The sequence below is a fragment of the Pseudomonas sp. CAM1A genome, assembly GCF_047501685.1.
Classification (GTDB): domain Bacteria; phylum Pseudomonadota; class Gammaproteobacteria; order Pseudomonadales; family Pseudomonadaceae; genus Aquipseudomonas.
Window position 1 is genome coordinate 1 of record NZ_JBFNXP010000011.1, and the last position, 55946, is coordinate 55946.

Annotated in this window: 52 protein-coding genes, 2 tRNA genes and 2 pseudogenes (1 of these 56 running past the window's edge); 35 read left to right on the forward strand and 21 right to left on the reverse strand. The window is 63.8% G+C overall.

The window, feature by feature from the left end:
• Positions 1-242: 242 nt before the first annotated feature.
• Entirely contained in the window at positions 243-1307 is a 1065-nt protein-coding gene (queG, locus tag ABZO33_RS21865; RefSeq protein WP_414537756.1) for a tRNA epoxyqueuosine(34) reductase QueG, read from the reverse strand.
• A gap of 64 nt (positions 1308-1371) precedes the next feature.
• Here queG and ABZO33_RS21870 point away from each other — a divergent pair, with 64 nt between their 5' ends.
• From ABZO33_RS21870 to ABZO33_RS21930, 13 genes and pseudogenes are all read left to right on the forward strand, one after another.
• Positions 1372-2223, forward strand: coding sequence for an NAD(P)H-hydrate dehydratase (locus ABZO33_RS21870; RefSeq protein WP_414537757.1), 852 nt, complete (start codon positions 1372-1374; stop codon positions 2221-2223).
• Positions 2211-2684 carry a tRNA (adenosine(37)-N6)-threonylcarbamoyltransferase complex ATPase subunit type 1 TsaE gene (tsaE, locus tag ABZO33_RS21875; protein ID WP_414537758.1) on the forward strand — a complete coding sequence of 158 codons (474 nt, stop codon included), beginning with the start codon at positions 2211-2213 and terminating at the stop codon, positions 2682-2684. The genes ABZO33_RS21870 and tsaE overlap by 13 nt, the downstream gene beginning before the upstream one ends.
• Positions 2685-4127 (forward strand): N-acetylmuramoyl-L-alanine amidase, encoded by a 1443-nt coding sequence (locus ABZO33_RS21880; protein ID WP_414537759.1) that lies wholly within the window; start codon positions 2685-2687, stop codon positions 4125-4127.
• Positions 4124-6022 carry a DNA mismatch repair endonuclease MutL gene (gene mutL / locus ABZO33_RS21885; RefSeq protein WP_414537760.1) on the forward strand — a complete coding sequence of 633 codons (1899 nt, stop codon included), beginning with the start codon at positions 4124-4126 and terminating at the stop codon, positions 6020-6022. Before ABZO33_RS21880 ends, mutL begins: the two co-directional genes overlap by 4 nt.
• Position 6023: 1 nt before the next feature.
• Positions 6024-6995, forward strand: a complete 972-nt coding sequence (gene miaA, locus ABZO33_RS21890; RefSeq protein ID WP_414537761.1) for a tRNA (adenosine(37)-N6)-dimethylallyltransferase MiaA — start codon at positions 6024-6026, stop codon at positions 6993-6995.
• A gap of 94 nt (positions 6996-7089) precedes the next feature.
• Positions 7090-7350: an RNA chaperone Hfq gene (gene hfq, locus ABZO33_RS21895; protein WP_023629894.1), complete on the forward strand. Its 261-nt coding sequence runs from the start codon at positions 7090-7092 to the stop codon at positions 7348-7350.
• Positions 7351-7368: 18 nt separating this feature from the next.
• Positions 7369-8670 (forward strand): ribosome rescue GTPase HflX, encoded by a 1302-nt coding sequence (gene hflX / locus ABZO33_RS21900; protein ID WP_023629895.1) that lies wholly within the window; start codon positions 7369-7371, stop codon positions 8668-8670.
• A gap of 96 nt (positions 8671-8766) precedes the next feature.
• Entirely contained in the window at positions 8767-9951 is a 1185-nt protein-coding gene (hflK, locus tag ABZO33_RS21905) for an FtsH protease activity modulator HflK (protein WP_046853999.1), read from the forward strand.
• Positions 9951-10820 carry a protease modulator HflC gene (gene hflC / locus ABZO33_RS21910; RefSeq protein WP_414537762.1) on the forward strand — a complete coding sequence of 290 codons (870 nt, stop codon included), beginning with the start codon at positions 9951-9953 and terminating at the stop codon, positions 10818-10820. The genes hflK and hflC overlap by 1 nt, the downstream gene beginning before the upstream one ends.
• 293 nt (positions 10821-11113) lie before the next feature.
• A complete protein-coding gene (locus ABZO33_RS21915) occupies positions 11114-12301 on the forward strand; it encodes an ATP phosphoribosyltransferase regulatory subunit (RefSeq protein ID WP_038706891.1) in 1188 nt (395 codons plus the stop codon).
• Positions 12302-12356: 55 nt separating this feature from the next.
• Complete coding sequence (locus tag ABZO33_RS21920; RefSeq protein WP_028688256.1) at positions 12357-13649, forward strand: adenylosuccinate synthase; 1293 nt, start codon at positions 12357-12359, stop codon at positions 13647-13649.
• Between the two features lie 1022 nt (positions 13650-14671).
• Positions 14672-14884: pseudogene (locus ABZO33_RS21925) on the forward strand (methyl-accepting chemotaxis protein); the annotation flags it as partial.
• Positions 14885-15274: 390 nt separating this feature from the next.
• Positions 15275-15790: pseudogene (locus tag ABZO33_RS21930) on the forward strand (methyl-accepting chemotaxis protein); the annotation flags it as partial.
• Positions 15791-15831: 41 nt separating this feature from the next.
• On the opposite strand, the gene ABZO33_RS21935 reads toward ABZO33_RS21930, so the two are convergent.
• The 4 genes from ABZO33_RS21935 to ABZO33_RS21950 all read right to left on the reverse strand — a co-directional run bounded on the left by ABZO33_RS21935 (position 15832) and on the right by ABZO33_RS21950 (position 18841).
• Positions 15832-17397: an ABC transporter permease gene (locus tag ABZO33_RS21935; RefSeq protein ID WP_414537763.1), complete on the reverse strand. Its 1566-nt coding sequence runs from the start codon at positions 17395-17397 to the stop codon at positions 15832-15834.
• Positions 17397-18410, reverse strand: a complete 1014-nt coding sequence (locus tag ABZO33_RS21940) for an extracellular solute-binding protein (RefSeq protein WP_414537764.1) — start codon at positions 18408-18410, stop codon at positions 17397-17399. The genes ABZO33_RS21935 and ABZO33_RS21940 overlap by 1 nt, the downstream gene beginning before the upstream one ends.
• 169 nt (positions 18411-18579) lie before the next feature.
• A tRNA-Leu gene (locus ABZO33_RS21945) sits at positions 18580-18666 on the reverse strand.
• 88 nt (positions 18667-18754) lie between these two features.
• Positions 18755-18841: transfer RNA gene (locus ABZO33_RS21950), tRNA-Leu, on the reverse strand.
• A gap of 271 nt (positions 18842-19112) precedes the next feature.
• Here ABZO33_RS21950 and rnr point away from each other — a divergent pair.
• From rnr to ABZO33_RS21990, 8 genes are all read left to right on the forward strand, one after another.
• Positions 19113-21686 (forward strand): ribonuclease R, encoded by a 2574-nt coding sequence (gene rnr / locus ABZO33_RS21955; protein ID WP_414537765.1) that lies wholly within the window; start codon positions 19113-19115, stop codon positions 21684-21686.
• On the forward strand, positions 21683-22429 hold the full coding sequence (gene rlmB / locus ABZO33_RS21960; RefSeq protein WP_104444841.1) for a 23S rRNA (guanosine(2251)-2'-O)-methyltransferase RlmB: 747 nt from the start codon (positions 21683-21685) through the stop codon (positions 22427-22429). The genes rnr and rlmB overlap by 4 nt, the downstream gene beginning before the upstream one ends.
• Positions 22430-22721: 292 nt before the next feature.
• On the forward strand, positions 22722-23147 hold the full coding sequence (gene rpsF, locus ABZO33_RS21965; protein WP_023629370.1) for a 30S ribosomal protein S6: 426 nt from the start codon (positions 22722-22724) through the stop codon (positions 23145-23147).
• 28 nt (positions 23148-23175) lie between these two features.
• Positions 23176-23406: a 30S ribosomal protein S18 gene (gene rpsR / locus ABZO33_RS21970; protein WP_003249563.1), complete on the forward strand. Its 231-nt coding sequence runs from the start codon at positions 23176-23178 to the stop codon at positions 23404-23406.
• A gap of 34 nt (positions 23407-23440) precedes the next feature.
• On the forward strand, positions 23441-24307 hold the full coding sequence (locus ABZO33_RS21975) for a hypothetical protein (protein ID WP_414537766.1): 867 nt from the start codon (positions 23441-23443) through the stop codon (positions 24305-24307).
• A 20-nt stretch (positions 24308-24327) separates the two neighbouring features.
• Positions 24328-24774 (forward strand): 50S ribosomal protein L9, encoded by a 447-nt coding sequence (gene rplI / locus ABZO33_RS21980; protein ID WP_011535934.1) that lies wholly within the window; start codon positions 24328-24330, stop codon positions 24772-24774.
• Positions 24775-24886: 112 nt separating this feature from the next.
• Positions 24887-26284: a replicative DNA helicase gene (gene dnaB, locus ABZO33_RS21985; RefSeq protein WP_102683944.1), complete on the forward strand. Its 1398-nt coding sequence runs from the start codon at positions 24887-24889 to the stop codon at positions 26282-26284.
• 219 nt (positions 26285-26503) lie between these two features.
• Entirely contained in the window at positions 26504-28807 is a 2304-nt protein-coding gene (locus ABZO33_RS21990) for a YgiQ family radical SAM protein (RefSeq protein ID WP_046854008.1), read from the forward strand.
• Between the two features lie 115 nt (positions 28808-28922).
• On the opposite strand, the gene ABZO33_RS21995 is transcribed toward ABZO33_RS21990, so the two are convergent.
• Positions 28923-29510 (reverse strand): TIGR00730 family Rossman fold protein, encoded by a 588-nt coding sequence (locus tag ABZO33_RS21995; protein ID WP_414537767.1) that lies wholly within the window; start codon positions 29508-29510, stop codon positions 28923-28925.
• Positions 29511-29856: 346 nt separating this feature from the next.
• On the opposite strand from ABZO33_RS21995, the gene azu reads away from it, so the two are divergent.
• A complete protein-coding gene (gene azu, locus ABZO33_RS22000; RefSeq protein WP_414537851.1) occupies positions 29857-30303 on the forward strand; it encodes an azurin in 447 nt (148 codons plus the stop codon).
• A gap of 108 nt (positions 30304-30411) precedes the next feature.
• Here the strand turns inward: azu and nadE are convergent, their stop codons facing one another.
• Positions 30412-31239 (reverse strand): ammonia-dependent NAD(+) synthetase, encoded by an 828-nt coding sequence (gene nadE / locus ABZO33_RS22005; protein WP_031314652.1) that lies wholly within the window; start codon positions 31237-31239, stop codon positions 30412-30414.
• A 3-nt stretch (positions 31240-31242) separates the two neighbouring features.
• The gene (pncB, locus tag ABZO33_RS22010; protein WP_414537768.1) at positions 31243-32448 is read right to left on the reverse strand and encodes a nicotinate phosphoribosyltransferase; all 1206 of its coding nucleotides are present in this window, start codon (positions 32446-32448) and stop codon (positions 31243-31245) included.
• Positions 32449-32889: 441 nt separating this feature from the next.
• Here pncB and ABZO33_RS22015 point away from each other — a divergent pair, with 441 nt between their 5' ends.
• The 5 genes from ABZO33_RS22015 to ABZO33_RS22035 all read left to right on the forward strand — a co-directional run bounded on the left by ABZO33_RS22015 (position 32890) and on the right by ABZO33_RS22035 (position 37987).
• Positions 32890-34026 carry a branched-chain amino acid ABC transporter substrate-binding protein gene (locus ABZO33_RS22015; RefSeq protein WP_414537769.1) on the forward strand — a complete coding sequence of 379 codons (1137 nt, stop codon included), beginning with the start codon at positions 32890-32892 and terminating at the stop codon, positions 34024-34026.
• Between the two features lie 156 nt (positions 34027-34182).
• Positions 34183-35097 carry an ABC transporter permease subunit gene (locus ABZO33_RS22020; protein WP_019098910.1) on the forward strand — a complete coding sequence of 305 codons (915 nt, stop codon included), beginning with the start codon at positions 34183-34185 and terminating at the stop codon, positions 35095-35097.
• A 3-nt stretch (positions 35098-35100) separates the two neighbouring features.
• On the forward strand, positions 35101-36402 hold the full coding sequence (gene livM / locus ABZO33_RS22025) for a high-affinity branched-chain amino acid ABC transporter permease LivM (RefSeq protein ID WP_414537770.1): 1302 nt from the start codon (positions 35101-35103) through the stop codon (positions 36400-36402).
• The gene (locus ABZO33_RS22030; RefSeq protein ID WP_414537771.1) at positions 36399-37274 is read left to right on the forward strand and encodes an ATP-binding cassette domain-containing protein; all 876 of its coding nucleotides are present in this window, start codon (positions 36399-36401) and stop codon (positions 37272-37274) included. Before livM ends, ABZO33_RS22030 begins: the two co-directional genes overlap by 4 nt.
• Complete coding sequence (locus tag ABZO33_RS22035) at positions 37271-37987, forward strand: ABC transporter ATP-binding protein (protein ID WP_028688239.1); 717 nt, start codon at positions 37271-37273, stop codon at positions 37985-37987. The genes ABZO33_RS22030 and ABZO33_RS22035 overlap by 4 nt, the downstream gene beginning before the upstream one ends.
• A gap of 206 nt (positions 37988-38193) precedes the next feature.
• Here ABZO33_RS22035 and ABZO33_RS22040 read toward each other — a convergent pair whose 3' ends face one another.
• Entirely contained in the window at positions 38194-38607 is a 414-nt protein-coding gene (locus ABZO33_RS22040) for a hypothetical protein (protein WP_414537772.1), read from the reverse strand.
• On the opposite strand from ABZO33_RS22040, the gene ABZO33_RS22045 reads away from it, so the two are divergent.
• Positions 38606-39373, forward strand: a complete 768-nt coding sequence (locus ABZO33_RS22045) for an SDR family oxidoreductase (protein WP_414537773.1) — start codon at positions 38606-38608, stop codon at positions 39371-39373. The genes ABZO33_RS22040 and ABZO33_RS22045 overlap by 2 nt on opposite strands.
• A 68-nt stretch (positions 39374-39441) precedes the next feature.
• Here the strand turns inward: ABZO33_RS22045 and ABZO33_RS22050 are convergent, their stop codons facing one another.
• The 3 genes from ABZO33_RS22050 to ABZO33_RS22060 form a co-directional block, all read right to left on the reverse strand.
• A complete protein-coding gene (locus ABZO33_RS22050) occupies positions 39442-40530 on the reverse strand; it encodes an AGE family epimerase/isomerase (protein ID WP_414537774.1) in 1089 nt (362 codons plus the stop codon).
• A 121-nt stretch (positions 40531-40651) separates the two neighbouring features.
• Entirely contained in the window at positions 40652-41284 is a 633-nt protein-coding gene (locus ABZO33_RS22055) for a TetR family transcriptional regulator (RefSeq protein WP_414537775.1), read from the reverse strand.
• Between the two features lie 122 nt (positions 41285-41406).
• Positions 41407-41862, reverse strand: coding sequence for a phage infection protein (locus ABZO33_RS22060; RefSeq protein WP_102683959.1), 456 nt, complete (start codon positions 41860-41862; stop codon positions 41407-41409).
• Positions 41863-42197: 335 nt separating this feature from the next.
• On the opposite strand from ABZO33_RS22060, the gene ABZO33_RS22065 reads away from it, so the two are divergent.
• Positions 42198-44264 (forward strand): AsmA family protein, encoded by a 2067-nt coding sequence (locus ABZO33_RS22065; RefSeq protein WP_414537776.1) that lies wholly within the window; start codon positions 42198-42200, stop codon positions 44262-44264.
• Positions 44265-44342: 78 nt separating this feature from the next.
• Here the strand turns inward: ABZO33_RS22065 and ABZO33_RS22070 are convergent, their stop codons facing one another.
• Entirely contained in the window at positions 44343-44870 is a 528-nt protein-coding gene (locus ABZO33_RS22070) for a ferritin-like domain-containing protein (RefSeq protein ID WP_414537852.1), read from the reverse strand.
• A gap of 36 nt (positions 44871-44906) precedes the next feature.
• Positions 44907-45248: an osmotically-inducible lipoprotein OsmE gene (gene osmE, locus ABZO33_RS22075; RefSeq protein ID WP_414537777.1), complete on the reverse strand. Its 342-nt coding sequence runs from the start codon at positions 45246-45248 to the stop codon at positions 44907-44909.
• 122 nt (positions 45249-45370) lie between these two features.
• Here osmE and ABZO33_RS22080 point away from each other — a divergent pair, with 122 nt between their 5' ends.
• On the forward strand, positions 45371-46261 hold the full coding sequence (locus tag ABZO33_RS22080) for a lipase family alpha/beta hydrolase (RefSeq protein WP_414537778.1): 891 nt from the start codon (positions 45371-45373) through the stop codon (positions 46259-46261).
• Here the strand turns inward: ABZO33_RS22080 and ABZO33_RS22085 are convergent.
• Positions 46242-47135, reverse strand: a complete 894-nt coding sequence (locus ABZO33_RS22085) for a DMT family transporter (protein WP_414537779.1) — start codon at positions 47133-47135, stop codon at positions 46242-46244. The genes ABZO33_RS22080 and ABZO33_RS22085 overlap by 20 nt on opposite strands.
• Positions 47136-47328: 193 nt before the next feature.
• On the opposite strand from ABZO33_RS22085, the gene ABZO33_RS22090 reads away from it, so the two are divergent.
• The 3 genes from ABZO33_RS22090 (at position 47329) to ABZO33_RS22100 (ending at position 49544) form a co-directional block, all read left to right on the forward strand.
• Positions 47329-48117, forward strand: a complete 789-nt coding sequence (locus ABZO33_RS22090; RefSeq protein WP_414537780.1) for an AraC family transcriptional regulator — start codon at positions 47329-47331, stop codon at positions 48115-48117.
• Positions 48118-48181: 64 nt separating this feature from the next.
• Positions 48182-48466 (forward strand): PsiF family protein, encoded by a 285-nt coding sequence (locus ABZO33_RS22095; protein WP_023630090.1) that lies wholly within the window; start codon positions 48182-48184, stop codon positions 48464-48466.
• A 70-nt stretch (positions 48467-48536) separates the two neighbouring features.
• A complete protein-coding gene (locus ABZO33_RS22100; RefSeq protein WP_046854025.1) occupies positions 48537-49544 on the forward strand; it encodes an AI-2E family transporter in 1008 nt (335 codons plus the stop codon).
• 103 nt (positions 49545-49647) lie between these two features.
• Here ABZO33_RS22100 and ABZO33_RS22105 read toward each other — a convergent pair whose 3' ends face one another.
• Complete coding sequence (locus tag ABZO33_RS22105) at positions 49648-50919, reverse strand: Hsp70 family protein (RefSeq protein WP_414537781.1); 1272 nt, start codon at positions 50917-50919, stop codon at positions 49648-49650.
• 162 nt (positions 50920-51081) lie between these two features.
• Here ABZO33_RS22105 and cbpA point away from each other — a divergent pair, with 162 nt between their 5' ends.
• The gene (gene cbpA / locus ABZO33_RS22110) at positions 51082-52047 is read left to right on the forward strand and encodes a curved DNA-binding protein (protein WP_414537782.1); all 966 of its coding nucleotides are present in this window, start codon (positions 51082-51084) and stop codon (positions 52045-52047) included.
• A gap of 2 nt (positions 52048-52049) precedes the next feature.
• Entirely contained in the window at positions 52050-52355 is a 306-nt protein-coding gene (locus ABZO33_RS22115; RefSeq protein ID WP_414537783.1) for a chaperone modulator CbpM, read from the forward strand.
• A 33-nt stretch (positions 52356-52388) separates the two neighbouring features.
• On the opposite strand, the gene ABZO33_RS22120 is transcribed toward ABZO33_RS22115, so the two are convergent.
• The 5 genes in view from ABZO33_RS22120 to urtB are tightly spaced (at most 45 nt apart) and all read right to left on the reverse strand, a layout consistent with a single transcriptional unit that may run on beyond the window.
• A complete protein-coding gene (locus tag ABZO33_RS22120; RefSeq protein WP_414537784.1) occupies positions 52389-52901 on the reverse strand; it encodes an N-acetyltransferase family protein in 513 nt (170 codons plus the stop codon).
• Between the two features lie 31 nt (positions 52902-52932).
• Complete coding sequence (urtE, locus tag ABZO33_RS22125; protein ID WP_414537785.1) at positions 52933-53631, reverse strand: urea ABC transporter ATP-binding subunit UrtE; 699 nt, start codon at positions 53629-53631, stop codon at positions 52933-52935.
• Between the two features lie 45 nt (positions 53632-53676).
• Complete coding sequence (gene urtD, locus ABZO33_RS22130; RefSeq protein ID WP_414537786.1) at positions 53677-54534, reverse strand: urea ABC transporter ATP-binding protein UrtD; 858 nt, start codon at positions 54532-54534, stop codon at positions 53677-53679.
• The gene (gene urtC, locus ABZO33_RS22135; RefSeq protein ID WP_414537787.1) at positions 54531-55610 is read right to left on the reverse strand and encodes an urea ABC transporter permease subunit UrtC; all 1080 of its coding nucleotides are present in this window, start codon (positions 55608-55610) and stop codon (positions 54531-54533) included. The genes urtD and urtC overlap by 4 nt, the downstream gene beginning before the upstream one ends.
• Positions 55610-55946: the 3' portion of an urea ABC transporter permease subunit UrtB gene (gene urtB / locus ABZO33_RS22140; RefSeq protein ID WP_414537788.1), read on the reverse strand. It continues 1184 nt past the right edge of the window; the window shows 337 of its 1521 coding nt (coding positions 1185-1521); its start codon lies beyond the right edge, outside the window; it ends in the stop codon at positions 55610-55612. The genes urtC and urtB overlap by 1 nt, the downstream gene beginning before the upstream one ends.

The following is a 55946-nucleotide window of genomic DNA, read 5'->3' on the forward strand; positions in this document are numbered from 1 at the left end:
CCTCACTCCGGCCTTGCTCCCGGGAGGACCGCGCTGAACGCCCCATCCTGGGGCGCAGCGCTTGACGGGCATCCATGCCCGTCACCTCCCTCCGCAAGACCTGCGTTCGGCCTCCTGAAGTCGCGAAGTTACGGGCGGCGCCTGGACTGGCGCAGCTGTCGCTAGCGGGCTTCGGGGGTAGACTTTGATCGGCAACGGCAACGGCAACGGCAACGGCAACGGCAACGGCAGAGCAGCGAGCGTCAAAGGGCGTTGTGGCGAGCCAGGGCCCACTCCACGTGTTCGCGTACCAGCTCCGAAGGATCATCCCGCCGGGCATTGAGTGCCTCCAGCACGGGGATGGTCGACGGCGCGTTGCCAAGCCCCACCGCGAGGTTGCGCAGGAACCGTTCATACCCCGCCCGGCGTAATGGCGAGCCTTCGGTGCAGCCGAGAAAACGCTTTTCATCCCACAGGAACAACTCGGCCAACTCGATATTGTCCAGCCCCCGGCGGGGCATGAAGTCGTCTTCGGTAGTGGTCTTGGCGAAACGGTTCCACGGACAGACGATCTGGCAATCGTCGCAACCGAACACCCGATTACCGATCAATGGGCGCAGCTCCAGTGGAATGGCACCGCGCAATTCGATGGTCAGGTACGAGATGCAGCGCCGGGCATCGAGCTGATAGGGCCCGACGAACGCCTGGGTCGGGCAGATATCCAGGCAGGCCTGGCAGCGCCCGCAATGATCGCTGCCCTGCACGCCGTCGATCGGCAGCGGCAAGTCGACGAACAGCTCGGCGAGGAAGAAGTAGCTGCCGGCCTTGCGGTTGAGCAGCAGGGTGTTCTTGCCGATCCAGCCAAGGCCAGCTTCCTGGGCCAGGGCTTTCTCCAGCACCGGGGCGCTGTCGACGAAGGCGCGGTAGCCGAACGGGCCGATGGCTTCCTGGATGCGGTCGGCGAAGTGCTGCACACGCTTGCGCACCAGCTTGTGGTAGTCGCGGCCCAGGGCGTAGCGCGAGATATAGGCCTTTTCCGGCTCTGCCAGGCGCTTGGCCATCTGCGTGTCGCCGGGCAGGTAGTCCATGCGCAACGAGATCACCCGCAGCGTACCCGGGATCAGCTCGGCTGGGCGTGAGCGTTTGTTGCCATGCTCACCCATGTACTCCATCTCACCGTTGTGGCCGGCGGCCAGCCAACGCTGCAGGTGCTGTTCGTGCTCGCCAAGGTCGACACCGGCGATGCCGACATGGGCAAAACCGAGTTCGCGGCCCCAATCCTTGATCGATTGGGCCAGTGTGGCGATGTCTGGTAGGTCGGCGGACATGGATGAACAAGCATTACAAGCGGAGGTGCGTATAATTCTGCCAGACATCGGAGCCTTTGACCCCATGCCTCAGACCAAACACCCCCCATTACCGCTCAGCAGCCTGACCTTGGCCAGGTTGCCGCCACGTGCCGCTGATGCCCACAAGGGCGATTTCGGCCATGTGCTGGTGGTCGGTGGTGACCTGGGCACAGGCGGCGCGGTCATGCTCAGTGGCGAGGCGGCGTTGCGTTGCGGCGCCGGCCTGGTCAGCGTGGCCACCCGTCCCGAGCACGTAGCTGCGGGGCTGACACGCCTGCCCGAGACCATGTGGCTGGGCGTGAGCTCGGCCAACCAACTGATGGCGCTGCTCGAACGTGCCACGGTGTTGGTGGTCGGCCCTGGCCTCGGCCAGGCCGGCTGGGGGCGCAGCCTGTTGTCGGCGGTGGCCAATGCCCACAGGCCACAGGTGTGGGACGCCGATGCGCTCAACTTGCTGGCACGCACGCCACTGGCACTGCCCAGCGGCAGCATCCTCACCCCGCACCCCGGCGAGGCCGCGCGCCTGCTGGGGATCTCCACCGAGGCGGTGCAGGCCGATCGGCCGGGTGCGGCGCGCAAGCTGGCGCGTCGCTACGCCAGCGTCTGCGTGCTCAAGGGGGCCGGCACATTGGTGGCCGACCCAGGCGGGCAATTGGCGTTTTGCGGCCGTGGGCACCCAGCCATGGCCGGTGCCGGATTGGGCGATGTGTTGACCGGCGTGCTCGCAGCCTTGCTGGCCCAGGGGCTGGATGCCTGGCAGGCCGCGTGTCTGGGGGTGTGGCTGCATGCGTGCGCCGGCGAGCGGTTGGGTATCAAAGGTAGAGGGCTGGCGGCCAGTGATCTGGTGCCGGTCATTAGAGCGTTATTGGAGGAGCATTCAGCGTGTCAGGCATAACCCTGTTTCTGGGCGACGAGGACGCTACCGTCGCCTTTGGCGCGAAATTGGCCGAAGTGACCAAAGGTCATGGTGTGATTTTTCTCGAGGGCGACCTGGGGGCCGGCAAAACCACCTTGTCCCGCGGGCTGATCCGTGGCCTGGGTCATATCGGCCCGGTAAAAAGTCCGACATTTACCGTGGTTGAACCCTACGAGATCGGTGAGGTTCGCGCCTTCCACTTCGACCTCTATCGCCTGGTCGACCCGGAAGAACTTGAATTCATGGGCATTCGCGATTACTTCGAGGGCGATGCATTGTGCCTGTTCGAATGGCCCGATAAAGGCGCGGGCGTTTTGCCAAAGCCCGACCTGACCATTACCATAAGCCCGCAAGCGGGCGGACGCTCGCTGAACCTGTCGCCGCAGGGGGCTCGCGGCGAGTCCTGGTGTGCCGTTCTGGCCAAAGAATTCATACAGTAAGTGGGGAAAGGTATGCGCATACGCGCACTGGTCGCTGTCGTTGGGCTGCTGCTGACCGCGGTGACCGTTGACGCTCTGGCCGTCACTCAAGTCAAGAGCATGCGCCTGTGGCGCGCTCCGGACAACACGCGGCTGGTCTTCGACCTGTCCGGGCCTGTGCAGCACAGCGTCTTCACCCTCACCGCTCCCGATCGCCTGGTGATCGACATCAACGGTGCCACCCTGGGGGCGCCGCTGAACGTCTCCACCTCGAACACGCCGATCACCAGCGTGCGTTCGGCCCAACGCACGCCCACCGACCTGCGCGTGGTGGTCGACCTGAAGAAAGCCGTGTCACCGAAGAGCTTCACCCTGGCCCCGAACGCCCAGTACGGCAACCGCCTGGTGGTCGACCTGTACGACCAGGAAGCCGATGCCATCGCCGCCAGCAACCCGACACCGCCCCCGACACCGCAGCCACCGGCCACCACGCCGGCGGTGCCCGTCACCCCGGCGCAGCCGGCGATCAAGTTGCCACCGGCACCGAGTGGCAAGCGTGACATCGTGGTCGCCATCGACGCCGGCCACGGCGGCGAAGACCCGGGCGCGTCCGGCTCGCGTGGCCAGCACGAGAAAGACATCGTGCTGGATATCGCCAAGGAACTGCAGCGCCAGATCAATTCCGAGAAGGGCTACCGCGCCGAGCTGACCCGCACCGGCGACTACTTCATCCCGCTGCGCAAGCGCACCGAGATCGCCCGCAAGAAGGGCGCCGACCTGTTCGTCTCGATCCACGCCGACGCCGCGCCGTCCAAGGCCGCCTTCGGCGCTTCGGTGTTCGCCCTGTCCGACCGCGGTGCCACCTCCGAGACCGCCCGCTGGCTGGCCGACACGGAAAACCGCTCCGACCTGATCGGCGGTGCCGGCAACGTCAGCCTCGACGACAAGGACCGCATGCTGGCCGGCGTGCTGCTCGACCTGTCGATGACTGCCACCCTCAGCTCCAGCCTCAATGTCGGGCAGAAGGTGTTGGGCAACATGGGCCGGGTCACGCCGCTACATAAACAACGCGTGGAACAAGCCGGATTCATGGTGCTGAAGTCGCCGGATATCCCGTCGATCCTCGTTGAAACAGGGTTCATCTCCAACGCCAACGAGGCGGCGAAGCTGGCTACGCGTGGTCATCAACAGGCCTTGGCGCGTTCGATCCATACTGGTGTGCGTCAGTTCTTCCAGCAGAACCCGCCGCCTGGCACCTACATTGCCTGGCTGCGTGACAGCGGCAAGATTGCCCAAGGCCCGCGTGAGCACACTGTTCGGCCTGGCGAGACCCTGGCAATGATCGCCGTGCGCTACCAGGTGAGTGTTGCCGCCCTGCGCAGCAGCAACAGCTTGAAAAGCGATGAGTTGAAAGTCGGCCAGCACCTCGACATTCCGACCACCGCCCTGGCGTCCCAGCGATGAGTGGCGGCTCGCGCATCCAGCTGCTCAGCCCGCGGCTGGCCAACCAGATCGCCGCCGGCGAGGTGGTCGAACGCCCCGCCTCGGTGGCCAAGGAGCTGCTGGAGAACAGCCTCGACTCCGGTGCCCGGCGTATCGAAGTCGAGGTCGAACAGGGCGGCGTGAAGTTGCTGCGGGTGCGCGACAACGGCAGCGGCATCGCCCCTGACGACCTGCCGTTGGCCCTGGCGCGTCACGCCACCAGCAAGATTCGTGAGCTGGAAGACCTCGAAGGCGTACTCAGCCTGGGGTTTCGCGGCGAGGCGCTGGCATCGATCAGCTCGGTCGCCCGTCTGACCCTGACCTCGCGTACTGTCGAGGCCAGCGAAGCCTGGCAGGTTGAGACCGAGGGTCGCGACATGCTCCCGCGGGTACAGCCGGCGGCTCATCCGGTCGGCACCTCGGTCGAAGTGCGTGACCTGTTCTTCAATACCCCGGCCAGGCGCAAGTTCCTCAAGGCCGAAAAGACCGAATTCGATCATCTGCAGGAAGTGATCCGGCGCCTGGCGCTGGCGCGTTTCGACGTGGGCTTTCACCTGCGGCACAACGGCAAGACCATCTTCAGCCTGCATGAGGCCGCCGACGAGATGGCGCGGGCGCGGCGTGTCGGCACCATCTGCGGCCCGGGCTTCCTCGAGCAGGCGCTGCCGATCGATGTCGAGCGCAACGGCTTGCGCCTGTGGGGCTGGGTCGGCCTGCCGACCTTTTCGCGCAGCCAGGCCGACCTGCAGTACTTCTTCGTCAATGGCCGCGCGGTGCGCGACAAGCTGGTCGCCCATGCGGTGCGCCAGGCTTATCGCGACGTACTGTTCAATGGTCGGCACCCGACCTTCGTGCTGTTCCTCGAGTGCGACCCGACCGGCGTGGACGTCAACGTCCACCCGACCAAGCACGAGGTGCGCTTCCGTGAAGGGCGCATGGTCCATGACTTCCTCTACGGCACCTTGCACCGTGCCCTGGCCGATGTGCGCCCGGAAGACCAGCTTGCCGCGCCGGCGGCCAGCGACGAGCTGGTCCGCCCCAGCGGCTTGCAGGCCGGCGAGTTCGGCCCCCAGGGCGAAATGCGCCTGGCTTCGCCAGTGCTCGAGCAGCCTCAGGGCGAGCAGCGGGCGTTTGGTTCGAGTGGCTCGGGCGCGGGCTATCAATACCAGTACACACCCAGGCCCTCCCAGCCGCTGAATGCCGGCGAGGCCCAGGCGGCCTACCGCGAGTTCTACGCCCCCCTGGACAATGCCGCCGCCGCGCCGAGCGCGTTGCCGGAAAGCCAGGGCGATATACCACCGCTCGGCTACGCGCTGGCGCAACTCAAGGGGATCTATATCCTCGCCGAGAACGCCGTCGGCCTGGTGCTGGTGGATATGCATGCCGCCCATGAGCGGATCATGTACGAGCGTCTGAAGGTGGCCATGGCCAGTGAAGGCTTGAGCGGCCAGCCATTGCTGGTGCCCGAGTCGCTGGCGTTGAGCCAGCGCGAAGCCGACTGTGCCGAGGAGCATGCCCAATGGTTCCAGCGCCTGGGCTTCGAACTGCAGCGCCTGGGCCCGGAAACCCTGGCGATCCGCCAGATCCCGGCCTTGCTCAAGCAGGCCGAGGCCAATCGCCTGGTACAGGATGTGCTGGCCGACCTCATGGAGTACGGCACCAGTGACCGTATTCAGGCGCACCTCAACGAACTGCTGGGGACCATGGCTTGCCATGGCGCGGTGCGGGCCAACCGGCGCCTGGCCATCCCGGAGATGAACGCCTTGCTGCGCGACATGGAGAACACCGAGCGCAGTGGCCAGTGCAACCACGGCCGACCGACCTGGACCCAGATGGGCCTGGACGATCTGGACAAGCTGTTCCTGCGGGGCCGATGAAATGAGTGCCAGACCTCCGGCGATTTTCCTCATGGGCCCGACCGCGGCCGGCAAGACCGACCTGGCGATCGAGCTGACCAGCAAGCTGCCCTGTGAGCTGATCAGTGTCGACTCGGCGTTGGTCTATCGGGGCATGGACATCGGTACCGCCAAGCCTTCCAAGGAAGTGCTGGCCGCGCACCCGCACCGCCTGATCGACATTCTCGACCCCGCCGAAAGCTACTCGGCCAAGCGTTTCTGCACCGATGCTCTCGAAGCCATGGCCGAGATCACCGCGCGCGGCAAGATCCCGCTGCTGGTTGGCGGCACCATGCTCTACTACAAGGCACTGGTCGATGGCCTGGCGGACATGCCGCCAGCCGATGCCACGGTGCGCGCCGAGCTCGAGGCACAGGCGCAGGCCCTCGGCCTGGCCGAATTGCACCGGCAACTGGCCGAAGTCGATCCGGAGTCGGCGGCGCGCATTCATCCGAATGACCCGCAGCGGCTGATCCGTGCGCTTGAAGTGTACAAGGTGAGCGGCGAGAGCATGACCGCCCACCGTCAGCGTCAATACGCGCAAAGTAGCGGCGCAGACGCAGGCGCGGGCGAGCATTTGCCCTATACTGTCGCCAGCCTGGCGATAGCGCCTACAGATCGTCACATTTTGCATCAGCGAATTGCGTTACGATTTTCACAGATGCTGGAACAGGGCTTTGTCGACGAGGTCCGAACGCTGCGGGCCAGAAGTGACTTGCACGCCGAGCTGCCGTCTATAAGGGCAGTGGGGTATCGGCAGGTCTGGGACTACCTCGACGGCAAGCTGACTGAGAATGAGATGCGTGAACGCGGTATCATTGCCACGCGTCAGCTGGCCAAGCGGCAATTCACCTGGTTGCGCGGCTGGTCCGACGTCCACTGGCTGGATAGCCTGGCCTGCGACAATCTGTCCCGCACCTTGAAATACCTGGGGACCGTCTCCATATTGAGCTGAGTCCCTGCCAGTTGCCGTCTATTCTTGCGAAGGGGCGGCATAATTTATCGATTTTCTTGATTTTCTATTATTGATCCTTACAGGAGTGCGGCATATGTCAAAAGGGCATTCGCTACAAGACCCTTACTTGAACACCTTGAGAAAAGAAAAAGTCCCGGTTTCGATCTATCTGGTCAACGGGATCAAGCTGCAGGGCCAGATCGAATCCTTCGACCAGTTCGTCGTGCTGCTGAAAAACACTGTCAGCCAGATGGTCTACAAGCACGCCATTTCGACCGTCGTCCCCGCACGCCCGGTTCGTCTGCCAAGCCCGACCGATGGTGAGCACGGCGACAGCGAGCCAGGCAACGCTTGAAAAAAGTAGGAGCCTGCATTGTTCTTTGAGCGCCACGGTGGTGGTGAGCGAGCGTTGCTCGTTCACTTGGAAGGTCAGAACCCTGAGGCGCGCGAAGACCCGCAGGAGTTTCAGGAGCTGGCGCTGTCGGCCGGAGCCGATATCGTCTCGCTGGTGACAGTGGCGCGGCATCAGCCCACCGCCAAGTTTCTGATCGGCAGTGGCAAGGTCGAGGAGTTGCGCGACCTGGTCCATTCGGCCGAAGCCGACCTGGTGATTTTCAATCACACCCTCACGCCCAGCCAGGAACGCAACCTCGAGCGCGTCTTCGAGTGTCGCGTGCTGGATCGTACCGGGCTGATTCTCGACATTTTCGCCCAGCGGGCGCGTACTCACGAAGGCAAGCTGCAGGTCGAACTGGCCCAGCTCGAGCACATGAGCACGCGACTGGTACGCGGCTGGACCCACCTTGAGCGGCAGAAAGGCGGTATCGGCCTGCGTGGCCCGGGTGAAACCCAGCTCGAAACCGACCGCCGCCTGCTGCGGGTGCGCCTGCGCCAGATCAAGGCACGCCTGGAGAAGGTGCGCAGCCAGCGCGAGCAGGCCCGTCGCGGGCGCAAGCGCGCGGACATTCCTTCGGTGTCGCTGGTGGGCTATACCAACGCCGGCAAGTCGACCTTGTTCAACGCACTCACGCAATCCGATGTGTATGCCGCGGACCAGTTGTTCGCCACCCTCGACCCGACCTTGCGCCGGCTCGAGCTGGCCGACCTTGGGCCGATCGTGCTGGCTGACACCGTGGGTTTCATCCGCCACCTGCCGCACAAGCTGGTCGAGGCATTTCGGGCTACGCTCGAAGAGTCGAGCAACTCCGACCTGCTGCTGCATGTGATCGATGCCCATGAGCCCGAGCGCATGGAGCAGATCGAACAGGTACTGGCGGTGCTGGGCGAGATCGGTGCCGAGAGCTTGCCGATCCTCGAGGTCTATAACAAACTCGACCTGCTCGAAGATGTCGAGCCGCAGATCCAGCGCGATGCCGATGGCAAGCCGCAGCGGGTCTGGGTATCGGCACGCGATGGACGAGGCCTGGAGCTGGTTGGCCAGGCGATTGCCGAGTTGCTGGGGGACGATCTGTATGTCGGAACCCTGTGCCTGGAGCAACGGTTTGCCCGCCTGCGCGCGCAATTCTTTGCCCTGGGTGCCGTGCAGAGTGAAGAGCATGATGAAGAAGGGCGCAGCCTGCTGAGCGTGCGACTGCCCAGAGTCGAGTTGAATCGCCTGGTCAGCCGCGAAGGCATGGAGCCGCAAGTGTTTGTCGAGCAACACACTTTGCAATAAATGCCCGTCGAGGTCGCCGGGCAGCCGTGACAGGCATTCTGTAGCATTGGACGGCGCGCCGTGGGCGCGTCTTTGCTTTATCAGATGGAGAGCGCTATGGCTTGGAACGAGCCGGGTGGCAACTCGAACAATCAGGATCCCTGGGGCGGCCGCCGTAATGGTGGCGGCGGTGGTGGCGACAAGAAAGGTCCACCGGATCTGGACGAGGCCTTCCGCAAGCTGCAGGACAGCCTGAACGGCATGTTCGGCAGTGGCAAGAAACGTGGCGGCGGCGGTGACCGCAATATCGGCAAGGGTGGCGGCTACGGCCTGCTGGGCATCGGCCTGGCGGCTCTGGCGGCAATCTGGCTGTACAACGCCGTCTATGTCGTGGACGAGCAGGAGCAGGCCGTGGTGCTGCGCTTCGGCAAGTACTACGAGACCGTTGGTCCCGGCCTGAATATCTATTTCCCGCCGATCGACCGCAAGTACATGGAAAACGTGACTCGCGAGCGGGCCTATACCAAGCAGGGGCAGATGCTCACCGAAGACGAGAACATCGTCGAAGTGCCACTGACCGTGCAGTACCGCATCAGCAACCTGCAGGACTTCGTGCTCAACGTCGACCAGCCGGAAGTCAGCCTGCAGCATGCGACCGACAGCGCCCTGCGCCACGTGGTGGGTTCCACCTCGATGGACCAGGTGCTGACCGAAGGCCGCGAGCAGATGGCCGTGGACATCCGTGAGCGTCTGCAGCGTTTCCTCGACACCTACCGTACCGGTATCACCGTCACCCAGGTCAACGTACAGAGCGCGGCAGCCCCGCGTGAAGTGCAGGAAGCCTTCGACGACGTGATCCGTGCCCGTGAGGACGAGCAGCGTGCGCGCAACCAGGCCGAGTCCTACGCCAATGGCGTGGTGCCGGAGGCCCGTGGCCAGGCGCAGCGCATCATCGAGGACGCCAACGGCTACCGCGATGAAGTCATCGCCCGCGCCAAGGGTGAGGCCGATCGCTTCACCAAGCTGGTCGCCGAGTACCGCAAGGCGCCTGAGGTCACGCGTCAGCGTCTGTACCTGGACACCATGCAGGAGGTCTACAGCAACTCCAGCAAGGTCCTGGTCACGGCCAAGGACGGGCAGAACAACCTGCTCTACCTGCCGCTGGACAAGATGGTCGAAGGCAGCCGCGGCAACAGTGCAGCGCCGGCCAGCAGCGTATCGCCGTCGGTCAATGACGCCGCCGCGCGTGCCGCGCAGGACCTGCAACCACAACCGCCGCTGCGTTCCAGGGAGAGCCGCTGATGAGCAATAAATCACTGTTCGCCCTGATCGGCGCCGTGGTGCTGGCGATCGTCGCCTGGAACTGCTTCTACATCGTTTCGCAGACTGAACGCGCGGTACTGCTGCAGTTCGGCCGCGTGGTCAAGGCCGATGTCCAGCCTGGCCTGCATGTGAAGGTGCCGTACGTGAACCAGGTGCGCAAGTTCGACGCCCGCCTGATGACCCTCGACGCACCGACCCAGCGTTTCCTGACGCTGGAGAAGAAAGCGGTGATGGTCGATGCCTACGCCAAGTGGCGGGTCAAGGATGCCGAGCGCTTCTATACCGCAACCTCGGGTATGAAGCAGATCGCCGACGAGCGCCTGTCGCGTCGTCTGGAGAGCGGCCTGCGTGACCAGTTTGGTAAACGCACCCTGCACGAAGTGGTTTCCGGTGAGCGTGATGCGCTGATGGCGGATATCACCGCTTCGCTGAACCGCATGGCCAGCAAGGAGCTGGGTATTGAAGTGGTCGACGTTCGCGTCAAGGCCATCGACTTGCCCAAGGAAGTCAACCGCAGCGTGTTCGACCGCATGAGCACCGAGCGCGAGCGTGAAGCCCGCGAGCACCGCGCCAAGGGTAACGAGCTGGCCGAAGGTATCCGCGCCGACGCTGACCGTCAGCGCCGCGTGCTGCTGGCCGAAGCTTACCGCGAAGCGGAAGAGACCCGTGGTGATGGCGACGCCCAGGCGGCTTCCATCTATGCCAAGGCCTACACGCAGGACGCCGATTTCTATGCGTTCTACCGTAGCCTGAAGGCCTACCGTGAAAGCTTCTCGAGCAAGAGCGATGTACTGGTCCTGGATTCGAAGAACGAGTTCTTCCGCTTCCTGGACAAGAGCAAGCCCTGATCGTGCTCTCATGAGGGATTCGCCCCGCCGGGCAGCTAAAATGCCTGGCGGGGTGCATCCTGCATGAAAAGGGGTGTATGATGAGTCAGCCGGGAAATTCCCGGCTTTTTTGCGTCTGCAAGGTTGATTGGCAAACGGCCAGTTGACGGTTTGGTCAGGTCGCAAGGCAATTCGAGGGTATTGGCTACGGTGGTTGCGCTGGGATCGGTGCTGCCCGCTGTTGTGCGCCAATGCCTGCTTTACTCACGGCTCGCCAGCTGGCAGGCCGCCCGGACCAGAGGGGAAATGGCGTAATGGCAACGGTAGACCGCTGGCTACTGCCAGATGGCATCGAGGAAGTACTGCCACCTGAGGCGGCGCGCATCGAGATCGCGCGTCGTCAGGTGTTGGACCTGTTCCAGAGTTGGGGTTACGAACTGGTCGTCACCCCGCATATCGAGTACCTGGAGTCGCTGCTCACCGGCGCCGGCCAGGACCTGGACCAGCGTACCTTCAAGGTCGTCGACCCGCAGTCCGGCCGTCTGATGGGCTTCCGTGCCGACTTCACGCCGCAGGTGGCGCGTATCGACGCCCACACCCTGCGCCGTGAAGGCCCGAGCCGCCTGTGCTATGCCGGCAGCGTGCTGCATGCGCAGCCGCGTGCCTTGTCGACCTCGCGCAGCCCGATCCAGCTGGGCGCCGAGCTGTACGGCGACGCCAGCCCTACCAGCGATGTCGAGGTCATCAGCCTGATGCTCGCCACGCTGCAACTGACCGATGTCGCCGATGTGCACATGGACCTTGGCCATGTCGGTATCTATCGCGGCCTGGCCCGTGCCGCCAACCTGTCCGGCGCGGTCGAGCAGCAGCTGTTCGATGCCCTGCAGCGCAAGGCCGTCGATGAAGTGCAGGCGCTCACCGCAGACCTGCCGAAGGACCTGGGCAACATGCTGCGCGCCCTGTGCGAGCTGTGCGGTGGTCGTGAAGTGCTGGCCGAGGCGCGTGTGCGCCTGGGCCGTGCCCCGGCCAGCGTGCTGGCGGCGCTGGACGACCTGTTGGCGATCGCCGATCGCCTGGCTTCGCGCTACCCGGACCTGCCGCTGTACTTCGACCTCGGCGAACTGCGCGGCTACCACTATCACACCGGCGTGGTGTTCGCCGTGTTCGTGCCTGGCGAAGGTCAATCGATCGCCCAGGGCGGCCGCTATGACGACATCGGCGCCGATTTTGGCCGGGCACGCCCGGCCACCGGATTCTCCACGGATTTGAAGACCCTGGTCACACTGGGGCGAGCGGAGGTCGTATTGCCTGCTGGCGGCATCTGGATGCCCGACAGCAGCGATGCGGCCCTCTGGCAGATGGTCTGCCAGTTGCGCAACGAGGGCCAGCGAGTGGTCCAGGCTTTGCCTGGCCAGCCGCTGAGTGCTGCCCTCGAGGCGGATTGTGATCGGCAATTGATTCAGCAAGACGGGCGCTGGCAGGTTCTGCCGCTGACCCATTGAGATTCTTCGCCGGCAATGGGCCGGCACCAAGTTTGCGTGAATGAGGACAAATGTAATGGGTAAGAATGTCGTCGTCCTGGGCACCCAGTGGGGTGATGAGGGCAAAGGCAAGATCGTCGATCTGCTGACCGAACATGCTGCCGCCGTCGTGCGCTACCAAGGTGGCCACAACGCGGGCCACACCCTGGTGATCAATGGTGAGAAGACTGTTCTGCACCTGATTCCGTCCGGCATCCTGCGTGAAGGCGTGCAATGCCTGATCGGCAACGGCGTGGTCGTTGCCCCGGATGCCCTGATGCGTGAAATCACCAAGCTGGAAGAGAAGGGCGTACCGGTGCGCGAGCGCCTGCGCATTTCCCCGGCGGCTCCGCTGATCCTGTCGTACCACGTGGCCCTCGACCAGGCTCGTGAAAAAGCCCGCGGCGAAGCCAAGATCGGCACCACCGGTCGTGGTATCGGCCCGGCCTACGAAGACAAGGTGGCCCGTCGTGGCCTGCGCGTCGGCGACCTGTTCCACCGTGAGCGTTTCGCCGCCAAGCTCGGTGAGCTGCTGGATTACCACAACTTCCAGCTGGTGAACTACTACAAAGAGCCTGCCATCGACTTCCAGCAGACCCTGGACGAGTGCATGGCCTACGCCGAGCAGCTCAAGCCGATGATGCTCGACGTCACCGCCGAACTGCACAACCTGCGTCGCGCCGGCAAGGACATCATGTTCGAAGGCGCTCAGGGCTCGCTGCTGGACATCGACCACGGCACCTACCCGTACGTCACCAGCTCCAACACCACCGCTGGCGGCATCTCCACCGGTTCCGGCGTTGGCCCGATGTACCTGGACTACATCCTGGGTATCACCAAGGCCTACACCACCCGTGTCGGTTCCGGTCCGTTCCCGACCGAGCTGTTCGACGAGACCGGCGCCACCCTGGCCAAGCGTGGCCACGAGTTCGGCTCGACCACCGGCCGTGCCCGTCGTTGCGGTTGGTTCGATGCCGTGATCCTGCGTCGCGCCATCGACGTCAACAGCATCTCGGGCATCTGCCTGACCAAGCTGGACGTGCTGGACGGCCTGGAAACCATCAACATCTGCGTTGGCTACAAGAACGAGAACGGTGCCGTCATCGACGCGCCTTCCGATGCCGACAGCTACATCGGCCTGGAGCCGGTGTACGAAGAGATGCCAGGCTGGAGCGAGTCGACCCTGGGCGTGAAAACCCTGGAAGAGCTGCCGCAAGCTGCGCGCAACTACATCAAGCGCATCGAGGAGCTGGTCGGCGCGCCGATCGACATCATCTCGACCGGCCCGGACCGCAACGAGACCATCGTGCTGCGTCATCCGTTCGCCTGATCGGCCACCTCGGTAGCTGATTGAGCGCCGCGCTCTCGCAAGGGAGCGCGGCGTTTTCATTGGCGAGGAAGGGTGGCTTTGCACAAATGCCATACCCCTCACTACTCATTGGCGTTTATACCTGCTGCGTCAGGCACAACCCTTGCTGTAAGAAGATTCTGTAGATGCCATCAAAGTAATGGCGCCAGAAACACGAGGGTTACAACGTGTCTGCCATCCTTTCACTGTTACGAAGCCGCCTCTTGCGGCCTGTGTTTGTTGCGCTTGGTATCGCTCTCTTGGTGCAGGTGCTGGTTGCCGTTGCCCTGACCCGGAGCACGGTCACCGCCCTGGAGGCCGATTTGGGGGCACGCCTGGGTAACGACAGCCAGAAGCTGGCCGCGGAACTGGAGCAGGCCGGGCAGGATGTCCGTGCCGGGCTCGACAGCCTGTCGGCCAGTACCCGCCAGCGCCTCAGTGCCGGCCTCTCCGAGCGGTTGCAAGGCGAGCAGCAGCAATTGCGCGCCACCCTGGAGAAGAACCTCAAGGACTCGGCCAACGACATGGCCGAATTGCTGGCCTCGGTCGCGCCGCGGGCGATCTGGGACAACGACGTGCCGACGCTGTCGGACTTCGCCCGCCGCGCACAGCGCAACCCCAACGTTTTGTTCGTGATCTACGACGACGCCCAGGGCCAGCACCTGACCCGTTACCTCAACCGGCAGAACCCGATCAACCAAGCGTTGATGGACAAGGGCCAGGGCGAGCGGGCGCTGGACAAGGTGCTGGACGCCGCGCGCAAGGATCCGTCGGTGTACTACGTCGAGGCCTCGATCAACCCCAACGGCGCCGAGATCGGCAAGGTGCTGATGGGCGTCTCCACTGCAGGTGTCGATCAGGAGCTCAAGGCGCTCGACCAGCGCTTCGCCGCGCTGATCGCCAGCGGCGAGCAACTGGTTGGTGACAGCCTGGTGGCCGCCGCCGCCGACAGCGGCAAGGCCCTGCGTGCGCGGCTGGAGACGGCGCAGAACAGCGCCACTGCGATGCAGGCCAATACCGCGCAGACCGTGCGCGATGCCGCCGCCGAGCTGCGCTGGCGCATCGGCCTGGGCCTGGTGCTGGTGGGTCTGGGCGTGCTGCTGGTGGTGGCCGTGGTGCTCGGGCGCCGGGTGCTGAGCAAGCTCGGCCTGCTGATCGCCGCGCTGAACGATCTGGCCGCGGGCGAGGGTGACTTGACCAAGCGGGTCAAGCTCGACAGCCGTGACGAGATCGGCGACATGGCTTCGGCAGTCAACCGCTTCGTCGACAAGCTCCAGCCCATCGTCCGCGAAGCTGGCGAAGTGGCGCAGCGCACTGGCGTGGAGATCGACAGCATGGCCCAGCGCAACGCCGGGGCCGATGCCGCCGCCGCGTTGCAGCGCGACGAAGTGGCTGCCAGCCTGCGCGACCTGTCGAGCATGGCTGACGAGGCCCAGGCCGAGAGCCATGCCATGCAGGCGGCATTGCAGCAGGTGGTGGATATTCGCCAGGCGACTGACGAGAACAGCCGTGCTTCCACGCAGCTGGCGCGTCTGATCGAGAACCTGGCCGGCGAAGTGCAGACCGGCTCCCAGGTGATCGAGCGGCTGGCCAAGCAGAGCGAGCAGATCGAGGTAGTGCTGACGGTGATCCATGGTATTGCCGAACAGACCAACCTGTTGGCGCTCAACGCTGCCATCGAAGCGGCGCGAGCCGGAGAGACCGGGCGCGGTTTCGCTGTGGTGGCCGATGAGGTGCGTGCCTTGGCGAGCAAGACGCAGAGCTCGACCGGGGATATCCAGTCGCATATCGTTGCGCTGCAGCAAGGCGCCAAGGAGGCGGTGGCGACCATCAGCCAGGCGGGACGCCAGGCCAGTGAAGGCTTGCTGGTGTTGCGCGACAATGAGCGGCGCCAGCAATCGGTGCAAGCTGCGGTCGAGCAAGTGCATGCGGCAATCGGCCTGGCCACGCGAGCGGCCGAGCAGCAGGCCAATGGCGCGCAAGCCGTGCGTGGGCGAGTCGAAACCATCCATGCCCAGGCCGAGCGTTCGGCCGAGGTGGTGATGCAGACCACCGCCAGTAGCAAGGTGCTGGATGACCTGGCGGCGCAGTTACGTGCCAGCCTGGGGCAGTTCAGGGCCTGAAAAACATCGCGGGGCAAGTCCGACTTGCCCCGCGATAGGTCTTACGCCTTGTTCAGGTACATCCTGGTAGTCAGCAGATACACCGGCAATCCCGACACCACGATCAACAGCGCGGCATAAGGCGCCGCCGCTGCGAACTCGACGTTGGCGGTATGCGCCCACACCTCGGTGGCCAAGGTGGTCATCCCGGTCGGGCTGAGCAGCAGGGTGGCGGTCAGTTCCTTCATCGCATCCAGGAACACCAAGGCGAAAGCCGCCGCCATTGCCGGGAAGATGATTGGCAAAGTAACCCGGCAGAAGGCTGCGAAGCTGCTGGCGCCCAAGGTGCGCGCCGCCTCTTCCAGGGTTGGCGAGGCCTTGTTCAGTGCGGTGCGCACCGGCGACTGTGCCAGGGGCAGGAACAGCAAGGCATAGGCCAGGATCAGTAGCGCGGTAGTCTGGTACAGCGCCGGTACATAGTGCAGGGCAAAGAACACCAGGGTCAGCGCGATCACCAGCCCGGGCAGGGCGTGCAGCAGGTACGGCAAACGCTCGGCCCAGATCGCCAGGCGCCCCTTGTAGCGCACCACCAGGAAGCTGATTGGCAGGGCCAGCAGCACGCAGAAGCCAGCGCCCCCCAATGACACCGACAGCGAAGTGCCCAGGGCCTTGCCGATGGCCGCGACCGGGAAGGCCGCCGATGAGCCCACGCTCAGCCAGTAGCCGAGCATGGCCAGCGGAATGCCGCTGCCCAGCACCGCGAGCGTCAGGCAGAACAGCTGCCCCAGTGGCATCCAGCCGCGCAGTCGCAAGGGTTGGGCGCGGCGCGCCACGCCCTGGCCAATGCGCACATGGCGCGCCTTGCCACGCACCCGCAGTTCCAGCCACAGCATTGCCAGGCACAGCACCAGCAGCACCGCCGAGAGCATCGCGGCATTGGCGTTGCTGAATTCCAGCTCGAACTGCTGGTAGATCGCCGTGGTGAAGGTCTGCAGGCCAAGGATCGACAGAGCGCCAAACTCCACCAGCATGTGCAGGGCGATCAGCAACCCGCCGCCGAGCATCGACGGCCACAGCAGCGGCAGGGTGATCTTGCGGAACACGCCCCAGCGGCTGCAGCCCAGAGTGCGCGCCGACTCCTCGAGCGCGGTATCCAGGTTGCGCAGGGTGGCGGCCACTGGCAGGAACACTAGTGGGTACTTCGACAGCGCCATGACCAGGATTGCCCCGCCCAGTCCTTCGAAGTCCGAGCTCAGCGACACCCAGGTGAAGCTGCTGACGAACGACGGTACGGCAAATGGCAGGCACAGCACCACGCCCCACAGGCGTCGGCCCGGCAGGTCGCTGCGCTCCAGCAGCCAGGTCAGGGCCACGCCCACCACCAGGCACAGCGCGGTGACGCCGACCATCAGCAGCAGGGTGTTGCGCAGCAAGCCCCACACGAACGGACGCCATAGCAGGCGCAGGGCTTCATGCCAGCCGGCATCCCAGGCCTTGAGCCCGACGTACAGCAATGGCAGCAGGCTCATGGCCACCAGGAACAGCACGGGCAGCACCACCCAGATGGACGGGCGCTTGCGCTTGGGGGCGAAGCGCGCCAAGGCGGGCGAGGGCAGGGCGGCAGTCATCAGAGCAGGCCAACCTCACGTTCCAGTTCGATGGCTTCCTCGGCATTGCCAAGGTCGGCCGGCGAGATCTTCGGCGGACGCAGCTCATCGAACGGCTTCAGGCCACGGTCAGAGACCATGCCTTTATGCAGCGGGTACTCGGCGGTGGTCTGGGTGATCACGCGCTGGCCTTCTTCGCTGGCCATCCAGTTGAGCAGGGCCTGTGCCTCTTTCGGATGCTTGCTGGCCTTGACCGCAGCGGCACCGGAGATGGTCACCAGGTTGCCGGCGTCACCGTCGGCCAGGTAGTACAGCTTGGAATCGAGCTTGCCGCGCTCGCGCTCCAGGGCGTACCAGTAGTAGTTGTTCACCAGCACGGCGGCGACTTCGCCCTTCTCCACGGCCTTCAGCGCGACCATGTTGTTGGTGTAGGTCTTGCCGAAGGCCTTCAGGCCGGTCAGCCATTCTTCGGTGGCTTCGCGCCCGTGCATCTTGAGGATGGCCACCGCCTGTTCCTGGAAGGCGCCGCTGGTGGGCACGTAGCCGACACGGCCGTCCCACTCGGGGCCCGAGAAATCCATCACCGTGGTCGGCAGGTCTTTCTCATCGATCTTCTTCGGGTTGTAGACCACCACGCGGGTGCGCGCGGTGACGCCCATCCAGGTGCCGTTGGCGCCCACGTATTCCTTGGGCAGCATGTTCAGGGTGGCGTCGTCGATCTTCGCCAGCAGGCCCAGTTCGCCCAGGTTGTTCAGCGGTGGCGACTCTTCGGTATAGATGATGTCGGCCGGCGAGCGTTCGCCTTCCTCGATGATCTGGCTGGCCAGCTGGTTGCTGCTGCCCTTGCGGATATTGATGTGGATGCCGGTCTTGGCCTCGTAGGCCTTGGCGATGGCTTCGCCGATTTCCTTGTGCTGGCCGTTGTACATCGTCAACGTGACCGGTTCGTCTGCCAGGGCGGCCGGAGCGCCGATCACCAGGCTCAGAACTGCGGCGGCCAGGGTGCGCATCAGCGGTTGCGGGCGGATCGTCATGCGGGTATTTCCTCGCTTACGGCTACATATTTGGAAACAATGGTAAACGAAATTGTTTCTCAAATGGGCGCATGACGGGAAATTCATGGGTAGACGAAGGAGGGGGGCTGCCGGCGACATGAAATCGCAGGCAAGAAAAAACCCACTAGCAAGCTAGTGGGTTTTTGTATGGTGCCCAGGAGAAGACTCGAACTTCCACGACCGTTAAGTCACTGATACCTGAAACCAGCGCGTCTACCAATTCCGCCACCTGGGCAAAGCTTTGCATCGTCTGGTGAAGGCGACTTTCGTCTGCTTTCACACAGTAGTAACAGATCCTTGGTCATCTGTTACTTGAAAATTTTTGGTGCCCAGGAGAAGACTCGAACTTCCACGACCGTTAAGTCACTGATACCTGAAACCAGCGCGTCTACCAATTCCGCCACCTGGGCACACATTCGAGATTAAAAGATGCTTTACAGCGTCGTTCATCTCTACTACAACTTCGGGGTTGTCCGTCGTTGTGGTGCGCACTATACGGACGCTCCTGAAGGCTGTAAAGCCCCTGATCGAAAAAAAATTCAAAAAATTCAACCCGTTGATTCCACGCGCCTATTTCCGTTGTGCGGATACCGCGCCGGGGCTGTCCAAGGCTGACATTTCCGGTTTCAATACGCCTATGCCAGAATTCATATCTATATACACCAAGGTGAACCCCTTCTGATGGCCGATTGGCAATCCCTCGATCCCGAGGCCGCTCGCGAAGCGGAAAAATACGACAACCCTATCCCCAGCCGTGAGCTGATCCTGCAGCGCCTCGCCGACCGTGGCGAGCCGGCAGCCCGCGAACAGCTGGCGGAAGAGTTCGGTCTTTACGAAGAAGACCAGATCGAAGCCCTGCGCCGCCGCCTGCGTGCCATGGAGCGCGACGGTCAGCTTATCTATACCCGGCGCGGCACCTATGCCCCGGTGGACAAGCTCGACCTTATCTGTGGCCGCGTGTCCGGCCACCGCGATGGTTTCGGCTTCCTGATTCCCGACGATGGCAGCGAAGACCTGTTCCTCAGCCCGTCGCAGATGCGCCTGGTGTTCGACGGCGACCGCGGCCTGGCCCGGGTTTCCGGCGTGGACCGCCGTGGCCGCCGCGAAGGTGTGCTGGTGGAGGTCATCTCCCGCGCCCACGAAAGCGTGGTCGGCCGTTACTTCGAAGAGGGCGGCATCGGTTATGTGACCCCCGATAACCCGAAGATCCAGCAGGAAGTGCTGGTGACCGCCGGGCGCAACGGCGGTGCCAAGATCGGCCAGTTCGTGTCGATCAAGATCACCCACTGGCCGACCCCGCGCTTCCAGCCGCAGGGCGACGTGATCGAGGTGATCGGCAACTACATGGCGCCGGGCATGGAAATCGACATCGCCCTGCGCAGCTATGACATCCCGCATGTCTGGCCGCAGGAAGTGATCAAGGAAGCGCGCAAGTTCCGCTCCGAAGTCGAGGAGAAAGATAAAGAGAAGCGCATCGACCTGCGCCATCTGCCTTTCGTCACCATCGACGGCGAAGACGCCCGCGACTTCGACGATGCGGTGTATTGCGAACCGCTGGGCAAGCTGCGCATGTTCTCCGGCGGCTGGCGCCTGTACGTGGCGATCGCCGACGTTTCCAGCTACGTGCGCCTGGGTTCGGCCCTGGATACCGAAGCGCAGCAACGGGGCAACTCGGTGTACTTCCCCGAGCGCGTCGTGCCGATGCTGCCCGAAGAGCTGTCCAACGGCCTGTGCTCGCTGAACCCGCACGTCGATCGCCTGGCCATGGTCTGCGAAATGACCATCAACAAGGCCGGCCAGATGGTCGACTACCAGTTCTACGAGGGTGTGATCCACTCCCATGCGCGGCTGACCTACAACAAGGTCAGCAGCATGCTCGAGCATTCCCGCACCCGCGAAGGCAAGGCCCTGCGCGAGGAATACAGCGCGGTGTTGCCGGACCTGAAGAGCCTGTACGCCCTGTACAAGGTGCTCCTGGCGGCTCGTCACACCCGTGGCGCGATTGACTTCGAGACCCAGGAAACCCGGATCATCTTCGGCGATGACCGCAAGATCGACGAAATTCGTCCGACCGTGCGCAACGACGCCCACAAGCTGATCGAGGAGTGCATGCTGGCGGCCAACGTCGCGACGGCCGAATTCCTGCAGAAGCACAACGTGCCTGCGCTGTACCGCGTGCACGACGGCCCGCCGCCCGAGCGCCTGGAAAAGCTGCGTGCGTTCCTTGGTGAGCTGGGCCTGAGCCTGCACAAAGGCAAGGACCCTTCGCCGAAGGACTACCAGGCACTGCTGGCGAGCATCGCCGGGCGCCCGGACTTCCACCTGATCCAGACCGTCATGCTGCGCTCGCTGAGCCAAGCGGTGTACAGCGTCGAGAACAACGGCCACTTCGGCCTGAACTACGAGGCCTACACTCACTTCACCTCGCCGATCCGTCGTTACCCGGACCTGCTGGTGCACCGCGCCATCCGCAGCGTGATCCGCTCCAAGGTCGACACCCCGCACGTCAAGCGTGCCGGTGCCATGAGCATTCCCAAGGCGCGCATCTACCCGTACGACGAGAACAGTCTCGAGCAGATGGGCGAGCAGTGCTCGATGACCGAGCGCCGCGCTGACGAAGCAACCCGCGACGTGGTCAACTGGCTCAAGTGCGAGTACATGCGTGATCGCGTCGGTGAGACCTTCCCTGGCGTGATCACCGCAGTGACCGGCTTTGGCCTGTTCATCGAGCTGACTGATATCTATGTCGAAGGCCTGGTGCATGTCAGTGCCCTGCCGGGTGACTACTACCACTTCGATCCTGTGCATCACCGCCTGTCCGGTGAGCGCAGCGGCCGCAGCTTCCGCCTGGGCGACACGGTCGAGGTGAAGGTCATGCGTGTCGACCTCGAACAGCGCAAGATCGACTTCGAAATGTCGGAGAAGACCGTCACCGCACCGGTCGGCCGCAAGCCACGCGCTGCCGCGCAGCCGGTGGCCGAGCAGGCGCCTGCCGCCGAAGCGAAGATTTCGCCCAAGTCGCGCAGCCGCAAGAGCGAGGCTTCCGAGGCGTACTTCCCGAAAGACGCGGTGCAGCGCAATGCCGAGGTGCGCAAGAGCCGTGAAATGAAGAAGGCGCTGATGGGTGAGGCGCGTGCCAGCGGCCATGCCGGCGGCAAGTCGGAGAAAGGTGGCAAGTCGTCCGGCAAGCCGACCAAGCATCGCAAGGGGCCGCCCAAGTCCGGCGCGCCACGCAAGGGCAAGAACAAGTCATGAGTCAGCTGGAAAAGATCTACGGCGTGCATGCCGTGCAGGCGCTGCTGCAACACCACCCCAAGCGGGTAAAGCAGATCTGGCTGTCCGAAGGACGCAGTGAGCCACGCATCCAGGCCCTGCTGGAGCTGGCTGCGCAGAACCGCGTCCAGGTCGGCCAGGCCGAGCGCCGTGAGCTCGACGCCTGGGTCGAAGGTGTGCACCAGGGTGTGGTCGCCGAGGTGAGTCCGAGCCAGGTGTGGGGCGAGGCGATGCTCGACGAGCTGCTTGAGCGTACCGAGACGCCGCCCTTGATCCTGGTGCTCGATGGCGTTACCGATCCGCACAACCTCGGTGCCTGCCTGCGCACCGCCGATGCGGCCGGGGCGACCGCCGTGGTGATCCCCAAGGACAAGTCCGCGACCCTGACCGGCGTGGTGCGCAAGGTGGCCTGCGGCGCCGCCGAGGTGATGCCGCTGGTGGCCGTGACCAACCTGGCGCGTACCCTGGAGAAACTCCAGCAGCGCGGGCTCTGGGTGGTCGGTACCGCCGGCGAGGCCGAGCAGGAGATCTACCAGCAGGACCTGACCGGCCCGCTGGTGATGATCATGGGTGCCGAAGGCAAGGGCATGCGCCGCCTGACCCGTGAACACTGTGATTTTCTGGTGAAGTTGCCGATGGGCGGCAGCGTCAGCAGCCTTAACGTTTCGGTGGCCACCGGGGTGTGTCTGTTCGAGGCGGTGAGGCAGCGTCAGGTCAAGCGCTGATGGCTTGATATCAGGTGGCGTGGGAGCGGCGGTGCGCCGCGAGGGCGGTGGACTCGACATCGCATCGCGGGGCAAGCCCGCTCCCACGTTCCATTACTGCCCGTGAAATATGTTTCCGGCTGTTCAAATATTCGCCAGCCTCCTTGCTTGTCCTTCCCGGCTTCTCTACAATTGCGCCCCTTGCCGAGCTGGCAGGCGCGCATGTGCCTTCTCTCTAGGGCAAGACATACAGTGTCATTCACTCCTTGTCTGACCAGGTTGCTGGCAGACTACTAACCCGTAAGGAGCATTCATGCGTCATTACGAAATCATCTTCCTGGTTCACCCGGACCAGAGCGAGCAAGTCGGCGGCATGGTTGAGCGTTACACCAAGCTGATCGAAGAAGATGGTGGCAAGATCCACCGCCTGGAAGACTGGGGCCGTCGTCAACTGGCCTACGCAATCAACAATGTTCACAAGGCTCACTACGTGATGCTGAACGTTGAGTGCTCCGGCAAGGCCCTGGCCGAGCTGGAAGACAACTTCCGCTACAACGATGCCGTGATCCGTAACCTGGTCATCCGTCGCGACGAAGCCGTCACCGGCCCGTCCGAGATGCTCAAGGCAGAAGAGAACCGCAGCGAGCGCCGTGAGCGTCGCGAACGTCCTGAGCATGCTGATGGCGCCGAAGGCGACGACAGCAATGACAGCGACAACAGCGATAACGCTGACGAGTAATCCACGGACCTTTTGAGGAGCCTATTACATGGCACGTTTCTTCCGTCGTCGTAAATTCTGCCGCTTCACTGCTGAAGACGTGAAAGAGATCGACTTCAAAGATCTCAACACCCTGAAAGCTTACGTATCCGAAACCGGCAAGATCGTTCCAAGCCGCATCACCGGTACCAAAGCTCGTTATCAGCGTCAGCTGGCCACCGCTATCAAGCGCGCCCGCTTCCTGGCCCTGCTGCCCTACACCGACAGCCACGGCCGCTGAGACCGGGTCGTCGACTAAGTAGCAAGGGATAAGCATGCGAGCGTTGGCAAGTTTCATCATGCGCGGTCGTGTGCAGGCCACCCTCGTGGTGGTCATCAGCGCGGTACTGCCGCTGCTGTTCTGGTTGAGTGCCGCCTCCGGGAGCCTGGTGCTCCTGCGGCGCGGGTTCAAGGACGCTTCATCGGTCATCGCCTGGGGCCTTTTGCCAGCGTTGATCATGGGGTTCTTCGGCGAACCGAGCACCTTGCTGGTGTTTTTGGGAACGCTGGGGCTGGCCGCTTCGTTGCGCGCCGGACATTCCTGGACCCGGGTACTGCTGTCCAGTGTCGCATTAGGCTTGCTGTACAGCCTGATCCTGGATGCGGTGATGCGCGAAACCTTCGAGGTGCTGGCCAAGGCGCTTGAAAAAGCCCTGCCGCAGTTCGAGGGCCAACCAGTACTACCTGGTGAGCTGATCGGCCCTTTGCTGGTCGCTTCCAGTGCGGTAATGCTGCAGCTGTTCAGCCTGCTGGCCTTGATGCTGGCGCGCTATTGGCAGGCTGCGTTGTACAACCCCGGTGGTTTCGGGCGCGAGTTTCGCGAACTGAGGCTGCCGCTGGTACCCATGCTGGTGCTGGTGTCATTGATGGTGTTGGGCCCGTTCATCGGGTCGCAGTTCATCGTCCTGGCCAGTGCGTCCAGCCTGGTGCTGCTGCTCGCTGGCATCGCCCTGATTCACGGGTTGGTGGCACAAGGGCGACTGGCCGGTTTCTGGCTGGTGGGGATGTACGTGACGCTGCCGCTGCTCATGCAGCTGATGTATCCGTTGCTCGTGGTTCTGGCCATTGTCGACAGCCTGATTGATTTTCGCGGTCGCAAGTCCCCTTCACAGGGTGACGACTCCGCGAACGGTGAAGGTTAAAAGTTAAGAGGTTTTACCAAATGGAACTGATCCTGCTGGAAAAAGTCGCCAACCTGGGCAACCTGGGCGACAAAGTAAACGTTAAGGCTGGTTACGGCCGTAACTTCCTGCTGCCATTCGGCAAGGCCACCGTTGCCAACGCCGCCAACCTGGCCGCGTTCGAAGAGCGCCGCGCCGAGCTGGAAAAAGCCGCAGCAGACAAGAAAGCTTCGGCTGAAAGCCGCGCTGCCCAACTGGCCGAGCTGGAAGTGACCATCACTGCCACCGCTGGCGACGAAGGCAAGCTGTTCGGTTCGATCGGCACCCACGACATCGCTGACGCCCTGACCGCCTCCGGCGTTGAAGTGGCCAAAGCTGAAGTTCGTCTGCCGAACGGCACCATCCGTCAGGTTGGCGAATACGACGTAGCCGTGCACCTGCACAGCGACGTTGAAGCCACCGTACGTGTGGTTGTCGTAGCTGCCTAAGCTGCGTAATCGGCTGGTCCCTCGCGGGCCAGGCGGTTAACATCGGGCACGGTCCTGTTTTGCGCAGGCCGTGCCCTTTGTCTTTTTCATCTTCCAGAATTCTTTCGTGGCCATGAACGAGATCACCACCCCCGAACAACTCGACCTGCAAACCGCTGCCCTGAAGGTGCCGCCGCATTCCATCGAGGCCGAACAGGCCGTGCTCGGTGGCCTGATGCTGGACAACAACGCTTGGGAACGGGTGCTGGATCAGGTGTCGGACGGCGATTTCTACCGGCATGACCACCGCCTGATCTTCCGCGCCATCCACAAGCTGGTGGATGCGAACCAGCCGTTCGACGTGGTTACCCTGCACGAGCAGTTGGACAAGGAAGGCGTGTCCACCCAGGTGGGCGGCCTGGCCTATCTCGCCGAGTTAGCCAAGAACACCCCGTCGGTGGCCAACATCAAGGCCTATGCCGCGATCATCCGCGAGCGGGCCACGCTGCGCCAGCTGATCAGCATCAGCACCGACATCGCCGACAACGCCTTCAACCCTCAGGGCCGCAACGCCGAGGAAATCCTCGATGACGCTGAACGGCAGATCTTCCAGATCGCCGAGGCGCGGCCGAAGACAGGTGGGCCGGTGGGGGTCAACGAGCTGTTGACCAAGGCGATCGACCGTATCGATACGCTGTTCAACTCCGACAGCGACATTACCGGGGTTTCCACCGGCTACACCGACCTGGACGAGAAGACCAGCGGCCTGCAGGCGGCCGACCTGATCATCGTCGCGGGTCGTCCGTCGATGGGCAAGACCACCTTCGCCATGAACCTGGTGGAAAACGCCGTGTTGCGCAGCGACAAGGTGGTGCTGGTGTTCTCCCTCGAGATGCCAGGTGAATCGCTGATCATGCGTATGCTCTCGTCCCTGGGGCGGATCGACCAGACCAAAGTGCGTTCCGGCCAGCTGGACGACGACGATTGGCCGCGGCTGACCTCGGCGGTCAACCTGCTGAACGACCGCAAGCTGTTCATCGACGATACCGCCGGCATCAGCCCATCGGAAATGCGGGCGCGCACGCGCAGGCTGGCGCGTGAGCATGGCGAGATCGCCATGATCATGGTCGACTACCTGCAGCTGATGCAGATCCCCGGCTCGGCCGGTGACAACCGGACCAACGAGATTTCCGAGATCTCCCGCTCGCTCAAGGCGCTGGCCAAGGAATTCAACTGCCCGGTGATCGCCCTGTCGCAGCTCAACCGCTCCCTCGAGCAGCGCCCCAACAAGCGCCCGGTCAACTCCGACTTGCGTGAATCGGGAGCGATCGAGCAGGACGCCGACGTGATCATGTTCGTCTACCGTGACGAGGTGTATCACCCCGAGACCGAGCACAAAGGCGTGGCCGAGATCATCATCGGCAAGCAGCGTAACGGCCCCATCGGCTTCATTCGCCTGGCGTTCATCGGCAAGTACACCCGCTTCGAGAACCTCGCCCCGGGCATGTACAACTTCGACGACGACGAATAAGACCATCGGGCTGGACTGGCCACTGTCGGAGCGGATCGTGGGAGCGGGCTTGCCCCGCGATGGCGATGGTGAATTCACTGATGTCATCGCGAGGCAAGCTCGCTCCCACAGTGATATTTGTTCGCACGCTTGAATCCGACCACCACCGTCGGATTTGGTCAAAATTTGTGCTATATTCCGCGCCCGCGATTTTCCTGCACATTAGAACCGGTCACTGACATGCAAGCAGCCAAACCACTCTACGACTATCCCAAGTACTGGGCCGAATGCTTCGGGCCAGCGCCGTTCCTGCCGATGAGCAGGGAGGAGATGGATCAGCTCGGCTGGGATTCCTGCGACATCATCATCGTGACCGGTGACGCCTACGTCGACCACGCGTCGTTCGGCATGGCCATCATTGGCCGCCTGCTCGAGGCCCAGGGCTTCCGCGTGGGCATCATCGCCCAGCCGAACTGGCAGTCGAAGGACGACTTCATGAAGCTCGGCGAGCCGAACCTGTTCTTCGGGGTCGCGGCGGGCAACATGGACTCGATGATCAACCGCTACACCGCGGACAAGAAAATCCGTTCCGACGACGCCTACACGCCTGGCGGCATGGCCGGCAAGCGCCCTGACCGCGCCAGCCTGGTGTACAGCCAGCGCTGCAAGGAAGCCTACAAGCACGTGCCGATCGTGCTCGGTGGCATCGAGGCCTCGCTGCGCCGTATTGCTCATTACGATTACTGGCAGGACAAGGTCCGCCACTCGATCCTGGTCGACGCCAGCGCCGACATCCTGCTGTACGGCAACGCCGAACGCGCGATCGTCGAGGTTGCCCAGCGCCTGTCCCAGGGTGAAAGCATCGAACACATCACCGACGTGCGCGGCACTGCCTTCATTCGTCGCGACACCCCGCAGGGCTGGTTCGAGATCGACTCCACGCGTATCGACCGTCCGGGCCGGGTCGACAAGATCATCAACCCGTACGTGAATACCCAGGACACCCAGGCCTGTGCCATCGAGCAGGCCAAGGGCGACCAGGAAGACCCGAACGAAGCCAAGGTCGTGCAGATCCTCGACAGCCCCAGCGTCACCCGCGAGAAGTCGGTGATCCGCCTGCCATCGTTCGAGAAGGTGCGCAACGACCCGGTGCTCTACGCCCACGCCAACCGCGTGCTGCACCTGGAGACCAACCCGGGCAACGCCCGCGCCCTGGTGCAGAAACATGGCGAGGTGGATGTGTGGTTCAACCCGCCACCCATTCCCATGACCACCGAAGAGATGGACTACGTGTTCGGCATGCCCTATGCGCGCATCCCGCACCCGGCGTATGGCAAGGAGCGCATCCCGGCCTACGAGATGATCCGCTTCTCGGTGAATATCATGCGTGGCTGCTTCGGTGGCTGCACCTTCTGCTCGATCACCGAGCACGAAGGCCGGATCATCCAGAACCGCTCCCACGAGTCGATCCTGCACGAGATCGAGGAGATGCGCGACAAGGTGCCGGGCTTCACCGGCGTGGTCTCCGACCTCGGCGGGCCAACCGCCAACATGTACCGCATCGCCTGCAAGAGCCATGACATCGAGAAGCACTGCCGCAAGCCGTCGTGCGTGTTCCCGGGCATCTGCGAGAACCTCAACACCGACCACAGCTCGCTGATCGAGCTGTACCGCAAGGCCCGTGCCCTGCCGGGGGTGAAGAAGATCCTGATCGCCTCGGGCCTGCGCTACGACCTGGCGGTGGAGTCGCCGGAATACGTGCGTGAGCTGGTCACCCACCACGTCGGCGGTTACCTGAAGATCGCCCCGGAGCACACCGAGCGTGGTCCGCTGGACAAGATGATGAAGCCGGGCATCGGCACCTACGACCGCTTCAAGCGCATGTTCGAGAAGTTCTCGAAAGAGGCGGGCAAGGAGCAGTACCTGATTCCTTACTTCATCGCTGCCCACCCGGGCACCACCGACGAAGACATGATGAACCTGGCCCTGTGGCTCAAGGGCAACGGCTTCCGCGCCGACCAGGTGCAGGCGTTCTACCCCTCGCCGATGGCTTCGGCCACGGCCATGTACCATTCGGGCAAGAACCCGCTGCGCAAGGTCACCTACAAGAGCGAAGGGGTGGAGATCGTCAAGAGCGAGGAGCAGCGCCGCTTGCACAAGGCGTTCCTGCGTTATCACGATCCGAAGGGCTGGCCGATGCTGCGCGAAGCGCTGCAGCGCATGGGCCGCGCCGACCTGATCGGGCCGGGCAAGCACCAGCTGATCCCGCTGCACCAGCCGGCGACCGATACTTATCAGAGTGCGCGGCGCAAGAACTCGACCCCGGCCGGCAGCCACAAGGTGGGCAAGGACCAGAAGATCCTCACCCAGCACACCGGCCTGCCGCCGCGCGCCAGCGATGGCAGCAAGCCGTGGGACAAACGCGAGAAGGCCAAGGCCGAGGCATTCGCCCGCAATCAGCAGGCGGCCAAGGAGCGCAAGGAAGCGGCCAAGGGTGGTGGAGGCAAGGGCAAGAAGCCGCGCCAGCCGGTGATTCCGCGCTAACGCCAGTGGCAGGATAGTCCTTGGTGGGAGCGGGCTTGCCCCGCGATTGCAATGTTGGACTCACCATCGCAATCGCGGGACAAGCCCGCTCCCACAAGGCCGATGTTTGCCGGGATCAATCAGGCTGCTTGTCGACCCACTTCGGCACCACTGGCGCAACGAAGCTGTCCATCCCGTCCAGCAGCTCATCCGGCTGCTCCCCGAGCAACAGCATCGCCCGATGTTGCGGCCGTACGAAGCCTTCCTCGACGGTATGGTCGAGGAACCCGCCGAGCTTGGCATAGAACCCATTCACATCCAGCAGCCCCAGCGGCTTGGCGTGATACCCCAGTTGCCCCCAGGTCCACACCTCGAACAGCTCCTCCAGCGTGCCCAGGCCACCCGGCAGGGCGATGAAGGCGTCGCTGAGCTCGGCCATGCGCGCCTTGCGTGCATGCATGCCGTCGACCACCTCCAGGCGGGTCAGGCCCTTGTGGCCGATCTCGGCGTTCATCAGGCTTTGCGGAATGATACCGATGACTTCGCCACCGGCGGCCAGCGTGGCATCGGCGACGGTGCCCATCAGGCCGACCGCGCCACCGCCGTAGACCAGGGTCAGGCCACGGCGAGCGATGGCCTGGCCCAAGGCCACGGCGGCTTCGCGATAGGCGGGGTTGGCACCAATGCTGGCGCCACAGAAGACACAAACGGAACGTACAGGCATTGCTTATCTCCCTTTACATGCGTGCACAGGGTAAGGCGCATGCCTGTCGCTTCCAAGGGGGATCATTCGGGGCGGGAGAACTCGCAGAGGGCGCCACTGGCGCCGTGGGCATAGGCGGCGAGCAGGCTGTTCATGAAACTGGAAAGGGACATTTCATTCAACTCCTAAATGAGAGGTTGTCCCATCGTCTATCAAGAGGGCATGATGTGCTCTTTGATTGGTTGTATACAATCCATTGAACAAATCTACTGCCTGACGACTTGACACCCCTTGACCCACATCAGGTACGGGCGTCCTGTTTTCAGGCAGTCTCGCAATTGATAAAACCCTGCCAAGGAGATTCATGATGTTTGCGAAAGCTGTAGCGGTATCCCTGCTGACCCTCGCCAGCGCCTCTGTCTTTGCAGCCGACTGCAAGGTCACCGTCGACTCGACCGACCAGATGTCGTTCAACACCAAGGAATTCACCGTCGACAAGAGCTGCAAGACCGTCGAGATCGAACTGACCCACGGTGGCAGCCTGCCGAAGAACGTCATGGGCCACAACCTGGTCATCAGCAAGACCGCCGACATGCAGGCCATCGCCACCGAAGGCATGGCGCAAGGCCTGGACAAGGATTACATCAAGGCTGACAACGCCAATATCATCGGCCACACCAAGATGATCGGTGCCGGCGAAAAAGACACCATCAAGCTCGACACTTCCAAGCTGGAAGCCGGCGGCGACTACAGCTTCTTCTGCACCTTCCCGGGCCACATCTCGATGATGAAGGGCAAGGTTGTCGTCAAGTAAGCCAAGCCTGAAGTAGCAGCGTGGGAGCGGGCTTGCCCGCGATGGCGATGGTGAATCCACCACGTCATCGTAGGGCAAGGCCGCTCCCACAGTTGTTTCTAGGCCTGATCAAGGCGCGAACGGCAACTCGCGCTTGTGCTGGGTCTTGCGGTAGGTGGCGACGATGATGTCGAACGCCTCCTGGCTTACCGGCTCACCGTGCAGGAAGGCGTCGATCTGCTGGTAGGTCACGCCGTGGGACGCTTCGTCCGGCTTGCCCGGTTCGAGGTCTTCCAGGTCTGCGGTCGGTACTTTCTCCACCAGCGATTCCGGCGCGCCAAAGCTGCGCGCAATGGCCCGTACCTGGTTTTTCACCAGCCCGCTCAGCGGTGCCAGGTCGCAAGCGCCGTCACCGAACTTGGTGAAGAAACCCATCACCGCCTCGGCGGCGTGGTCGGTGCCGATCACCAGGCCCGCGCGGGCGCCAGCGACCGTGTACTGGGCGACCATGCGCGTGCGTGCCTTGACGTTGCCGACGACGAAGTCGACCAGGGTCGGCGAGCCGTTTTTCAATTCCTCGACTTCCGCCGCCAGGGCCTTTACGGCCGGGGCGATGTCGATGGTGTGCACCTCGTCGGCCTTGATCACCTCCAGGCAGGCCTGGGCGTCGTGCTCGTCGTGCTGCACGTGGTACGGCAGGCGTACGGCGATGAAGGTATAGGCCTTGTCGCCGGTTTCGGCGCGCAGTTCGTTGATGGCGCGCTGGGCGAGCAGGGCGGCGGTCAGCGAGTCGACACCGCCGCTGATGCCCAGCACCAGGGTCTTGAGCCGGGCATTGGCCAGGCAGTCCTTGATGAACGCCACGCGCCGGGCCACTTCCTGCTCGAGGGCGGCGGCATCGGCGAACGGCGGCTGCACCTTGAGCGCCTGGGCAATCTCTTGCTGAACGGCTTGCATGGGTTACTCCTTGCTGGGGACTTTGAATACATGGCGCATATAGGCGACGAAGTTTTCGTCACGGCATTGCGTCTTGGCGGCTTCGTCGGAGATCTTCGCCACCGGCGAGCCGTTGCAGTCGGTCATTTTAAGCACGATGTTCATCGGCGCCACGCCGGGGATGTCGCAGGTCAGGTTGGTGCCGATGCCAAAGCTCACGTTGATGCGCCCACGCAGGGCCCGGAAGATCTCCAGCGAGCGGGTCAGGTTCAGGCCATCGGAGAACACCAGGGTCTTGGTCATCGGGTCGATACCGAGCTTCTGATAATGGGCGATGGCCTTTTCCGCCCAGGCCACCGGCTCGCCCGAGTCGTGGCGCAGGCCATCGAACAGCTTGGCGAAGTACAGGTCGAAATCCTTCAGGAAGGCATCCATGGTGATGCAGTCGGTCAGGGCGATGCCAAGCAGCCCCCGGTACTCGCGCACCCAGCAGTCCAGGGCGGCGATCTGGCTGTCGATCAGCCGTGGACCGAGCTGCTGGTGGGCCATGATCCATTCGTGGGCCATGGTGCCCAGGGGCTTGATATCCAGTTTCCATGCCAGGTCGACGTTGCTGGTGCCGACGAAGCGCCCCGGGAAGTCGTCGCGCAACACCTGCACCACCTCGGCCTGTACTCGGCTGGAGAAGCGTCGGCGGGTACCGAAGTCGGCCACCTGCAGTTCGGCCAGCTCGTCGTCGCTGGCGTGGGCGCGCAGCCAGTCGAACTTGCGGTGCAGCTGGTCGCGGGCTTCGGCCAGGCGCATGCGCGGGTGCAGGTGGCGGTTGCGCACTTCGCTGATGATGGCCAGCAGCGGCACTTCGAACAGGATCACGTGCAGCCAGGGGCCTTTCAGGCGCAGGCACAGCTGGTCGTTCTCGATGCCGATACGCACATAGCGCAGGTTGAAGCGGAACAGGCGCAGGAAGCGCAGGAAGTCTGGCTTGAGGAAACTGATGCGTTCGAGGAAGGCCAGTTGGCCGTCATCCAGGGTCAGCTCGCTGAGCAGCTCGAGCTGGTTGCGGATCTCGCCCAGGTAGGGGCGCAGGTCCTCGCCGTTGCGGCAGCGGAACTCCCATTCGACATCGGCGTCCGGGTAGTTGTGCAGGACGCCCTGCATCATCGTGAGCTTGTAGAAGTCGGTGTCGAGCAGGTTGTGCACGATGCGCTCGGCGAATGCGCTCTCGCTCATCAGGGGGAAGCTCCAAGGCGGGCAATGGCGGCCATTGTGCCAGATCGCGGGGCAAGCCCGCTCGCACGCCGCCCGCGATCTTGGCCTTTGCAGGTAATTTCCCGTGCGCCAGCTAGCCTTCAAACAGTGCTCCCTGTAGCAGTCGCGCACCAGTGGTGTGCAGTTCGGTGACGTCCGCTGTTACAGGTCGGTTGCACGTTAACACTTGCAAGGGTTGCAATGATGGCGCTCGCAGGTTGCTCCTTGTCTAGGCGTGTCGGTAGCGCTCGCTGCGCACTAGACGGTTGCACGCTCAATAAAGAAAAGGCCGTCGGTCGCCTCTGTTCTCCCCCTCTCGTGTGTTTTCCCGGAAGACAAAACCAATGGCACGGCCCTTGCTCGGAGCACAGGGCTGAGAAGTTGTAGTGCCAACCAAAAAAAATACTCTAGGAGCACCACCTCATGTCGCAGACGTTTTACAAGAAAGGTTTCCTGGCACTGGCCGTGGCCACCGCACTAGGTGTTTCTTCGTATGTTCAGGCCGACATCAAGATCGGCGTCGCGGGTCCCATGACCGGGGCCAACGCAGCGTTTGGCGAGCAGTACATGAAAGGTGCGCAGGCAGCGGCCGATGTGATCAACAAAGCCGGTGGCGTCAACGGCGAGAAGATCGTCCTGGTCAAGGGCGATGACGCTTGCGAGCCGAAACAGGCCGTGTCGGTGGCCAACCGCCTGGTCGATCAGGACAAGGTGGCGGGCGTGGTCGGTCACTTCTGCTCCTCCAATACCATCCCCGCGTCCGAGGTCTACGACGAGGCCGGCGTGATCGCCATCACTCCCGGCTCCACCAACCCGCAGGTGACCGAGCGCGGCCTGTCCGCGATGTTCCGCATGTGCGGCCGTGACGACCAGCAGGGCATCGTCGCCGGCAACTACATCGTCGATGTGCTCAAGGGCAAGAAGGTCGTGGTGCTGCACGACAAGGACACCTATGGCCAGGGTCTGGCCGACGCGACCAAGGCGCAGCTGACCAAACGCGGTGTCACGCCCGTGCTGTACGAAGGCCTGACCCGTGGCGAGAAGGACTTCAGTGCCGTGGTCACCAAGATCCGCGCCGCCGGTGCCGATGTCGTCTACTTCGGCGGCCTGCACCCGGAGGCCGGCCCGCTGGTACGCCAGCTGCGCGAGCAGGGCCTGAAGGATGTGGCGTTCATGTCCGACGACGGCATCGTCACCGACGAACTGGTGGCCACCGCCGGCGGCGCCCAGTACACCAATGGCGTGTACATGACCTTCGGCGCCGACCCGCGCCTGCTGCCCGACAGCAAGGCGGTGGTCGAGGAGTTCCGCAAGAACGGCACCGAGCCTGAAGGCTACACCCTGTACGCCTACGCTTCGGTCCAGGCGCTGGCCGCCGCCTTCAACGGCGCCAAGTCGAACAAGGGCGAGGACGCCGCCAAGTGGCTCAAGGCCAACCCGGTCAAGACCGTCATGGGCGAGAAGAAGTGGGACCAGAAGGGCGACCTGACCGTCTCCGACTACGTGGTCTATCAGTGGGATGCCAACGGCAAGTACCACCAGCTGGAAAAACAAAAATAAAAACGGCCAACGGCCCGCGTGCGTTTTGCACCGGGCCTTGCCCCCGCGGTACCTGTCTTTGTCCGTAGATGTGCACAGTTCTGCGCTGCGAGGGCCGCTGCATCCGGGCCCTGCGTGGTCGGCGCTCGTGCAATCTCAATCAGGTGAGATTGCGTTATGGATGGTATTTTCCTGCAGCAACTGGTCAACGGCCTGACCCTCGGGTCGGTCTATGGCCTGATCGCCATCGGCTACACAATGGTCTATGGCATCATCGGCATGATCAACTTCGCGCACGGCGAGGTGTACATGATCTCCGCGTACCTCGCGGCGATCAGCCTGGCATTGCTGGCCTATTTCGGCATCGAGTCGTTTCCGCTGCTGATGCTGGGCACCCTGTTGTTCACCATCGTCGTCACCGGCGTCTATGGCTTCACCATCGAACGCATCGCCTACAAACCCCTGCGCAACTCCACCCGCCTGGCGCCCTTGATCAGCGCCATCGGCATTTCGCTGATCCTGCAGAACTACGCGCAGATCAGCCAGGGCGCTCGCCAGCAAGGCGTGCCGACCCTGCTCGAAGGCGCCATGCGCGTCGAAGTGGGCACCGGCTTCGTACAACTGACCTACACCAAGATCTTCATCCTCGTGGCCGCCTTCGTCGGCATGGGCCTGCTGACCTACGTGATCAAGTACACCAAGCTCGGGCGCATGTGCCGGGCCACGCAGCAAGACCGCAAGATGGCCTCGATCCTGGGCATCAACACCGACCGGGTGATTTCCTACGTGTTCGTCATCGGTGCGGTGATGGCCGCGCTGGCCGGCGTGCTGATCACCATGAACTACGGCACCTTCGACTTCTACGCCGGCTTCATCATCGGCATCAAGGCGTTCACCGCCGCGGTGCTCGGCGGCATCGGCTCGCTGCCGGGGGCCATGCTCGGCGGGATCATCCTGGGGATTTCCGAATCGTTGTTCTCCGGCCTGATCAACTCCGACTACAAGGACGTATTCAGCTTCTCGCTGCTGGTGATGATCCTCATCTTCCGCCCCCAAGGCCTGCTGGGTCGCCCGCTCGTGGCTAAGGTGTGAAACATGTCTGCTGCCAATACTGCCTCTGCTTCGCAAACCAAGGGTTTCGACCTTAAACGCAGCCTGCTGGAGACCATCGTCGCCGGCCTGCTGGCCCTTATCGTCTTCGGCCCCGTCGTCGGCGTGGTGCTCGATGGCTACACCTTCAACGCCGAACCCGCCCGCGTGGCCTGGCTGGTCGGCGGCGTGATGATCGGGCGTTTCATCCTCAGCCTGTTCCTGCAGACCTCGACCGGCCAGCGCATGCTCCAGGGCTTCGACAGCGGCGGTTCCGGCGTGCATGTGCTGGCGCCGAACTACAAGTCGCGCCTGCGCTACATCATCCCGGCGCTGATCGTCATCGCCATCGTGTTCCCGATCTTCGCCAACAAGTACCTGCTGACCGTGGTCATCCTCGGCCTGATCTACGTGCTGCTGGGCCTGGGCCTGAACATCGTGGTCGGCCTGGCCGGCCTGCTCGACCTGGGGTATGTGGCGTTCTACGCCATCGGCGCCTACGGCCTGGCGCTGGGTTACCAGTACCTGGGCCTGGGCTTCTGGAGCGTGCTGCCGCTGGCGGCCATCGCCGCCGCCCTGGCCGGGTGCATACTCGGCTTCCCGGTATTGCGCATGCACGGCGACTACCTGGCCATCGTCACCCTCGGCTTCGGTGAGATCATCCGCCTGGTGCTGAACAACTGGCTGTCGTTCACCGGTGGCCCCAACGGCATGCCGGCGCCTTCGCCGACCTTCCTGGGCCTGGAGTTCGGCCGCCGGGCCAAGGACGGCGGGGTGCCGATCCACGAGTTCTTCGGCTTCGAATACAACGCCAACCTCAAGTTCGTGTTCATCTACGCGGTGCTGTTCCTGGTGGTGCTGGCGGTGCTGTACATCAAGCACCGGCTGACCCGCATGCCGGTGGGTCGCGCCTGGGAAGCCCTGCGCGAAGACGAGATCGCCTGCCGTTCGATGGGCCTGAACCATGTGCTGGTCAAGCTCTCGGCGTTCACCCTCGGTGCTTCCACCGCCGGTTTGGCCGGGGTGTTCTTCGCCACCTACCAGGGTTTCGTCAACCCGTCGTCGTTCACCTTCTTCGAGTCGGCGCTGATCCTCGCCATCGTCGTGCTCGGCGGCATGGGTTCGACCGTGGGCGTGGTGATCGCCGCCTTCGTGCTGACCGTGGCCCCGGAGCTGCTGCGCAGCTTCTCGGAATACCGGGTACTGCTGTTTGGCGTGCTGATGGTGCTGATGATGATCTGGCGACCGCGTGGGCTGATCCGCATCAGCCGTACCGGTGTAGTTCCGCGTAAAGGAGTGGCGCCATGAGCGACGAAATCATTCTGTCGGTCGACAACCTGATGATGCAGTTCGGTGGGATCAAGGCGCTCAGCGATGTCAGCCTGCAGGTCAAGCGCAACCAGATCTTCGCCCTGATCGGTCCCAACGGCGCCGGCAAGACCACCGTGTTCAACTGCCTGACCGGCTTCTACAAGGCCAGCGGCGGGCGCATCGAGCTGAACGTGCGCGGCAGCCACACCAACGTCATCCAGCTGCTCGGCGAGCGCTTCCAGGCGGCGGACTTCGTCTCGCCGGCGCGCTTCGCCAACCGCCTGTACTACAAGATGTTCGGCGGTACCCACCTGGTCAACCGCGCAGGTCTTGCACGGACTTTCCAGAACATCCGGCTGTTCAAGGAAATGTCGGTGGTGGAGAACCTGCTGGTAGCCCAGCACATGTGGGTCAACCGCAACCTGCTGGCCGGCGTGCTCAACACCCCGGGCTACCGCAAGGCCGAGAGCGACGCGCTGGACCATGCGTTTTACTGGCTGGAGGTGGTCGACCTGGTCGACTGCGCCAACCGCCTGGCCGGTGAACTGTCGTACGGCCAGCAGCGCCGCCTGGAGATCGCCCGGGCCATGTGCACGCGGCCGAAGATCATCTGCCTGGACGAGCCGGCCGCGGGCCTCAACCCTCAGGAAACCGAAGCGTTGAGCCGCATGATCCGCGTGCTGCGCGACGAGCATGACATCACCGTGGTGCTGATCGAACACGACATGGGCATGGTCATGAGCATCTCCGACCACATCGTCGTGCTCGACCACGGCAACGTGATCGCCGAGGGCACGCCGCAGGACATCCGCCACAACCCGACGGTGATCGCCGCCTACCTGGGTGCAGACGAAGAGGAGCTGATATGAGTGCGCCCATTCTCGAGTTGAAGGACCTGGATGTGTTCTACGGGCCGATCCAGGCCCTGAAGAAAGTCTCGATGCACATCAACGAAGGCGAAACGGTGAGCCTGATCGGCGCCAACGGCGCGGGCAAGTCGACGCTGCTGATGTCGATCTTCGGCCAGCCACGGGCGGCCTCCGGGCAGATCGTCTATCGCGGCACCGACATCACCCGCAAGTCGTCGCACTACATTGCCTCCAACGGCATCGCCCAGTCCCCGGAAGGGCGCCGGGTATTCCCCGACATGACCGTCGAGGAGAACCTGATGATGGGTACCATTCCGATTGGCGACAAGCATGCCGGGGAGGACATGCAGCGCATGTTCGAGCTGTTCCCGCGTCTCAAGGAGCGGCGCAACCAGCGCGCCATGACCATGTCTGGCGGTGAACAGCAGATGCTCGCCATCGCCCGGGCGCTGATGAGCCGGCCCAAGCTGTTGCTGCTCGATGAGCCGTCGCTGGGCCTGGCGCCGATCGTGGTCAAGCAGATCTTCTCGACCCTGCGCGAGCTGGCGCAGACCGGCATGACCATCTTCCTGGTCGAGCAGAATGCCAACCATGCGTTGAAGCTGTCGGACCGGGCCTATGTGATGGTCAATGGGCAGATCCGCATGACCGGGACGGGGCAGGAGCTGTTGGTCAACGAGGAGGTGCGCAACGCTTATCTAGGCGGGCACTGATCTAACTCAGCAAAGATCGCGGGGCAAGGTCTGTGGGAGCGGGCTTGCCCCGCGATGCGTTTTATGCCAGGCGGCAGATGTGGACAACTTGTCGCATATCTTTCTTGAAGCACTCTACAACCGCACTGCAAACCCTTGTTTCCACAGGTGGAAAACTTTCCACGGATTATGTGGAACCGCCTGTGGAAAACATGGTGGCACCTTGCTCAAGCCCTTGTGTACCAACGCCTCCAAGGATTTGTTCGTTTTTTGATCAGGTCTTGCTTGTGCATGATTTCCTGAGGGTTTTTAGCAGTAGCGCGGTTCATCCACAGCTTTACGAATTCTGTGGATAAGTCTGTGAAGAAACCTTGGACAGACCGCCACAGACGGCAGGTTGAAAGCGTTGCGCCATCACGGGCAGATGTCCACAGCAGGCAAAGGTTCCCTGGAACCGACGAGTTGCCCCCAATCTGTGGGGAAAGCCTTGTGGATAAGATGCGCATAGCCTGACGAAAGCCCGCAATCACGGGGCTTTCCAGCGTCTGTACGTTTTTTGACCAGCCGCTGAAACGGTTGTCGACAACGCTTGCGCCGGGCATGCTGCAAGGCCTGCCGAGCACACCCAAGGAGAAGAGCATGACGTCCACCGTATTCATCACTGGCGCAACTTCCGGCTTCGGTGAGGCCACCGCCCGCCGTTTCGCCGATGCCGGCTGGAAGCTGGTGCTGACTGGCCGTCGCAAGGAACGCCTGGACGCGCTGTGCGCCGAACTCTCGGCCAAGACCGAGGTGCATGCCCTGGTGGTCGATGTGCGTGATCGCCAGGCCATGGAGGCCGCCATCGCCAGCCTGCCGCCGAGCTTCGACAAGCTTCAGGGCCTGGTCAACAACGCCGGCCTGGCACTGGGGGTGGATGCGGCGCAGAACTGCAGCCTGGACGACTGGGAAACCATGGTCGACACCAATATCAAGGGCCTGATGTACACCACCCGCTTGCTGCTGCCGCGCCTGATCGCTCATGGCCGCGGCGCGTCGATCCTCAACGTCGGGTCGGTGGCGGGCAACTACCCGTACCCGGGCGCGAATGTGTATGGCGGCACCAAGGCCTTCGTCGGCCAGTTCTCGCTGAGCCTGCGCTGCGACCTGCGCGGCACGGGCGTGCGGGTGAGCAACATCGAGCCGGGATTGTGCGAGAGCGAGTTCTCGCTGGTGCGTTTCGGTGGCGACCAGGCCAAGTACGACGCTACCTACGCCGGGGCCGAGCCGATCCAGCCACAGGATATCGCTGAAACCATCTTCTGGATTCTCAACCAGCCGGCACATATCAATATCAACAGCCTTGAGCTGATGCCGGTGAGCCAGGACTGGGCGGGGTTCTCGATCGACCGGTCGGCGAAAGGTTGATTCGCCGATGATTGCGGGGCAAGCCCGCTCCCACGATGGCGTGGGAGCGGGCTTGCCCCGCGATTGCGTCAGATCAGGCGCTGCAAGCCTTCCAGGCAGGTTGCCAGGTGATACGGCGTAGTCGATGGCATGTCGTGGCGGCTGACCGCGCCATTACCATCACGGCACTCATGCCAGCCACCGTCATGCAGGAATCGCGACTCTAGCGCCTGTAGCTGCTCCAGCAGCCGCGCTTCGCTTCCCGGCCGCAGGGCCAACGCCCGCAGGTACTCCGCCTGGGCCCAGATACGCTGGGTCGCGTCGATCACCTTGCCGTCCACGTCCAGCATCGCCAGCACCGCAGCATCCTTCACGCCACACTGTCCGGCGAAGTCGAAGGCCCGCTCGATGGAGGCATGCAGCGCAGTACCGCGCAGCAACTCGGAAGTGTCGAGCAGGTAGAACCATTCGAACTGGTGGCCCGGCTCGAACCAGTTATCCACAGCCCCGCGCGGCTTCTCCAGCATCAAGCCATGGATCGGTTCGATGAACTGCGCCTGCAGCGCTTCGCACAGCTGCATTAGCGAATCGCGAACGTCCTCGTCCTCACGGACGGCCAGCACCTGCAGGAAGGCCTCGGCCAGGTGCATCTGCGGGTTCTGCAATGGGCCGCTGCCCAGGTCCGACCAATCCTCACCCAGGCTGGCCTCGTACAGGCCGTCGTCGCGGGCGAACTGCTCGTGGATCACCTCGAGGGCGCCATTGAGCGTGGCTTCCACCAGCCCCTCGCCGACCTTGCCCAGGTAATGGGCACAGGCGAAGACGATGAAGGCATGGGTGTAGAGGTCCTTGCGCCGGTCCAGTGGCTTGCCCTGGGCATCGATGCTGTAGAACCAGCCGCCGTGCTCGGCGTCGTGGAAGTGCTTTTGCAACGAACGGAACAATGCCGCGGCGCGTTCGGCCGCGCCGGGTAGTTCGATGCGGCTGCTGAACAGGTACAGCTGGCGGGCGCAGGCCATGGCCCGGTAGCGTTGCACCGGCAGTGGCCGGTGCTGGGTATCGAGGGCCTCGTATGGCAGGGCCATGTCGGCGTTCCAGCCCGGGCCTTGCCACAGCGGCACGATGCGCTCGACGAAGTGCTGTTGGAAACGGGTCAGTGCGGGACGGGGGTCGGACATGGTGGCGCTCGTGGACGGTCGGGCAGGGCGCCATGGTAGCAGCTAGCGGCAAGCTGCAAGCTGCAAGCTGCAAGAAAAAACGAGGGTATGTCCTCTGTTGCTCTTAACTTGCAGCTAGCAGCTAGCCGGGATTGCCCAGTCCCTGCCAGTGCCGCGCACCGACGAAGATGAAGCGCAGCTGCTGGGTGATTTTTTCCTGCGCCGTCAGCGCCTGTGGGTGACCCGGCTCGGGGCTGTCGATCAGTTCGGGCAGGGTGGCGAACACGGTCTTGACCACCAGGTCGGCCATCACCGCCAGGGCGGCGCCGTCCAGGTGCTGCCAGCGCGGCATGCGCGCAAGGTCGGTGGACAGGTCGCTGCTGATGTCCTGGCGCAGGCGGGCGATGGCTTGGCGCACTGGCTGCGAGCCACCGTATTGCTCGCGGGCGAGGAACAGGAATTGCGCCCGATGGGCGATGACCACATCGAGGAAGATGCGCACCGAGGCATCGGTGATGCCACCCAGTTCGAATTCGTTATGGCGCACCAGGCGGATGGTCTGGCGGAAGGTGGTGTCCACCTCGGCGACCAGGGCCAGGCCCAGGGCGTCCATGTCGGGGAAGTGGCGGTAGAAGCCGGTGGGCACGATGCCGGCGGCCTTGGCCACCTCGCGCAGGCTGATGCTGCCGAAACCACGGCCGCTCTCCATGAGCAGGCAGGCGGCATCCAACAGGGCCTGGCGGGTTTGTAGCTTCTGTTCGGCGCGCGGCAGCATGGGGCAGGCTTCTATGACGGTACGGCTGGGCATTCTGGATAGAAAAACGAAGCCCGGTCAATGGACCGGGCTTGGAGGGGAGCTGTTACCGCACGGAGGGTTGTTGTTTTCGGCCATGGCGATCAGCTCACACGGCTGAGTTCGACCAGGCGATCCGAGCCACCCTCGGCTACACGGTTGTTGCGTTCGTTGAGGCGATCCGAGCCACCTTCGGCGACGCGGTCGTTGCGTTCGATCAGGCGATCGGAGCCACCTTCGGCGACACGGTCGTTGCGTTCGATCAAGCGATCGGAGCCACCTTCGGCGACACGGTCATTGCGTTCGATCAAGCGATCAGAACCACCTTCGGCAACACGGTTGTTACGTTCGAGCAGGCGTTCGGCACCGCCTTCGGCCACGCGGCCTGCACGTTCCTGCAGGCGCTCGGCGCCACCTTCTGCCAGGGTGTTCAGCGGTTGGCTGACGGTGATGGCGCTGGAGCGCGACTCGGCGCTCAGGTGCTGGTCTTCGGCTGGCAGGGCGAAGGCGTTGGCAGCAAGTACGGACAGGGTCAGGCTCAGCAGCAGATGGCGTTTCATGATTCGGTGCTCCTCTGGGGGGCTGGAAAGTGGGTACGGAGCCAATGCTACGCCCGGTAACTCCAGAGAAAAGTTCATCAGGATAATGGTAACAATCGACGGCATTGATACTGTGCGTGGAGCGCTCTGGCTCAATGTTTTCGGCGATGCACCAAGCGTTGAGGCACGTCGGCTCCCCGGTAACACTGCCGCACTCCGTAGACCAAAAGCTGAGGAAATCGTCAGGAAAATCTTGGTTATCATGCTGCGCGGATTAAACCCGGCGGGTTTTCATCAGTCCGACATAATGAGTGCCATCGTCGCGCCGCCTTCCATGCAGTCAGGAGAATCACGCAATGACGCGCCCCGCCAGAATCATCGTCTGGACCTTCGCCACCCTGGCCACCCTGTTGGCAATACTGGTGGTGGTGATCGCCACCTTCGACTGGAACCGCGTCAAGCCGCTGCTCAACGAGAAAGTCTCCGAAGCCCTGCACCGGCCTTTCGCGATCAACGGCAACCTCGCCGTGCACTGGCGCACCGAACTCGAGGAGGGCGGCTGGCGTGCCTTCGTGCCCTGGCCGCACTTCACCGCCGAAGACCTGACCCTGGGCAACCCCGAATGGCTCAAGGAGCCGCGCATGGTCGGCCTGGAGCGAGTGGACTTCCGCCTGGCGCCGTTGCCGCTGATCGTCCAGCGCATCAGCATCCCGCGCATCGACCTGGTCAAGCCCAGTGCCAGCCTCACCCGCCTGGCCGATGGCCGGGCCAACTGGGTGTTCGACTTCGGGCCCAAGGATGAGCACGAGGAGCCGTCGAAGTGGGTGCTGGACATCGGCGCGATCGGCTTCGACCAGGGCAATGTCAGCTTCGACGACCAGACCCTGAAAACCAGCATGAAAGTGCAGGTCGACCCGCTGGGCAAGCCGATCCCGTTCAGCGATATCGTCGGCAAGGCGCGCGCCGAGAAGGCCGGCAATGCTCAGGACTATGCCTTTGGCTTCAAGGCCCAGGGGCGCTACAAGGGCCAGGCGGTGGCCGGCACCGGCAAGATCGGCGGCCTGCTGGCGCTGCAGGATGCCAGCCAGCCGTTCCCGCTGCAGGCCGACGTGCGCATCGGCGATACCCATGTCGCCCTTGCCGGTACCCTGACCGACCCCCGCAACCTGGGTGCCCTCGACCTGCGCCTGAAACTCTCCGGCAGCAGCTTGGGCAACCTCTACCCGCTGACCGGCGTGACCCTGCCCGACACTCCGCCCTACGCCACCGACGGCCACCTGAGCGCCAACCTGCATGACGCCGAGGGCGCGCATTTCCGCTATGAAGGCTTCAACGGCAAGATCGGCGACAGTGATATCCACGGCGACTTGGCCTTCGTCGCCAGCCAGCCCCGGCCGAAACTGTCCGGCAACCTGGTTTCCAATCAATTGCTGTTCAAGGACCTGGCGCCGCTGATCGGCGCCGACTCCAACAGCGAGCAGAAAGCCCGCGGCGGTGCCAGCAAGCAGCCGGCCGGCAAGGTGCTGCCGGTCGAGGAGTTCCGCACCGAGCGCTGGCGGGCCATGGATGCCGACGTGACCTTTGCTGGCAAGCGCATCGTGCACAGCGAGAAGCTGCCGTTCAACGACCTGTCCGCCCATGTGATCCTCGAGGACGGCCTGCTGCGTCTTGAGCCGCTGCGCTTCGGCGTGGCCGGGGGCAATCTCGACTCCAACATCCGCCTGGACGGACGCAGCACGCCATTGCAGGGACGTGCCCGGTTGACCGCGCGTGGCTTCAAGCTCAAGCAACTGTTCCCCAGCTTTGCGCCGATGCAGACCAGTTTCGGCGAACTCAATGGCGATGCCGATATCAGTGGTCGGGGCAACTCGGTGGCGGCACTGCTGGGGACCTCCAACGGGGATCTGCGCCTGCTGATCAACGATGGCGCGATCAGCCGCAGCCTGATGGAGATCGCCGGGCTCAATGTCGGCAACTACGTGATCGGCAAGCTGTTCGGCGATGAAGATGTGAAGATCAATTGCGCCGCAGCCGACGTGGGCATCAAGGATGGCCTGGCCACTACCCGCTTGTTCGTCTTCGACACCGAGAACGCGATCATCTACATCAACGGCACGGCCAACTTCGCCAGCGAGCAGTTGGACCTGAAGATCACCCCGGAATCGAAAGGGCTGCGTCTGTTCTCGCTGCGTTCGCCATTGTATGTGCGCGGGCCGTTCGCCAAGCCGAGTGCCGGCGTGCAGGCGGTGCCGCTGGCGCTGCGTGGCGCGGGGATGGTGGCGTTGGGGGTGGTGGCCGGGCCGGCGGCGGGGCTGCTGGCGCTGATCGCGCCGAGCAGTGGGGATGAGGCTAACCAGTGCACGCCGTTGTTGCAGCAGATGCGTGCTGGCAAGGCGCCGGCGGCGGCCGGCAAAGGTCATTGAGATTCGTGGGAGCGGGCTTGCCCCGCGATGGCACCGACGCCATCGCGGGGCAAGCCCGCTCCCACGTAGACCTTAGGATCAGAGGCCTTTCAACAGATCCGACATATCGTCCGCGTGCTCTTCTTCCTGGGCCAGGATATCCTCGAAGATGCGCCGCGTGGTCGGGTCCTTGTCGCCGATGTACTGGATGATCTCGCGGTAGCTGTCGATGGCGATGCGCTCGGCCACCAGGTCCTCCAGCACCATCTCCTTCAATGAACTGCCCGCCACATACTGGGCATGGGAGTTCTTGGTCAGGTTGTCGGGGTTGAAGTCCGGCTCGCCGCCCAGCTGCACGATGCGCTCGGCCAGCTTGTCGGCATGCTCGGCTTCCTGGGTGGCGTGCTCGAGGAATTCCGCGGCAGCGACGCTGGCCTTGATACCGCTGGCCATGAAGTAGTGACGCTTGTAGCGCAGCACGCAGACCAGCTCGGTGGCCAGCGACTCGTTGAGCAGGCGCAGGATCTTCTCGCGATCGGCGTGGTAACCCTCGGTCACCGCGCCTTGCTCGACATGCTGGCGGGCACGTTCGCGCAGGGTTTTCACATCGGTCAGTTCAGCGCTCATGTTCATCTCCGAAAGGATCAGGGTGGTCATGGGGTGTCATGCGCCGTGGACGGCGTCGCTGTCTTCCTGGCGTTGCTTGCAGGTCTTGAAGCCCTTGGCGTCGACATGGCCGGTGGCGTCGAAGCGCACGTAATAGGGCTGTTGCTGGCCGTCACGGTTGAGGATGTAGTCGTTGCAGGTGCCGCCGTGGGGCAGGTCGATGACATTCGACGGGCTGCCGCCGATGGCGATGACCTTCTGCATGGTCATGCCGTGTTCCACCTGCTTGACCAGTGGCTCGTCGCGGTAGGTGACGTAGTCCACCGGGTTTTCCGGGCGGCTGCCGCAGGCGGCGAGGGTGGCGCTTGCCAGAAGGATGGCCAGGGTCTGCTTGTACATGGTCCCGCTCCTTGCTCAGGGTCTGTTCTGCTTGGAACCGCGCGGCGCGCCGGGAGTTCGATTGCGAATGACACAGGGCGCGCTGTAGTGTGGGCCGGTCGTCCACGGAAGAGGGCAGGGTGATGAGTCAGGAGCTGGCCACGCGTTATCCACTGGTGCTGGTGCCGGGCATGCTCGGTTTCGTGCGCGCGCTGCTGTATCCCTACTGGTTCGGCATTGTTCCGGCGTTGCGCCGGGGCGGCGCGCAGGTGTATCCGGTGCAGGTGTCGCCGCTGCATTCCAGTGAGGTGCGCGGTGAGCAGCTATTGATCATCATCGAGGACATCTGCCGGCGAACGGGGGCCGAGAAGGTCAACCTGATCGGCCACAGCCAGGGCGCGCTCAGTGCCCGCTATGCGGCGGCGAAGCGGCCAGGCCGGGTGGTCTCGGTGACCTCGGTGGCCGGCCCTAACCATGGCTCGGAGCTGGCCGACCACCTTGAACGCACGGCGCCGGGCGACTCCGCCAAGGGGCGCATCCTCAAGGCCGTGCTGCATGGGTTCGCCGTGCTGCTGGGCTGGCTGGAGACCGGCTGGCGCCGGGATCCGCTGCCGATCGACGTGCATGCCTCGCACCAGTCGCTGACCAGCGCAGGGGTGGCGCTGTTCAACCAGGCTTATCCACAGGGGCTGCCCGAGGTCTGGGGTGGCGAGGGGCCGGCCGAGGTGAACGGCGTGCGTTACTACTCCTGGTCAGGCACCTTGCAGCCGGGTCGCACCGACCAGGGGCTGAACCGCTTCGACGGCAGCAATCGCTTCTGCCGTCTGTTCGCCCGTAGCTTCGTGCGCGAGAAGGGCCACTGCGACGGCATGGTCGGTCGCTTCAGCTCGCACTTGGGCCAGGTGATCGGCGACGACTATCCGCTCGACCATCTGGACATCGTCAACCAGTCCCTCGGCGCCGTGGGCAAGGGCGCCGAGCCGGTGCGGCTGTTCACCGAACATGCCGCGCGGCTCAAGGCCGTGGGGTTGTGACCGTACGACGTACTGGGGTTGTCCAGCGCTCGGCCAGCAGCACGCCGATCAGTGTCAGCAAGCCGCCGACCAGGTGATAACTGGCCAATTGCTCGTCCAGCACCACCGCCGCGATCACCGCCGTGACCACCGGCAGCAGGTTGAAGAACAGCGTGGTGCGGCTCGGGCCCAGGCGATGCACGGCCTGCATCCACACCCGCGGCGCCACCATCGAGGCCAGCAGGCCGGCATACAGCACCAGGCCGAGGTTATGGCCGTTCAGCCCGGTCTTCGGTGACAGCACGAACAGCGGCAGCAGCACCAGGATCGCCACCAGCACCTGCAGGTAGAGCAATTGCAGCGGCGGCAGGCGTAGCTGCCATTTCTTCAGCAGGAAGCTGTACAGCGCATAGGCGAGGGTGGCCACCAGCATCATCAGGTCGCCACTGTTCAGGCCCTGATGCAGCAGCGTGCCAGGCTGCCCGGCCGAGACGACTTCCAGCACGCCGAAGAACGACACGATCGCACCGAACAGCGCACCGTAGCTCAGGCGCTGGCCCAGCCAGGCGATGGACAGGGCCAGTGACATCAACGGCATCAGCGAGAGGATGATGCCCATGTTGGTGGCGCTGGTGATGCTGGCGGCGAAGTACGCCAGGCTCTGGTAGATGGCCATGCCCAGCACGCCCAGCACGAACACCTTGCCCAGGTGCGGGCGGATCGCCGCGCGGTTGCGCCAGACCTGGGGCAGCAGGAAGGGCGTGAACAGCAGGCCGGCCAGCAGCCAGCGGTAGAAGCCGATCTCGGCCGGGAAGATGGCGCCGGCGGACATCTTGGTGACCACGGTGTTGCCGGCCCAGATGAGGATGGCGATGAGGGGGAAGAGGTAGTTCATGATGATTCTCGAGTTGCGGTTGACCCGTGGGAGCGGGCTTGCCCCGCGATTGCGCCAGGTCAGGAAATGATCTTGGCCAGGCTGGTGCCATCGCGGGGCAAGCCCGCTCCCACGTTCTATGACGGCCATTATCGCTTGTCTGTTCGTGCGCCTATACTTCCATCCAGACAACCTACCCCGCGAAGCAGACAGCATGGCCCGCAAGTACCTCGACATTCCGCGCTTCGACCAGCTCCCGGCCCCGGTGTACTTTCGCTACGACGAATTCGGTGCCGACACCCACAGCGCCCCGCACCGTCACCCCTGGGGCCAGCTCAACTACGCGTCCCATGGCCTGATGCACCTGGACGTCGAAGGCCAGCGCTTCATCTCGCCGCCGCACTACGCCGTGTGGGTTCCGCCGGACACCGAACATGGCTGCTACAACCCCCAGGCCATCGTCTACCGCTCGGTCTACCTTGACCGCAGCCTGTGTGCCGGGCTGCCTGCACAACCCTGCAGCCTGGTGATCAGCGACATTCTCAAGGCGATCCTCGGCGACTTCGCCCGCCGTGACTTGCGCATCGCCCAGGACGAGCGTGACCAGCGCCTGGCGCAGGTGCTGCTCGACCAGTTGCACCTGGCGCAGGCCCAGACCTGCTACCTGCCATTCGCCCGCAGCGACAGCCTGCGCCAGGTGCTTGAAGGATTGCATGGCGAGCCCGGCGACAACCGCCCGCTGGCCCACTGGGCCGCGCAGGTGCATGTCAGCGAGCGCACCCTGGCGCGGCAGTTCCTGCGTGAACTGGGGATGAGCTTCGGCGAATGGCGCCTGCGCCTGCGCTTTCTACGCGCCATCGAGGCGCTCGAAGCGGGCACCGCGATTCAGGCTATCGCCTTCGACCTCGGCTACAGCAGCGCCTCGGCCTTTATCGCCATGTTCCAGCGCCAGGCCCGGTGCACGCCGGAACAGTACCGACGGCGGGCGCGGACAGAGATGTAAAAATTCTTGTCTACACTCAGCAGCGACGAGCGCGCATTCGGCGCGCAGGCAAGGAGACCACTCCATGAAGCTGCTGCACGTACCCCTGCTGGTGTTGGGCATGATGATCGCGGGGCAAGGATTTGCCGCCACCGCGCAACAGGAAAAGATGAAGACCTGCAACGCCGACGCCACCGCCAAGGCGCTCAAGGGCGACGAACGCAAGGCGTTCATGAGCACCTGCCTCAAGGCCAAGCCTGCCGCCACCCAGCAGGAGAAGATGAAAACCTGCAACGCCGACGCCACCACCAAGGCGCTCAAGGGCGACGAGCGCAAGACCTTCATGAGCGACTGCCTGAAGAAGAAATGACCTGCGCCTATGCCTCTGCCGTGAAGGCTGGCAGACTGCGGGACTTTCCGCTGTCTGCCGTCGAGGCTGTATGACCTTCACCCCCCGCCAGGTCACCCTGGCCAGCTGGATCATCGTCATGGCCGGCCTGTTGCTGGCGCTGCCCCTGAAGCTGCTGCCGAGCCTGCTCGCGGGCTTGCTGGTGTTCGAGCTGGTCAACATGCTCACGCCCAGGTTGCAGCCGTTGATCGCCGGGCAGCGCGCGCGCTGGCTGGCGGTGGCGCTGCTCGGCACATTGGTGGTGAGCACGCTCACCCTGCTGATTGCCGGCGCCTTCAGTTTCCTGCTGCATGAGGCCGAGAACCCCGGCGCCTCGCTGGACAAGTTCATGGGCCTGGTCGAGCGTGCCCGTGGCCAGTTGCCGCCGTTCATCGAAGCCTACCTGCCGGCCAGCGCCGCCGAGTTCAAGGTGGCCATCGGTGAATGGATCAAGAGCCACCTGAGCGACCTGCAACTGGTCGGCAAAGGCATGGCGCACATGTTCGTGACCCTGTTGATCGGCATGATCCTCGGCGCCATCGTCGCCCTGCAGCGCATCCCCGACATTTCCCGGCGCAAGCCCCTGGCCGCAGCCTTGTTCGAGCGCCTGAGCCTGCTGGTGCAGGCGTTTCGCAACATCGTCTTCGCGCAGATCAAGATCTCGCTGCTCAACACCTTCTTTACCGGCATCTTCCTCGCCGTGGTGTTGCCGCTGTTCGGCGTGCACCTGCCGCTGACCAAGACCCTGATCGTACTGACCTTCCTGCTCGGGCTGCTGCCGGTAATCGGCAACCTGATGTCCAATACCCTGATCACCATTGTCGGGCTGTCGCTGTCGATCTGGGTGGCGATGGCGGCGCTGGGGTACTTGATCGTTATCCACAAGGTCGAGTATTTCCTCAACGCGCGGATCGTTGGCGGGCAGATCAGTGCCAAGGCCTGGGAGCTGTTGCTGGCGATGCTGGTGTTCGAGGCGGCGTTCGGCCTGCCGGGGGTGGTGGCCGGGCCGATTTATTACGCCTACCTGAAGAGTGAGTTGAAGCGGGCTGAGCTGGTTTGAGATGTATTACCTGTGCCGGCCTCATCGCGGCTGAAGCCGCTCCTACAAGGACCACGCGTTTCCTGTAGGAGCGGCTTCAGCCGCGATGGGGCCGGCGCAAATGTCAGAGCACGCCGTAGCGCTTGCGCGCCTCGATCGCCAGGCCGCTGCCAATGCTGCCGAAGATATTGCCTTCCACATGCCGCGCATTGGGCAGCATCGCCGCCACGCTGTTGCGCAGCGCCGGAATGCCGCTGGAGCCGCCGGTGAAGAACACCGTGTCCACCTGGCTCTCGCTCACGCCGGCCTTGGCCAGCAGTTCGCTCACGCTGCCGCGCACGCGCTCAAGCAAACCGTCAATTGCATCTTCGAACAGTGCCCGGGTCAGCTCGGCCGACAGCTGCGGTTCGATCCGGCCAAAATCGATGCTCCGGCTGTCGCGCTCGGTCAGCTCGATCTTGCTGGCTTCCACTTCCATCGCCAGCCAGTGGCCGGCACGCTGCTCGATCAGCTTGAACAGGCGGTCGACGCCGAGGGTGTCCTCGATGTCGTAGCGCATGCTGCCCAGGGCCAGCTGCGATTTCTGCGAGTACAGGGCGTTGATGGTGTGCCAGGTGGCCAGGTTGAGGTGGTAGCTGGTGGGCATCAGCGCGCCGCTTTTCATCCGGCTGCCATAGCCGAACAGCGGCATCACACCTTGCAGGCTCAGCTGCTTGTCGAAGTCGGTGCCGCCGATGTGCACGCCGCCAGTGGCGAGGATGTCGTCCTGGCGCTCGGCCACCAGGTGGCGCTCGGGCGACAGGCGGATCAGGGTAAAGTCCGAGGTACCACCGCCGATATCGACAATCAGCACCAGCTCTTCTTGGCTGATGCCCGACTCGTAGTCGAAGGCCGCGGCGATCGGCTCGTACTGGAACGACACGTCCTTGAAGCCGATCTTGCGCGCAACGTCCGCCAGGGTATCCTCGGCCTCCTGGTCGGCGGCCGGGTCCTCGTCGACGAAGAATACCGGGCGGCCCAGCACCACCTGGTCGAATTCGCGGCCGGCATCGGCCTCGGCGCGCTTTTTCAGTTCGCCGATGAACATGCCCAGCAGGTCCTTGAACGGCAGGGCGCTGCCCAGCACGCTGGTGTCGTGCTTGATCAGCTTGGAGCCCAGCAGGCTCTTGAGCGAGCGCATCAGGCGGCCTTCGTAGCCCTCCAGGTACTCGTGCAGGGCCAGGCGGCCGTACACCGGGCGACGTTCCTCGATATTGAAGAAGACCACCGACGGCAGGGTGATCTTGCCGTCTTCCAGGGCGATCAGCGATTCGGCGCCAGGGCGGTGCCAGCCGACCGTGGAGTTGGAGGTGCCGAAGTCGATGCCGAGGGCACGGGCCGGGGATACGTCAGACATGGAGAAAGCTTCCGGAGGCAAAACGGCCGCGCAGTTTATGCCGTTCTGCGGCTAAATCAAGACCGGTCGTCTGCGATAGCGCAACCCCGGATGAACCTTGAAAGGCTATGCTTGACCCCAATCTTCTGTAGCAATACGTACATTCACATCGGTGATCCATAGATGGACTTCAAAGACTATTACAAGATACTCGGCGTCGAGGCGAGTGCGGACGACAAGGCGATCAAGGCCGCCTACCGCAAGCTCGCGCGCAAGTATCACCCCGACGTCAGCAAGGAGCGTGACGCCGAGGACAAGTTCAAGGAGGCCAACGAGGCCTACGAAGTGCTTGGCGACAAGGACAAGCGCGCCGAGTACGACGAGATCCGCAAGTATGGCGGCCAGCATGGCCGGCCGTTCCAGGCACCGCCTGGCTGGCAGTCCCGTGGCGGCAATGGCGGCGGCGGTGGCTTCGAGGGCGGCGATTTTTCCGATTTCTTCAGCTCGATCTTCGGCGCCCGGGGTGGCAACCCCTTCGGTGGCGGCGGTGGCCGGCAACAACGCAGTGCCGGCAGGCGAGGGCAGGACGTGGAACTGGAACTGGCGGTGTTCCTCGAAGAGACCTTGAACAAGGAATCCAAGCAGATCAGCTTCCAGGTGCCGCAAACCAATGCCGCCGGGCAGCGCACCGGGTTCACCACGAAAACGCTGAACGTGAAGATCCCCGCCGGGGTGACCGACGGCGAGCGCATCCGCCTCAAGGGCCAGGGCGCGCCAGGTGTCGGCGGTGGCGCCAATGGCGACCTGTTCCTGACCATCCGCATGGCACCGCACCCGCTGTTCGATGTCGAAGGTCACGACCTGATCATCACCGTGCCGCTGGCACCGTGGGAGGCTGCGCTCGGCGCCAAGGTGGCCGTGCCGACCCTGACCGGCAAGATCAACCTGACCATCCGCCCCGACAGCCAGAGCGGCCAGCGCCTGCGGGTCAAGGGCATGGGCCTGCTGAACAAGCAGGGCGAGCGCGGCGACCTGTACGCCCAGCTCAAAGTCGTGATGCCCGCCCAATCCGATGACGCAACTCGCGCACTGTGGACTCAGCTCTCCGAGAAAGCCGCGTTCAATCCGAGGACTCAATGGAGTAAGTGATCATGAGCAGCACCCTGATCGTTCAACTGGACATGCGTACCCTTTGCCAGGAAGCCGACCTCACGGCCGATTGCGTGATCGAGATCGTCGAGCACGGCATTGTTGAACCTTCGGGGCGAACGCCGGAGGAATGGGTGTTCGACGACCGCGCACCGGTCACCCTCAAGCGCGCGGTGAAGCTGCATGATCAGCTGGAGCTCGAGTGGGAAGGGGTGGCGCTGGCGCTGGAGTTGCTGGAAGAAGTGCAGCAGTTGCGCAGCGAGAACCATATGCTACGCCAACGGTTGGGCCGGTTTACCCAGCTGTGAACGTTGTGGGGCCGCACGGCGGCCCCTCGGGTTTCACGGCTGTGCCCCTGGATTGAGCATCAATTGCATGAACGTCAGGTCCAGCCACCGGCCGAACTTCACGCCCACCTGCGGCATCTGCCCGGTCACCACGAACCCCAGCCGCTCATGCAGGCGCACCGACGCGGCATTGCCGCTTTCGATGGCGGCGACCATCACATGCTTGCCACAGCCCCTGGCCCGTTCGACCAGTGCTGCCATCAGCACCGGGCCCAGACCTTTGCCGCGTTGGTCGCCACGGATGTACACCGAATGTTCGACCGTATGGCGGAAGCCCTCGAAGACGCGCCAGTCGCCGAACGAGGCGTAACCGAGCACGCCGCTGTCATCCACCGCGACCAGGATCGGATAACCCTGCTGCGCACGGGCCTCGAACCAGGCCAGGCGATTGGCCAGGTCCACCGGGGTTTCGTTCCAGATTGCCGTGGTGTTGCGTACGGCGTCGTTGTAGATGTCGAGGATGCCCGGCACGTCGTCGATCAGGGCGTCGCGGATCTGGTAACTCATGACAGCGTCTCGCAAGGGAAGTGATTGCAGATTAAATGGTAACCAGGCCGCGCACACCTTCGGCCTGCATGTTTTCGCCCCGGCCGCGCTGGACGATCTCGCCGCGGGCCATGACCAGGTAGTGGTCGGCCAGCTCTTCGGCGAAGTCGTAGAACTGCTCCACCAGCAGGATGGCCATATCGCCCCGGTCGGCGAGCTTGCGGATCACCGCGCCGATCTCCTTGATGACTGACGGCTGGATGCCTTCGGTGGGTTCGTCGAGGATCAGCAGGCGCGGTCGGCTGGCCAGGGCGCGGCCGATGGCCAGCTGTTGCTGCTGGCCGCCCGAGAGGTCGCCCCCTCGGCGCTGTTTCATCTGCTCCAGCACCGGGAACAATTCGTAGATGAACGCGGGTACCTCGCGTGCCTCGCGGGCGGGGAAGCGCGACAGGCCCATCAGCAGGTTTTCCTCGACGGTCAGGCGCGGGAAGATCTCGCGGCCCTGGGGCACGTAGGCGATGCCGGCCTGGACCCGTTGCTGGGGCTTGAGGGGGGTGATCGGCTTGCCTTCCCATTCCACGCGGCCCTCGCGGGCCGGCAGCAGGCCCATCAGGCAGCGCAGCAAGGTGGTCTTGCCCACGCCGTTGCGGCCCAGCAGGCAGGTGACCTCACCGACCTTGGCCTCGAAAGACAGGCCGCGCAGGATGTGGCTGCCGCCGTAGTATTGGTGCAGGGTGTCGATTTTCAGCATGTCTTGCCCTTGTGTGATTTGTGCGTGGGAGCGGGCTTCAGAGGCCTACCTACCGAGGTACACCTCGACCACCCGCTCATCCTCCTGCACCTGCGCCAGCGACCCTTCCGCCAACACGCTGCCTTGGTGCAACACCGTCACATGGTCGGCAATGCTGCCGACGAAGCCCATGTCATGCTCCACCACCATCAGCGAATGCTGGCCCGCCAGCGAACGGAACAGCTCGGCGGTGAACTCGGTCTCGGCATCGGTCATCCCGGCTACCGGTTCGTCCAGCAGCAACAACTGCGGCTCCTGCACCAGCAGCATGCCGATCTCCAGGAACTGCTTCTGGCCATGGGACAACAACCCCGCCTGGCGCTGGGCCAGGGGCAGCAGGCGCAGGGTGGCCAGCACCTCGTCGATGCGCTGGCGCTGATCGCCGTTCAACCGCGCCAGCAGGCTGGCCCATACCGACTTGTCGGCCTTGAGCGCCAGCTCCAGGTTCTCGAATACCGTCAACGCCTCGAACACCGTGGGCTTCTGGAACTTGCGACCGATGCCGGCCTGGGCGATCCGGCATTCGCTCATGCGGGTCAGGTCGAGGGTGTCGCCGAAAAACGCGGTACCCGTGTCGGGGCGGGTCTTGCCGGTGATCACGTCCATCATCGTGGTCTTGCCGGCGCCGTTGGGGCCGATAATGCAGCGCAGCTCGCCGACGCCGATGTACAGGTTCAGGTCGTTGAGTGCCTTGAAGCCATCGAAGCTGACACTGATGCCTTCCAGGCTCAGCACCGTGCCGTGGCGGGTGTCGAGCCCGGCCTCGCGACGGCGGCCCAGGCCGATGGCCTCGCGCCCGCTGCCGATCTGGTCGAACACAGGTTCGAGCATGAATTCCGGATGCACCGGCGGCACGCTTCTCATGGCTGGCTCCTATTCTTCACAAGGCCGACCACGCCCTTGGGCAGGTACAGGGTGACGAGGATGAACAGCGCGCCGAGGAAGAACAGCCAGTACTCGGGAAACGCCACGGTGAACCAGCTCTTCATGCCATTGACCAGGCCGGCGCCGAGCAGCGGCCCGATCAGCGTGCCGCGCCCGCCCAGGGCCACCCATACGGCGGCCTCGATGGAGTTGGTCGGTGACATCTCGCTGGGGTTGATGATGCCCACTTGCGGCACATACAGCGCCCCGGCAAGGCCACACAGCACGGCGCTGAGCACCCACACCAGCAGCTTGAAACCGCGTGGGTCATAGCCGCAGAACATCAGCCTGTTCTCGGCATCGCGCACGGCGGTGAGCAGGCGGCCGAACTTGCTCTGGGTCAAACGCCAGCACAGGAACAGGCTGCCCAGCAGCAGGCCGACCGTCAGCAGGAACAGCACGGCGCGAGTGCCTTGGGCGGTGATGTCGAAACCGAGGATGGTGCGGAAATTGGTGAAGCCGTTGTTGCCACCAAAGCCGGTCTCGTTGCGGAAGAACAGCAGCATGCCGGCGAAGGTCAGGGCCTGGGTCATGATCGAGAAGTACACGCCCTTGATCCGCGAGCGGAAGGCGAAGAAGCCGAACACCAGCGCCAGCAACCCCGGCGCCAGCACCACCAGGCACAGCGCCCAGGCGAAATGCTGGGTGCCGGCCCAGTACCAGGGCAGCTCGCTCCACGACAGGAAGGTCATGAACCCTGGCAGGCCGTCGCCCGCCGCCTGGCGCATCAGGTACATGCCCATGGCGTAGCCGCCCAGGGCGAAGAACAGGCCGTGGCCCAGCGACAGCAACCCGGCATAGCCCCAGACCAGGTCCAGGGCCAGGGCGACGATGGCATAGCAGAGGATCTTGCCGACCAAGGTCAGGGTATAGGCCGAGACCTGCAAGGCGTGCCCCTCGGGCAGCAGTGAAAGCAGCGGCAGGGCCAGCAGCGCCAGGACGACAACGGCGCCGACGGCCATTGAAACCCGTGTGCCGACCTTGCGCGTGGCAATGACAATCAATGGCTGGTTCATCAGTCGATTACCCGTCCCTTGAGGGCGAACAGGCCTTGCGGGCGCTTCTGGATGAACAGAATGATCAGCGCAAGGATGAGGATCTTGCCCAGCACCGCACCGATCTGCGGCTCCAGCAGTTTGTTGGCGATGCCCAGCCCGAAGGCCGCCCACAGGCTGCCGGCCAGCTGCCCGACGCCACCGAGCACCACCACCAGGAACGAGTCGATGATGTAGCTCTGGCCCAGGTCCGGCCCCACGTTGCCGACCTGGCTCAGGGCCACGCCACCGAGCCCGGCGATGCCCGAGCCAAGGCCGAAGGCGAGCATGTCGATGCGCCCGGTGGACACCCCGCAG

Bases quoted from the DNA above. Each gene is read 5' to 3' on its own strand.
- queG (WP_414537756.1), bottom strand. From the start codon at position 1,307: ATGTCCGCCGACCTACCAGACATCGCCACACTGGCCCAATCGATCAAG.
- ABZO33_RS21870 (WP_414537757.1), top strand. From the start codon at position 1,372: ATGCCTCAGACCAAACACCCCCCATTACCGCTCAGCAGCCTGACCTTG.
- mutL (WP_414537760.1), top strand. From the start codon at position 4,124: ATGAGTGGCGGCTCGCGCATCCAGCTGCTCAGCCCGCGGCTGGCCAAC.
- miaA (WP_414537761.1), top strand. From the start codon at position 6,024: ATGAGTGCCAGACCTCCGGCGATTTTCCTCATGGGCCCGACCGCGGCC.
- hfq (WP_023629894.1), top strand. From the start codon at position 7,090: ATGTCAAAAGGGCATTCGCTACAAGACCCTTACTTGAACACCTTGAGA.
- hflK (WP_046853999.1), top strand. From the start codon at position 8,767: ATGGCTTGGAACGAGCCGGGTGGCAACTCGAACAATCAGGATCCCTGG.
- hflC (WP_414537762.1), top strand. From the start codon at position 9,951: ATGAGCAATAAATCACTGTTCGCCCTGATCGGCGCCGTGGTGCTGGCG.
- ABZO33_RS21915 (WP_038706891.1), top strand. From the start codon at position 11,114: ATGGCAACGGTAGACCGCTGGCTACTGCCAGATGGCATCGAGGAAGTA.
- ABZO33_RS21920 (WP_028688256.1), top strand. From the start codon at position 12,357: ATGGGTAAGAATGTCGTCGTCCTGGGCACCCAGTGGGGTGATGAGGGC.
- ABZO33_RS21935 (WP_414537763.1), bottom strand. From the start codon at position 17,397: ATGACTGCCGCCCTGCCCTCGCCCGCCTTGGCGCGCTTCGCCCCCAAG.
- ABZO33_RS21940 (WP_414537764.1), bottom strand. From the start codon at position 18,410: ATGACGATCCGCCCGCAACCGCTGATGCGCACCCTGGCCGCCGCAGTT.
- rnr (WP_414537765.1), top strand. From the start codon at position 19,113: ATGGCCGATTGGCAATCCCTCGATCCCGAGGCCGCTCGCGAAGCGGAA.
- rlmB (WP_104444841.1), top strand. From the start codon at position 21,683: ATGAGTCAGCTGGAAAAGATCTACGGCGTGCATGCCGTGCAGGCGCTG.
- rpsF (WP_023629370.1), top strand. From the start codon at position 22,722: ATGCGTCATTACGAAATCATCTTCCTGGTTCACCCGGACCAGAGCGAG.
- rpsR (WP_003249563.1), top strand. From the start codon at position 23,176: ATGGCACGTTTCTTCCGTCGTCGTAAATTCTGCCGCTTCACTGCTGAA.
- ABZO33_RS21975 (WP_414537766.1), top strand. From the start codon at position 23,441: ATGCGAGCGTTGGCAAGTTTCATCATGCGCGGTCGTGTGCAGGCCACC.
- rplI (WP_011535934.1), top strand. From the start codon at position 24,328: ATGGAACTGATCCTGCTGGAAAAAGTCGCCAACCTGGGCAACCTGGGC.
- dnaB (WP_102683944.1), top strand. From the start codon at position 24,887: ATGAACGAGATCACCACCCCCGAACAACTCGACCTGCAAACCGCTGCC.
- ABZO33_RS21990 (WP_046854008.1), top strand. From the start codon at position 26,504: ATGCAAGCAGCCAAACCACTCTACGACTATCCCAAGTACTGGGCCGAA.
- ABZO33_RS21995 (WP_414537767.1), bottom strand. From the start codon at position 29,510: ATGCCTGTACGTTCCGTTTGTGTCTTCTGTGGCGCCAGCATTGGTGCC.
- azu (WP_414537851.1), top strand. From the start codon at position 29,857: ATGTTTGCGAAAGCTGTAGCGGTATCCCTGCTGACCCTCGCCAGCGCC.
- nadE (WP_031314652.1), bottom strand. From the start codon at position 31,239: ATGCAAGCCGTTCAGCAAGAGATTGCCCAGGCGCTCAAGGTGCAGCCG.
- pncB (WP_414537768.1), bottom strand. From the start codon at position 32,448: ATGAGCGAGAGCGCATTCGCCGAGCGCATCGTGCACAACCTGCTCGAC.
- ABZO33_RS22015 (WP_414537769.1), top strand. From the start codon at position 32,890: ATGTCGCAGACGTTTTACAAGAAAGGTTTCCTGGCACTGGCCGTGGCC.
- ABZO33_RS22020 (WP_019098910.1), top strand. From the start codon at position 34,183: ATGGATGGTATTTTCCTGCAGCAACTGGTCAACGGCCTGACCCTCGGG.
- livM (WP_414537770.1), top strand. From the start codon at position 35,101: ATGTCTGCTGCCAATACTGCCTCTGCTTCGCAAACCAAGGGTTTCGAC.
- ABZO33_RS22030 (WP_414537771.1), top strand. From the start codon at position 36,399: ATGAGCGACGAAATCATTCTGTCGGTCGACAACCTGATGATGCAGTTC.
- ABZO33_RS22035 (WP_028688239.1), top strand. From the start codon at position 37,271: ATGAGTGCGCCCATTCTCGAGTTGAAGGACCTGGATGTGTTCTACGGG.
- ABZO33_RS22045 (WP_414537773.1), top strand. From the start codon at position 38,606: ATGACGTCCACCGTATTCATCACTGGCGCAACTTCCGGCTTCGGTGAG.
- ABZO33_RS22040 (WP_414537772.1), bottom strand. From the start codon at position 38,607: ATGCTCTTCTCCTTGGGTGTGCTCGGCAGGCCTTGCAGCATGCCCGGC.
- ABZO33_RS22050 (WP_414537774.1), bottom strand. From the start codon at position 40,530: ATGTCCGACCCCCGTCCCGCACTGACCCGTTTCCAACAGCACTTCGTC.
- ABZO33_RS22055 (WP_414537775.1), bottom strand. From the start codon at position 41,284: ATGCTGCCGCGCGCCGAACAGAAGCTACAAACCCGCCAGGCCCTGTTG.
- ABZO33_RS22060 (WP_102683959.1), bottom strand. From the start codon at position 41,862: ATGAAACGCCATCTGCTGCTGAGCCTGACCCTGTCCGTACTTGCTGCC.
- ABZO33_RS22065 (WP_414537776.1), top strand. From the start codon at position 42,198: ATGACGCGCCCCGCCAGAATCATCGTCTGGACCTTCGCCACCCTGGCC.
- ABZO33_RS22070 (WP_414537852.1), bottom strand. From the start codon at position 44,870: ATGAGCGCTGAACTGACCGATGTGAAAACCCTGCGCGAACGTGCCCGC.
- osmE (WP_414537777.1), bottom strand. From the start codon at position 45,248: ATGTACAAGCAGACCCTGGCCATCCTTCTGGCAAGCGCCACCCTCGCC.
- ABZO33_RS22080 (WP_414537778.1), top strand. From the start codon at position 45,371: ATGAGTCAGGAGCTGGCCACGCGTTATCCACTGGTGCTGGTGCCGGGC.
- ABZO33_RS22085 (WP_414537779.1), bottom strand. From the start codon at position 47,135: ATGAACTACCTCTTCCCCCTCATCGCCATCCTCATCTGGGCCGGCAAC.
- ABZO33_RS22090 (WP_414537780.1), top strand. From the start codon at position 47,329: ATGGCCCGCAAGTACCTCGACATTCCGCGCTTCGACCAGCTCCCGGCC.
- ABZO33_RS22095 (WP_023630090.1), top strand. From the start codon at position 48,182: ATGAAGCTGCTGCACGTACCCCTGCTGGTGTTGGGCATGATGATCGCG.
- ABZO33_RS22100 (WP_046854025.1), top strand. From the start codon at position 48,537: ATGACCTTCACCCCCCGCCAGGTCACCCTGGCCAGCTGGATCATCGTC.
- ABZO33_RS22105 (WP_414537781.1), bottom strand. From the start codon at position 50,919: ATGTCTGACGTATCCCCGGCCCGTGCCCTCGGCATCGACTTCGGCACC.
- cbpA (WP_414537782.1), top strand. From the start codon at position 51,082: ATGGACTTCAAAGACTATTACAAGATACTCGGCGTCGAGGCGAGTGCG.
- ABZO33_RS22115 (WP_414537783.1), top strand. From the start codon at position 52,050: ATGAGCAGCACCCTGATCGTTCAACTGGACATGCGTACCCTTTGCCAG.
- ABZO33_RS22120 (WP_414537784.1), bottom strand. From the start codon at position 52,901: ATGAGTTACCAGATCCGCGACGCCCTGATCGACGACGTGCCGGGCATC.
- urtE (WP_414537785.1), bottom strand. From the start codon at position 53,631: ATGCTGAAAATCGACACCCTGCACCAATACTACGGCGGCAGCCACATC.
- urtD (WP_414537786.1), bottom strand. From the start codon at position 54,534: ATGAGAAGCGTGCCGCCGGTGCATCCGGAATTCATGCTCGAACCTGTG.
- urtC (WP_414537787.1), bottom strand. From the start codon at position 55,610: ATGAACCAGCCATTGATTGTCATTGCCACGCGCAAGGTCGGCACACGG.